General features: G+C 65.2%; 43 protein-coding genes and 1 pseudogene. 17 read left to right on the forward strand and 27 right to left on the reverse strand.

Annotation, left to right across the window (positions count from 1 at the left end; translation table 11 throughout):
* Window positions 1–49 precede the first annotated feature (49 nt).
* On the reverse strand, window positions 50–1,744 hold the full coding sequence (locus tag B2W55_RS00665) for an AMP-binding protein (RefSeq protein WP_035637067.1): 1,695 nt from the start codon (window positions 1,742–1,744) through the stop codon (window positions 50–52).
* A 278-nt stretch (window positions 1,745–2,022) separates the two neighbouring features.
* Window positions 2,023–3,216, reverse strand: a complete 1,194-nt coding sequence (locus tag B2W55_RS00670; RefSeq protein WP_024584579.1) for a serine hydrolase domain-containing protein — start codon at window positions 3,214–3,216, stop codon at window positions 2,023–2,025.
* A gap of 346 nt (window positions 3,217–3,562) precedes the next feature.
* Here B2W55_RS00670 and B2W55_RS00675 point away from each other — a divergent pair, with 346 nt between their 5' ends.
* Window positions 3,563–3,886: a hypothetical protein gene (locus B2W55_RS00675; protein ID WP_024584578.1), complete on the forward strand. Its 324-nt coding sequence runs from the start codon at window positions 3,563–3,565 to the stop codon at window positions 3,884–3,886.
* A 228-nt stretch (window positions 3,887–4,114) separates the two neighbouring features.
* Window positions 4,115–5,611 carry an NAD-dependent succinate-semialdehyde dehydrogenase gene (locus B2W55_RS00680; protein ID WP_024584577.1) on the forward strand — a complete coding sequence of 499 codons (1,497 nt, stop codon included), beginning with the start codon at window positions 4,115–4,117 and terminating at the stop codon, window positions 5,609–5,611.
* A 66-nt stretch (window positions 5,612–5,677) separates the two neighbouring features.
* On the opposite strand, the gene B2W55_RS00685 is transcribed toward B2W55_RS00680, so the two are convergent.
* Window positions 5,678–6,574 (reverse strand): transporter substrate-binding domain-containing protein, encoded by an 897-nt coding sequence (locus tag B2W55_RS00685; protein WP_024584576.1) that lies wholly within the window; start codon window positions 6,572–6,574, stop codon window positions 5,678–5,680.
* 140 nt (window positions 6,575–6,714) lie between these two features.
* Between B2W55_RS00685 and B2W55_RS00690 the strand changes: the two genes are divergently transcribed.
* Window positions 6,715–7,407, forward strand: a complete 693-nt coding sequence (locus B2W55_RS00690) for a GntR family transcriptional regulator (protein ID WP_024584575.1) — start codon at window positions 6,715–6,717, stop codon at window positions 7,405–7,407.
* A gap of 60 nt (window positions 7,408–7,467) precedes the next feature.
* The gene (locus B2W55_RS00695) at window positions 7,468–8,838 is read left to right on the forward strand and encodes an NAD(P)/FAD-dependent oxidoreductase (protein WP_024584574.1); all 1,371 of its coding nucleotides are present in this window, start codon (window positions 7,468–7,470) and stop codon (window positions 8,836–8,838) included.
* Window positions 8,839–8,890: 52 nt separating this feature from the next.
* On the opposite strand, the gene B2W55_RS00700 is transcribed toward B2W55_RS00695, so the two are convergent.
* From B2W55_RS00700 to B2W55_RS00725, 6 genes and pseudogenes are all read right to left on the reverse strand, one after another.
* Complete coding sequence (locus tag B2W55_RS00700) at window positions 8,891–11,044, reverse strand: SulP family inorganic anion transporter (protein ID WP_080890899.1); 2,154 nt, start codon at window positions 11,042–11,044, stop codon at window positions 8,891–8,893.
* Window positions 11,045–11,525: 481 nt separating this feature from the next.
* Complete coding sequence (locus B2W55_RS00705) at window positions 11,526–12,572, reverse strand: homoserine O-acetyltransferase family protein (protein WP_024584572.1); 1,047 nt, start codon at window positions 12,570–12,572, stop codon at window positions 11,526–11,528.
* A 72-nt stretch (window positions 12,573–12,644) separates the two neighbouring features.
* Window positions 12,645–13,447 (reverse strand): annotated as a pseudogene (locus B2W55_RS00710) (crotonase/enoyl-CoA hydratase family protein).
* A gap of 50 nt (window positions 13,448–13,497) precedes the next feature.
* Window positions 13,498–14,538 (reverse strand): zinc-dependent alcohol dehydrogenase, encoded by a 1,041-nt coding sequence (locus B2W55_RS00715; RefSeq protein WP_024584571.1) that lies wholly within the window; start codon window positions 14,536–14,538, stop codon window positions 13,498–13,500.
* A 259-nt stretch (window positions 14,539–14,797) separates the two neighbouring features.
* Complete coding sequence (locus tag B2W55_RS00720) at window positions 14,798–15,712, reverse strand: phosphoribosylaminoimidazolesuccinocarboxamide synthase (RefSeq protein ID WP_024584570.1); 915 nt, start codon at window positions 15,710–15,712, stop codon at window positions 14,798–14,800.
* A gap of 81 nt (window positions 15,713–15,793) precedes the next feature.
* Window positions 15,794–16,711, reverse strand: a complete 918-nt coding sequence (locus B2W55_RS00725) for a pirin family protein (protein WP_024584569.1) — start codon at window positions 16,709–16,711, stop codon at window positions 15,794–15,796.
* Between the two features lie 254 nt (window positions 16,712–16,965).
* Between B2W55_RS00725 and B2W55_RS00730 the strand changes: the two genes are divergently transcribed.
* From B2W55_RS00730 to B2W55_RS00745, 4 genes are all read left to right on the forward strand, one after another.
* Entirely contained in the window at window positions 16,966–17,541 is a 576-nt protein-coding gene (locus B2W55_RS00730) for a GNAT family N-acetyltransferase (protein WP_029880112.1), read from the forward strand.
* 53 nt (window positions 17,542–17,594) lie between these two features.
* Window positions 17,595–18,656, forward strand: a complete 1,062-nt coding sequence (locus tag B2W55_RS00735) for a helix-turn-helix domain-containing protein (protein ID WP_024584567.1) — start codon at window positions 17,595–17,597, stop codon at window positions 18,654–18,656.
* Window positions 18,657–18,978: 322 nt separating this feature from the next.
* On the forward strand, window positions 18,979–20,406 hold the full coding sequence (locus B2W55_RS00740; protein WP_024584566.1) for a serine hydrolase domain-containing protein: 1,428 nt from the start codon (window positions 18,979–18,981) through the stop codon (window positions 20,404–20,406).
* Between the two features lie 125 nt (window positions 20,407–20,531).
* Complete coding sequence (locus B2W55_RS00745) at window positions 20,532–20,822, forward strand: DUF1330 domain-containing protein (protein WP_024584565.1); 291 nt, start codon at window positions 20,532–20,534, stop codon at window positions 20,820–20,822.
* Between the two features lie 168 nt (window positions 20,823–20,990).
* Here B2W55_RS00745 and B2W55_RS00750 read toward each other — a convergent pair whose 3' ends face one another.
* The gene (locus B2W55_RS00750; RefSeq protein WP_024584564.1) at window positions 20,991–22,361 is read right to left on the reverse strand and encodes an MmgE/PrpD family protein; all 1,371 of its coding nucleotides are present in this window, start codon (window positions 22,359–22,361) and stop codon (window positions 20,991–20,993) included.
* Between the two features lie 132 nt (window positions 22,362–22,493).
* On the opposite strand from B2W55_RS00750, the gene B2W55_RS00755 reads away from it, so the two are divergent.
* Window positions 22,494–23,633 (forward strand): FUSC family protein, encoded by a 1,140-nt coding sequence (locus tag B2W55_RS00755; protein ID WP_024584563.1) that lies wholly within the window; start codon window positions 22,494–22,496, stop codon window positions 23,631–23,633.
* 7 nt (window positions 23,634–23,640) lie between these two features.
* Here B2W55_RS00755 and B2W55_RS00760 read toward each other — a convergent pair whose 3' ends face one another.
* The 11 genes from B2W55_RS00760 to rpsT form a co-directional block, all read right to left on the reverse strand.
* A complete protein-coding gene (locus tag B2W55_RS00760; protein WP_024584562.1) occupies window positions 23,641–24,297 on the reverse strand; it encodes a 2-hydroxychromene-2-carboxylate isomerase in 657 nt (218 codons plus the stop codon).
* A gap of 3 nt (window positions 24,298–24,300) precedes the next feature.
* Window positions 24,301–24,774 carry a DUF2867 domain-containing protein gene (locus B2W55_RS00765; RefSeq protein WP_024584561.1) on the reverse strand — a complete coding sequence of 158 codons (474 nt, stop codon included), beginning with the start codon at window positions 24,772–24,774 and terminating at the stop codon, window positions 24,301–24,303.
* Window positions 24,771–26,168 (reverse strand): MATE family efflux transporter, encoded by a 1,398-nt coding sequence (locus B2W55_RS00770; RefSeq protein ID WP_024584560.1) that lies wholly within the window; start codon window positions 26,166–26,168, stop codon window positions 24,771–24,773. Before B2W55_RS00770 ends, B2W55_RS00765 begins: the two co-directional genes overlap by 4 nt.
* A 57-nt stretch (window positions 26,169–26,225) precedes the next feature.
* Window positions 26,226–27,518 carry a UDP-N-acetylglucosamine 1-carboxyvinyltransferase gene (murA, locus tag B2W55_RS00775; protein ID WP_024584559.1) on the reverse strand — a complete coding sequence of 431 codons (1,293 nt, stop codon included), beginning with the start codon at window positions 27,516–27,518 and terminating at the stop codon, window positions 26,226–26,228.
* A gap of 177 nt (window positions 27,519–27,695) precedes the next feature.
* A complete protein-coding gene (locus B2W55_RS00780) occupies window positions 27,696–28,466 on the reverse strand; it encodes an APH(3')-II family aminoglycoside O-phosphotransferase (protein ID WP_024584558.1) in 771 nt (256 codons plus the stop codon).
* 26 nt (window positions 28,467–28,492) lie between these two features.
* Window positions 28,493–30,928, reverse strand: coding sequence for a DNA topoisomerase (ATP-hydrolyzing) subunit B (gene gyrB / locus B2W55_RS00785; RefSeq protein WP_024584557.1), 2,436 nt, complete (start codon window positions 30,926–30,928; stop codon window positions 28,493–28,495).
* Window positions 30,929–31,158: 230 nt separating this feature from the next.
* Window positions 31,159–32,295, reverse strand: coding sequence for a DNA replication/repair protein RecF (recF, locus tag B2W55_RS00790; RefSeq protein WP_024584556.1), 1,137 nt, complete (start codon window positions 32,293–32,295; stop codon window positions 31,159–31,161).
* A 72-nt stretch (window positions 32,296–32,367) separates the two neighbouring features.
* Entirely contained in the window at window positions 32,368–32,733 is a 366-nt protein-coding gene (locus tag B2W55_RS00795; protein WP_024584555.1) for an endonuclease domain-containing protein, read from the reverse strand.
* 75 nt (window positions 32,734–32,808) lie between these two features.
* Window positions 32,809–33,927, reverse strand: coding sequence for a DNA polymerase III subunit beta (dnaN, locus tag B2W55_RS00800; RefSeq protein WP_024584554.1), 1,119 nt, complete (start codon window positions 33,925–33,927; stop codon window positions 32,809–32,811).
* Between the two features lie 262 nt (window positions 33,928–34,189).
* On the reverse strand, window positions 34,190–35,620 hold the full coding sequence (dnaA, locus tag B2W55_RS00805) for a chromosomal replication initiator protein DnaA (protein WP_024584553.1): 1,431 nt from the start codon (window positions 35,618–35,620) through the stop codon (window positions 34,190–34,192).
* Between the two features lie 1,242 nt (window positions 35,621–36,862).
* Window positions 36,863–37,129 (reverse strand): 30S ribosomal protein S20, encoded by a 267-nt coding sequence (rpsT, locus tag B2W55_RS00810; protein WP_024584552.1) that lies wholly within the window; start codon window positions 37,127–37,129, stop codon window positions 36,863–36,865.
* 361 nt (window positions 37,130–37,490) lie between these two features.
* Between rpsT and B2W55_RS00815 the strand changes: the two genes are divergently transcribed.
* From B2W55_RS00815 to B2W55_RS00825, 3 genes are all read left to right on the forward strand, one after another.
* Window positions 37,491–37,808 (forward strand): hypothetical protein, encoded by a 318-nt coding sequence (locus B2W55_RS00815; RefSeq protein ID WP_024584551.1) that lies wholly within the window; start codon window positions 37,491–37,493, stop codon window positions 37,806–37,808.
* Window positions 37,809–37,972: 164 nt separating this feature from the next.
* Window positions 37,973–38,632 (forward strand): peptide-methionine (S)-S-oxide reductase MsrA, encoded by a 660-nt coding sequence (msrA, locus tag B2W55_RS00820; protein WP_024584550.1) that lies wholly within the window; start codon window positions 37,973–37,975, stop codon window positions 38,630–38,632.
* Between the two features lie 127 nt (window positions 38,633–38,759).
* Window positions 38,760–39,509 (forward strand): polysaccharide biosynthesis/export family protein, encoded by a 750-nt coding sequence (locus B2W55_RS00825; RefSeq protein ID WP_024584549.1) that lies wholly within the window; start codon window positions 38,760–38,762, stop codon window positions 39,507–39,509.
* An 83-nt stretch (window positions 39,510–39,592) separates the two neighbouring features.
* Here the strand turns inward: B2W55_RS00825 and B2W55_RS00830 are convergent, their stop codons facing one another.
* The 3 genes from B2W55_RS00830 to B2W55_RS00840 form a co-directional block, all read right to left on the reverse strand.
* Window positions 39,593–40,264 (reverse strand): dienelactone hydrolase family protein, encoded by a 672-nt coding sequence (locus tag B2W55_RS00830; protein ID WP_024584548.1) that lies wholly within the window; start codon window positions 40,262–40,264, stop codon window positions 39,593–39,595.
* 154 nt (window positions 40,265–40,418) lie between these two features.
* Window positions 40,419–40,757, reverse strand: coding sequence for a hypothetical protein (locus tag B2W55_RS00835; RefSeq protein WP_024584547.1), 339 nt, complete (start codon window positions 40,755–40,757; stop codon window positions 40,419–40,421).
* A 23-nt stretch (window positions 40,758–40,780) separates the two neighbouring features.
* Entirely contained in the window at window positions 40,781–41,566 is a 786-nt protein-coding gene (locus tag B2W55_RS00840; RefSeq protein WP_024584546.1) for an alpha/beta fold hydrolase, read from the reverse strand.
* Between the two features lie 293 nt (window positions 41,567–41,859).
* Between B2W55_RS00840 and B2W55_RS00845 the strand changes: the two genes are divergently transcribed.
* Together B2W55_RS00845 and B2W55_RS00850 are read left to right on the forward strand one after the other, a co-directional pair.
* Window positions 41,860–42,351, forward strand: a complete 492-nt coding sequence (locus tag B2W55_RS00845; protein WP_024584545.1) for a (2Fe-2S)-binding protein — start codon at window positions 41,860–41,862, stop codon at window positions 42,349–42,351.
* Entirely contained in the window at window positions 42,348–44,633 is a 2,286-nt protein-coding gene (locus B2W55_RS00850; RefSeq protein ID WP_024584544.1) for a xanthine dehydrogenase family protein molybdopterin-binding subunit, read from the forward strand. Before B2W55_RS00845 ends, B2W55_RS00850 begins: the two co-directional genes overlap by 4 nt.
* A gap of 67 nt (window positions 44,634–44,700) precedes the next feature.
* Here the strand turns inward: B2W55_RS00850 and B2W55_RS00855 are convergent, their stop codons facing one another.
* Window positions 44,701–45,279, reverse strand: coding sequence for a hypothetical protein (locus B2W55_RS00855; RefSeq protein ID WP_024584543.1), 579 nt, complete (start codon window positions 45,277–45,279; stop codon window positions 44,701–44,703).
* A gap of 194 nt (window positions 45,280–45,473) precedes the next feature.
* Between B2W55_RS00855 and B2W55_RS00860 the strand changes: the two genes are divergently transcribed.
* The 3 genes from B2W55_RS00860 to B2W55_RS00870 all read left to right on the forward strand — a co-directional run bounded on the left by B2W55_RS00860 (window position 45,474) and on the right by B2W55_RS00870 (window position 49,143).
* The gene (locus tag B2W55_RS00860) at window positions 45,474–46,397 is read left to right on the forward strand and encodes a LysR family transcriptional regulator (protein ID WP_024584542.1); all 924 of its coding nucleotides are present in this window, start codon (window positions 45,474–45,476) and stop codon (window positions 46,395–46,397) included.
* A gap of 229 nt (window positions 46,398–46,626) precedes the next feature.
* Window positions 46,627–47,724 (forward strand): HD-GYP domain-containing protein, encoded by a 1,098-nt coding sequence (locus B2W55_RS00865; RefSeq protein ID WP_024584541.1) that lies wholly within the window; start codon window positions 46,627–46,629, stop codon window positions 47,722–47,724.
* 129 nt (window positions 47,725–47,853) lie between these two features.
* Window positions 47,854–49,143: a cytochrome P450 gene (locus tag B2W55_RS00870; RefSeq protein ID WP_024584540.1), complete on the forward strand. Its 1,290-nt coding sequence runs from the start codon at window positions 47,854–47,856 to the stop codon at window positions 49,141–49,143.
* A 103-nt stretch (window positions 49,144–49,246) separates the two neighbouring features.
* Here the strand turns inward: B2W55_RS00870 and B2W55_RS00875 are convergent, their stop codons facing one another.
* Window positions 49,247–50,827: an AMP-binding protein gene (locus tag B2W55_RS00875; protein ID WP_024584539.1), complete on the reverse strand. Its 1,581-nt coding sequence runs from the start codon at window positions 50,825–50,827 to the stop codon at window positions 49,247–49,249.
* A 137-nt stretch (window positions 50,828–50,964) separates the two neighbouring features.
* A complete protein-coding gene (locus B2W55_RS00880) occupies window positions 50,965–51,384 on the reverse strand; it encodes a VOC family protein (protein WP_024584538.1) in 420 nt (139 codons plus the stop codon).
* Window positions 51,385–51,394 lie beyond the last annotated feature (10 nt).

Genomic DNA, 51,394 nt, shown 5'->3' on the forward strand with positions numbered 1-51,394 from the left:
GCGAGCCCCGGAATGACGGCCGGCAAGCCGGAGAGGGAGAAGAACGCCCTCACGCCGTCTTCGCGGCCTTCAATCCGAGCCGCTGCTCGACCGCGTCGCGCATCACGAATTTCTGGATCTTGCCGGTCACCGTCATCGGGAATTCCTCGACGAACTCGACATAGCGCGGGATCTTGTTGTGGGCGATCTGGCCCTGGCAGAAGGCGCGCACCTCGTCGGCGGTGAGCGTTTCGCCTGACCGCACGCGAACCCAGGCGCACAGCTCCTCGCCATAGCGCTGGTCGGCGACACCGAAGATCTGCACGTCCTGGATCTTCGGATGGCGGTAGAGGAATTCCTCGATCTCACGCGGATACAGGTTCTCGCCGCCGCGGATCACCAGGTCCTTGATGCGGCCGACGATGTTGCAATAGCCCTCGTCGTCGATCACGGCGAGATCGCCGGTGTGCATCCAGCCATTGGCGTCGAGCACCTCGCCGGTCTTTTCCGTCTCGTCCCAATAGCCGAGCATGACGCTGTAGCCGCGGGTGCAGAGCTCGCCGCGTTCGCCGCGCGGCACCACCTTGCCGTCGAGATCGACCACCTTGACCTCGACATGCGGATGGATGCGGCCGACCGTGGAGACGCGGCGCTCCAGGGGATCGTCGGTCGCGCTCTGGAAGCTCACCGGGCTGGTCTCGGTCATGCCGTAGGCGATCGTGACCTCATCCATGTTCATCTCGGTGTTGACGCGCTTCATCACCTCGATTGGGCAGGGCGCGCCGGCCATGATGCCGGTGCGCAGCGAGGAGAGATCGAAGCGCGAAAACTCCGGATGATCGAGCTCGGCGATGAACATGGTCGGCACGCCGTACAACGTCGTGCATTTCTCCTGCGCGACGGTAGTCAGCGTTGCCAGCGGATCGAAGCCTTCGCCGGGATAGACCATGGTGGTGCCGAGCGTGACCGAGGCGAGGTTGCCCATCACCATGCCGAAGCAGTGATAGAGCGGCACCGGAATGCAGATGCGATCCTGCTCGGTCAGCCGCATGGCGCGGCCGGTGAAGTAGCCGTTGTTGAGGATGTTGTGGTGGGTCAGCGTCACGCCCTTCGGAGAGCCCGTCGTGCCGCTGGTGAACTGGATGTTGACGGGGTCGTCGAATTGCAGGCTCGCGCCGAGCGCCGCGAGTTGCTCGCGATGGCGTTCTCCGCCCATCTGCGCGATCGTGTCGAACGGAATGGTGCCCGGCGCCGCCGGCCCGCCGATCTGGATCACGGCACGCAATTGCGGCAGCCGCGCCGAGCGCAGTTGGCCGGGCTTCGCGCTCGCAAGTTCGGGCAGCAGCGTGTTCAGCATCTCCATATAGGCCGAGGTCTTGAACGCGGTCGCGGTCACGATCGCGGCGCAGCCGACCTTGCCGAGTGCGAATTCGAGCTCGCTCAGGCGATAGGCCGGATTGATGGTGACGAGGATCAGCCCGGCCTTCGCGGCAGCGAATTGCGTCAGCGTCCATTCCGGCCGGTTCAATGACCAGATGCCGATCCGCTCGCCGCGTTGCAGCCCGAGCGCGAGGAAGCCGGCGGCCGTCGCCTCGACGCGCTCGGCGAATTCGTTCCAGGTCCAGCGCACGTTGTGGCTCGGCGAGACCAGCGCCTCGCGGTCGCCCCAGCGCGCCCGCGCGCGGTCGAGGCTACGGCCGATGGTTTCACCGAGCAGCGGCGTATCGGAAATGCCGCAGACATAGCTCTCTGCCTTGGGTACCAGGATCTTGGGTGCCAGAATCTCGGGTGCCAAGCTCGTCCTCCTCGTGATCGTGTTCGTGTCGCCGCGCTTTTTTGCGCGATCTTAGTCGTTTGACGCGGGCAGGACAGGCCCGACCTATGGCGGGTATGAAAAGCGTCGCGCCCCAACACCCGTCATGGCCGGGCTTGTCCCGGCCATCCACGTCTTCCTCGCGGAGAGGCAAAGACGTGGATGCCCGGCACGAGGCCGGGCACGACGAGTTGGTGGAGCGGTCGTTCTGACGTTCGATGTTTCGAACCTCAGGCTGCCCGTTGCCCACTGCCGGCATCGAGCCCGGCATAGATGCCCTTCTCGAAGCCCGCAAAAGCCTCCAGGCTGTGCTTGTCGGCGAACGGCAACAACTGGGTCAGGATCGCGCCGCAGACGTCGCGCGACGGATCGATCCAGTAATAGGTGTTGGCAAGGCCCGCCCAGGCGAGGCTGCCGGGGCTGCGGCCTTCCGGCGTCTTGGCGGTGTTGATCAGGAAGCTCAGCCCCCACTTCTTCACCTGGTCCGGATAGAGATCGACGTCGTTGGTGTACATCGGCGCCGCGGTCGGCATCTTCTCGACGTTGAGCTCGCCGATGTGGTTCTGCCCCATCGTCGCGACGGTCTCGGCCTTCAGCACCTGGTTGCCGTTGCCTTTGCCCTTGTTGAGGATCATCTGGCAGAACTTGAGGTAGTCGGCCGCGGTCGAATAGAGGCCGCCGCCACCCATGTGGAATTCAGGGTTCTGTTCGAGCTCGAACGGGATTGCGGCCAATGCGCCGTCCTCGCCGCGCGCATGCATGCCGACCAGCCGCTTGCGCATGTCGTCCGAGATCTTGAAGCCGGTCTCGTTCATGCCGAGCGGTGCGAACATGTGCTCGCGCAGATAGGCATCGAGCTTCTTGCCGGAAGCGGCTTCCACCGCCTTGCCGACGAAATCGATATTGATGCCGTATTCCCAGCGCGTGCCGGGATCGGTCATGATCGGCGTCTTCAGCGCGGCATTCAGGCAGGTGATGATGCCGGGCGTGCCGGTCTTTTCCATGTATTTGCCGAGGTCGGCGTCCCACATGTCGTAGGCGAAGCCGGCGGTGTGGGTCATGAGCTGGCGCAGCGTGATCGGCTTCTTCGCCGGCCGCAGCTTCGGTTCGCCCTTGGCGTCGAAGCCGTCGAGCACCTGCGCCGCGGCGAGGTCGGGCAACAGCTTGCCGATCGGCTCATCGAGCGAGAGCTTGCCTTGCTCGACGAGCTGCATCGCGCCCGCTGACGTCACCGCCTTGGTCATCGAGGCGATCCAGAACACGCTGTCGGCGGTCATGGGATCGTTCTTGGAGAGGTCGCGCTTGCCGAACGCGCCCTCGTAGATGACGTCCTTGCCGGTGGCCGCAATCGCGACGACCCCGGGAATCTCCTTTGCGTCGCTCTTCTGACGCAATACCTGATCGATCTGAGCCTTGCTCTGCATTGGGGCTTCCTCCGATGGGTTTATTATTTTGAAAGTGCCGGGATCATCCTCCCGCTTTTCGGGTCCCGCAAGGCGGCCATGCGATGCGATGATGTCGCGATGTCGTGAAAGCCGGGCCGGCAGGAGCGGTCTCGCTCAACCGGCATTCACCACGCGCACAGATTTTGTGGTGGATGTGGCGCAAGTCCCGGTGATCCCCGGGCGCGGCCACGGTAACGTGATCGAGGAATTGATTTTCGAGCCTGATTTTTTGCATTAACGCATTCAGATCGCTGCACAAACGGTGCGGCGAATTGGGATGATTTGACGAAAACGATCGTCATTTTTCGGGTTGCGGGACGCAGCGATGATTTCGACATGGAGTGAATGGAAGCGCTATCCGCGGCCCGGCCGCGGCGAGAACATCGAGGCGCCGATCTGCCCGGGCCTCTACGAGGTCCGCTACGCGGGTACCGGCGCGCTGCACTCGTTCGAGGCGGTCGACAATGTCGCACAGGCGCTCGCGCTGTTGCAGACCGGCACCAAATCCTGGTTCGGCCGCCGAGACGCCAGGGCACAGGCCGACCTCGAATACCGGACCTGCGCGACCTCGACCAAGGCGGATGCCAAGGCTGCCGCGGAACGCATGATCGGGCGCCGTGAAACCTACATGTCGGGCGGCGCGATCTGACACGAGGACCGTCTTCCGGGACGATGCGCGGCGCCGAACCCTCAGATACGCCGTTGCACAACTGAGATCTGGCAATTCCGGACCATCCCGGAGCGATCATCTTCCGCAACGGCGTCGCGTTTGTGTCCAAGCAGGGTCGCGCTGGCCGCCAGTGCATCGCAGTGGCTTTCCGCTTATATAGGCGGCCAAGACCCCCCGGGACATTCAAGACCTTCGAGGAGTAACGCCATGACCCCACCCGTCGCCGCACGCGCCACGCAAGCCGCAGCATCCGCCCTCCACGACCGTCTGAAGGATCCGTCGCTGCTGCGCGACCGCTGCTACATCGACGGCGCCTGGGTCGGTACGCCCGAATTCGCGGTCAACAATCCGGCCAATGGCGCCGAGCTGATCAAGATCCCGCAGTTGAGTGGTGACGACGCGACCAAGGCCGTCGAGGCCGCCGAGCGCGCATTTCCGGCCTGGGCCAAGCTGACCGCCAAGCAGCGTTCCAACATCCTGCGCAAATGGTTCGACCTGATCATCGCCAACCGCGAGGATCTCGCGCTGATCCTGACCTCCGAGCAGGGCAAGCCGCTCGCGGAAGCGCTCGGCGAAGTCGATATCGGTGCCGCCTATGTCGAGTTCTTCGCGGAGGAAGCGCGCCGGGTCTATGGCGAAACCATTCCGACCCAGCGCGCCGATGCGCGCCTGCTCGCGATCCGGCAGCCGGTCGGCGTCTGCGGCGCCATCACGCCGTGGAATTTCCCGAACTCGATGATCACCCGCAAGGTGTCGCCGGCCCTGGCAGCCGGCTGCACGGTGGTGCTGAAGCCCGCCAACGAGACGCCGCTGTCGGCGCTCGCGCTGGCCGCGCTGGCCGAGAAGGCTGGCGTGCCGAAGGGCGTGTTCAACATCATCACCGGCGACGCGCCGCCGATCGGCAAGGTGCTGTGCGAGCATCCGGCGGTGCGCTTCGTCGGCTTCACCGGTTCGACCGAGGTCGGCAAGATCCTGTACCGGCAAGCCTCGGTCGGTGTGAAGAAGCTCGGCCTCGAGCTCGGCGGCAACGCGCCGTTCGTGGTGTTCGACGATGCCGATATCGATGCCGCGGTCGAAGGCGCCATCGTCTCGAAGTATCGCAACATGGGCCAGACCTGCGTCTGCGCCAACCGTCTCTATGCCCAGGACAAGATCTACGACCAGTTCGTGCAGAAGCTGTCGAAGAAGGTCGCCGAGATGAAGATCGGCGACGGCACGGAATCCGGCGTGACCCAGGGGCCGCTGATCAACATGGAGGCGATCGAGAAGGTCGAGCGCCACATCGCCGACGCCGTGAAGGGCGGCGCCAAGATCGTGACCGGCGGCAAGCGCTCGGCGCTCGGTCGCAGCTTCTTCGAGCCCACGGTGCTGTCCGACGTTCGCCCCGACGCGCTGGTGGCGCACGAAGAGACCTTCGGTCCGCTCGCGCCGGTGATCCGCTTCAAGGACGAGGCCGACGTGATCGCGATGTGCAACGCCTCGCCGTTCGGTCTCGCCTCCTACTTCTACTCGCGCGACATCGGCCGGGTCTGGCGCGTCGCGGAAGCGCTGGAGTCGGGCATGGTCGGCGTCAATTCCGGCCTGATCACGACCGAGGTCGCGCCGTTCGGCGGCGTCAAGGAAAGTGGCCTCGGCCGCGAAGGCTCGCGCCACGGCATGGATGAATATGTCGAGATCAAATACGTGATGATGGCCGGCGTCTGAGCCGCGGCTCATGTCATCTCCGCTCAAGCCCGGCCCTGATAGAATCAGGGCCGGGCTTTTGCTGTCTCACACGCCCTTGTCGTTCGGATTGGCCACCGCATCCTTCAGCGGCGCGGTCATCGGGAAATTCAGGTTCACGTTCTTCGGCGGGATCGGCCGCGTGAACCATTTGGCGTAGAGCTCCAGGAATTCGCCGCTTGCCATCATGGCGGCGAGCGCGTTGTCGACCAGCGCCTTGAATTCCGGATCGCCCTTGCGGATGATCAGCCCGTAGGGCTCGGTGCGCAGGCTGTCGTCGATGATGCGCCAGTCGGACGGGTTCGGGCTGCCCGCGATCAGGCTCGCCAGCAGGATATCATCCATCACGAAGGCCTCGCTGCGCCCGGTGGTCAGCGCGAGAAACGAGGCGGCATGATCTGGGGTCAGGATATTCCTGGTCTGGAAGTGCTTCTCCTGGGCGCGCGCGCCGAGCAGGCCGATCGAGGTCGAGCCCGAGGTCAGCGCGACCGGCCGGCCGCCGAGATCCTCGAAGCGCCTGATCGGCGCGTCCTTGGCGACCACGGCGCGGATGCTCGACACGAAGATCGTGTTGCTGAAGGCGACCACCTTCTGCCGCTCCAGCGTGTTGGTGGCGGGACCGCAAACGATGTCGATGGTGCCGTTCTCGATCAGCGGAATCTGGGTCGCAAGCTGGATCGGCTGCAGCCTGGTCTGCAACCCGGGCAGCTTGAGTTCGCGCTTCACCGCGTCGACGATCCGCGCACAGAGGTCCATGGCGAAGCCGACCGGCTTCTGGTTGTCGTCGAGATAGGAGAACGGGATCGAGACGTCGCGATGCCCGAGCCGGATCTCGCCGCTGTCGCGGATCTTGGCGAGTGTGCCGCCGGGCGATTGGGCGTGTGCCGTGGCAGACCCCGCCGCAAGAAAGACTAGGAAAATCAATCGCTTGGTGGCTCGATGCATCATGATTCGCGGCTGTCGGCAGGATTGGATACGATACGTCAAGATTTTATACACAGCATTGCATAATCAAGAAAGTAATTTTATACAATCTTGGCCCGGTCGGATATTCCGCTCGTGCGCATCAGCACGAGAGAATCCGGATGGAGCATGCAGCGGCCGCCAGCCACCGAGGGACCGGACCTCACGGTTCCGCGCCGGACGCCGTGCGCGAAGCGCTGCGGGCCGCGATCAGCTCGGGCGAGCTCGCGCCCGGATCGCAGCTGCGCCAGGACGAACTGGCCACGCGATTCGGCACCAGCCGGATCCCGGTGCGCGAGGCATTGCGCCAGCTCGAGGCGGAGGGCTTCGTCACCTTCCTGCCCAACCGCGGCGCGGTCGTCTCCGACCTCTCGATCGACGAGGTGATCGAGCTGCTCGAGATCCGCATCGCGCTCGAATGCCATGCGTTGCGCCTGGCGATACCCGACATGACCGAGATCGATCTCGATGAGGCGACGAAAATCCTCCGGGCCTATGACGCGGAGCCAGATCCGGCGCAATGGGGCGCCTTCAACTGGAAATTCCACGCCGCGCTCTACGCGCCGTGCAATCGCCCGCGGCTGCTCGGCATGATCGAGGCGAATTACGGCCATGTCGGCCGCTTCACGCGGGCGCTGGTGTCGCAGGCCACCGGCAAGGAGCGTCCGCAGCGCGACCACTACCGGCTGCTCGAACTCTGCCGCGACGGCGAGGCCAAGAAAGCCGTCCGCCTGCTGCGCGAGCATATCGAGGAGACGCAGAAGACGTTGCGCTCGGCACAACGCCAGGCGTTGCGGGATGCCGCCTCGGTCTGATCGATATCGAGACATCACGAACCATTGCCGGCTCCGCTGCGGGCCGACCGGAGACTGCATGTGAAGACCAATGACGTCGAAATCCTGGTGATCGGTGCCGGCATCGTCGGCATCGCCACGGCCTATTACCTCGCGGTCGAGCACAAGCGCGCGCGTCTGTTGATCGTCGATGAAGGTCAGCCGATGGCGCTGACCTCGGCGCAATCGGGCGAGAATTATCGCAATTGGTGGCCGCATCCGACGATGGCCGATTTCACCAACCATTCCACCGACCTGATGGAGGAGATCGCGCGCCGCAGCGACAACCGCCTCCACATGACGCGGCGTGGCTATCTTCTGGTCACGCGTGAAGAAACGCCGGACGAGCTGTTGCAGCAACTCCACGCCGGCTACGGCGCGCAGGCCGCGCAGCTGATCCGCCTGCATGAAGGCTCAGGCCGCGGCTACCTGCCGCCGCATTCGGCCGACTGGCAGAGCGCGCCCGACGGCGTCGACGTCCTGCTCGGCCGCGACCTGATCCAGGCGCATTACCCGACCTTCGACCGGGAGGTCGCGACTGCGCTGCATATCCGTCGTGCCGGCGACATCAGCGGCCAGCAGCTCGGCCAGTACATGCTGGAAACCATGCGGCCGCTGGGTGCACGGTTCCAGCAGGGGAGGGTGGTCGGCATCGCGAAGACCGATCGCTTCGCCGTCGATGTGGTGACCGATGGTGCGCGACAGACCATCAAGACCGATATCATCGTCAATGCCGCCGGTCCGTTCGCGGCGCATGTCGCGGCGATGCATGGCGAAACGCTGCCGATCGTCAACGTGCTGCAACAGAAGATCGCGTTCGCCGATCGCAACCGCGCGGTCGACCGCAGGATGCCGTTTGCGATCGATCTCGACGGCCAGACGCTGGCGTGGTCCGATGACGAGCGCGAGGCGCTCGCGGCGGCGCCGGAATTCGCACGCCTGCTGGCGCCGATGCCGGGCAGCATCCATTGCCGGCCGGATGGCGGCGATCACGGCGAGTGGATCAAGCTCGGCTGGGCCTTCAATGAAGAGACGACGACCGAGCCGATCCGCGAGCCGGAGCTGAACCCATACTTTCCCGAGGTGGTGCTGCGCGCGGCGAGCCGGCTGCAACCGCGGCTCAAGCATTATCTCGGCGCGCTGCCGCGCGACCGCGTGCACTATGGCGGCTACTATCCGATGACGAAGGAAAACTGGCCGCTGATCGGGGCTGCCAAGACGCCGGGCGTGTTCCTCGCCGCTGCCTTGTCGGGTTACGGCACGATGGGCGCCTGCGCCACCGGCGATCTCTGCGCCCGTGCCGTCGTCGGTGCGCCGGCGCCGGCATTCGCCCGCAGCCTGTCGCTCGCGCGCTATGAGGACAAGGCGCTGATGGACGAACTCGCGGCGAGCGCAAGCCGGGGGCTGCTGTAGCTCAACGGCATCTTCGCAGCTTGGAGACGTAACGCGAAATCCGGCTTGCGTACTAGCGCCGCAGCACCGCGATGGTGCGGTTGGCGAAGCTCAGCCGCTCCGCGATCACGGATACGAAATAGGTCAGGAGCTTGTGGCTGAGCTCGGGGTCCTCGTCGCGGATCGCGGCGAACTGGTGCGTGTTGAGCACGTAGAGCACGCTCGCCATCTCGGCCTGGATGGTCGCGCTGCGCGGGACCTGCGAGACCAGGCCCATCTCGCCGATCGTGGTATAGCGGCCGAGGCTGCGCACCCGCGTGGTGCGGCCGTCCTCGGCCGGCACCATGATGCCGACGCGACCGTCGAGGATGAAGTGCATGGAATCGGCGGCGTCGCCGGCGTGCACGATGATCTCGCCGGTGTCGACCTCGATGCGCTGACAACGCCGGATCAACGTATCGGCGTCGTCCTCGCTGCCCAGCATCCCGGTGAACCAGCCGCGCAGATCGGCCTCCTCCTGTGCGAGCTCCTGGTGCTGGGCGATGATCTGGTTCTCGCACCATTCCAGCGCGCGATCGAGCTCGTCGATCACGGTCACGCCCTCGGTGATGAAGTCGCCGGAGCGCAACACCTGCTCGGCCTTCGCCGCCAGATGCACCAGCACCAGCTCGACGCCGACGTCATGCGCGCTGCGCTTGATCTGCGCGAAACTGTAGGCAGCCGAGGAATCGATGCCGGTGACGAGCTTGAATTCGAACAGCAGATAGCGGCACTCCGGCCGCGCGGCCAGCAGGGTCTTGACGTGCTGATAGAGCCGGTTGGCGGAGCCGAAGAACAGATAGCTCTGCAAGGTCAGCCCCTGGATCTTGCCGCCATGCGCCAGCAGCACGTCCTGATCGTCGCGCGATCGATCGAGCGAGCTGCGGTATTCGGCGCCGTCGAAGCCGAACTTGATCGCCTCGACCCGCGCCGCGCTGAGCGCAAAGGTCGCGCAGCCGATGATGATTCCGATCAGGATGCCGGGCACGAAGCCCCAGGTCACGATGATGGCGACGATCGCCAGCAGCGAAAGATACTCGGTCTGCGACAGCCGCTTGCGCGATTCGATCATCCATTTGTGCAACTGGTCGGCGCCGAGATAGATCAGGAGCCCGCCGAGCACGAATTTCGGCATGTAGCCGAGCAGCTGCGGCGCCAGGGCCAGCATCAGCAGCGAGATCGCGGCAACCGTCAGCCCGGACAGCGGGCCCCGCCCGCCGCTGGAGAAATTCAGGATCGAACGGCTGACCGAGATGCAGCCGGCATAGCCGGCCAGCGCGCCGGTCACGATATTGGCGAAGCCGGTGATGTTGAGCTCGCGTTCGAGATTGGCCTCGCGATGCACCGCGACCTCGATGCCGGTGGTGTTGAACAGCGTGCTCGCCGCTGTGACGAACACCACGGCGATCAGATTGCCGAGCAGGTCCGGCACCGCCGACCACGGATAATGCGCAAGCTCGGCGGTGTGCCACGGCAGCATGAAAGTCGATGCCGGCGGCGGCTCGAGGGTCCAGCCGGTCAGGTGAGCTTCCTCGGGCGTAATGCCAATGATCCAGAAGGTGAGATGCGCCACGATCACGCCGCCGACCAGGATGATCGGCAGGCCGAACGGGGTGCGCGAGCGATGCCAGGTCAGATACAGCACCAGCGCCATCGCGCAGGCGGCGCTCAGTTCGGAGATCGTGATCATGTTCGTGAAGCGGTGCAGGGTGCTGAGCTGCACCGGGTAACCGGTGATCACCCTGATCGCGCCCAGCACGATCAGCAGGCCGGTCGCCCCGAGGAATCCGCCGACCACGGGGTAGGGCACGTAGCGAATGGCGCGGCCCAGCCGCGTCAGCCCGAGACAGCACAGCACGATGCCCGTGACGATGGTCGAGAGCCCCAGCGTGATCAGCACCGGCGACAGCAGCGGCGCGGTCGGGTCGGCGGTGCCGATGCGTTCGACCAGCGTGGCCATCAGGATTCCCGTCACCGCAGACGTTGATGTGTCCGGGCCGGCGACCGCGAAGGGCAGTGAGCTGCCGAAGGCAATGAAGGTCGCGAGCACCGCCGAGGAGACGAACGTCGCCGCAACGCCATATGACAGATAGGGCGCCAATGGCCCGGCGAAGATCAGCAGCGCATAGGACAGGCCGAAGGTGATGCCGAGCACGCTGGCGGCGCTGCCGCCGAGAATGTCATGCATGGCCCGCCGCGCGCGCGAGCCGAAATGGAGCGACCGACCGATCACGTTGAAAAATATCCTAAACTATCGCCGCTAGAGCGTTTTCGAGCGAAGTGGATACCGGTTCGCGTGAAGAAAACGCGTCAAGACAAGAAACCTGGAGCCCCGTCCCGATTCCATCAGGATGGGAAAGGCTCTAGTCGTAGACGAGCCCGGCGCAGGACGACAACAGGATTTTTGTGACAACGCTTCTCAGCCCGCGCATTTTGGCCTCTCCCGCGTACGGGCAGGGCTATCGCATATGCGCTCGATTTCCCCACAAAGTCCGTCATGCCCGGCCTTGTGCCGGGCATCGACGTCTTAGTTTCCGCGTGAGAAAGACGTGGATGGCCGGGACAAGCCCGACCATGACGAATGTGGAGACAGCAAAGCCGCTCGTTGCCCTATGCGATTGCCCTACCCGCACGGAGGTCAGCGTGCCGGTTCCGTCTGGCCCAATTGTCTAGCCGAGGCTGTCCATGAACGTGCGCAACCGCGGTGCCCATTTGTGGGCGTCGCGGCCTGATGCCGAGTGGCCGTAGTCGCTGTCGAGCAGGAAATAATCGGCATCGACGCCGGCTCCCTTGAGCGCCGGCATCATCTGCTGCGCGAGCTCCGGCGGGAATAGTCTGTCGGTCCGCGACAACACATAGAGCAGCTTGGCCTTGATCCGCCCGAACTGCGCCGTCACGTCGAAGCCGCGCAGTGCCTTGGCAAGGGTCAGCAGCGAATTGGCGTCGAACCCCTTGGCCCACTCCGTCGCCTCGGCGCGGATCGCGGCCTCGATTTCGGCGGGATCGCTCAGCGTGTCGCGCAACCGCGTTTCGATGCCGTAGGTCTTCAGTGTCGCGGAGCGGATCTGGATCATGCTTTCGAGCACGCCACCGTGATCGTAATAGTCGCCGCCGTTCCAGTTCGGATCCTGCGACAACGTCGCCATCAAGCGTGCGACATTGCCTTCGGAACGCTCGCGCGGCACCAGCGGCGCGGTGACCACGGCGGCGATGCCGCGCATGGCGTCGGGATAGTCCACCGCCCATTGCAGCGCCTGGAAGCCGCCATAGGACGGGCCGACGATCGCAACCAGCTTTTCGATGCCGAGATCATCGAGCAACGCACGCTGGGTGGCGACGATGTCGCCGACGGTGATATCGGGAAAGCGCGGCCCGTAGTGCCGGCCCGTCCGCGGGTCGATGCTCGCCGCGCTGGTCGAGCCGTAGGACGAGCCCAGCATGTTCGGGCAGATCGCGAAGTAGCGGTTGGTGTCGACGGCCTTGCCGGGGCCGACGATCTCGCACCAGCTGCCTTCGCCGGTCGATCCGCCGGGGTCGATCATCTGCGGGCCGCTGGTGTTGCCATGGGTGATCAGCACGGCGTTGTCACGGTTGGCCGACAGCGTGCCGACGGTGCGGTACGCGATCGTGACCTCCGGAAGCACGCCGCCGTTCTGTAAGCGGAAATTTGACGTGGTGAAGGTCTTCAGCTCGGTTGCGATCGCTTGTGCGGGCATCTTCTTGCTTCCGGAATGGGTACGACAGGTCAGCACGTCCGCGGCGCGAACGCAAAGGCTGAGGTTGCGGGACTAGCCGCCGCCCTGGTTGCCGAAGGCGCCGTGACGCCCGATGCCGGAGGCGAATCGCGTCGCGCCGGACAGCGTCTCGCCTGACGCGATCACGTCGAGCCCGCCGCGCATCTCGTTCCTGATCGCTTCTTCTTCCTCGAGGTCCCACTGCCGCAGCGCCGACAGGCGGTCGGCGCGCAAGCAGGTCTGCGGGAACTGGGCGATCTCCCTGGCGAGCGCGATGGCGTGCGCGCGCGTTCGCCCTTCGGCACCAGGCGGTTGGCAAGCCCGATGCGGTGGGCTTCAGCGCCGCTCACCGGGCGTCCGGTGAGGATCAGATCGATCGCCTGCGAATGGCCGATCAGTCGCGGCAGACGGATGGTGCCGAGATCGATCAGTGGCACGCCGAAGCGGCGGCAGAACACGCCGAAGGTCGCGTCCTCGGCGACGACGCGCATATCGGCCCACAGCGCGAGCTCCATGCCGCCGGCGACGGCGAAGCCTTCGATCGCGGCGATCACCGGCTTCGACAGCCGCATCCGGCTCGGTCCCATCGGCGCGATGGTGTCATGGCCGCCGATCTCGCGCTTCCTCTCGGGATCACCCGCCGCCACCGCCTTGAGATCGGCGCCGGCGCAGAACGTGCCGCCGGTGCCGGTGAACACCGCGACCGATGCGTTGGCGTCGGCATCGAAGGCCGTGAACGCGTCATACAATTTGCGCGCGGTCGCGCCATCGACCGCGTTGCGGTTGTGCGGACGGTTGATCGAGATGATGGTGATCGGACCATCGCGCTCGACGAGCACGCTGTCGGGTTCGGTCATTGGCTGGCTCCCTTTGCTTTTCTGGTTGGAGAGCAGCCTAGCGCCGTTGGTCAGGCGATGCCATCGTGAACGAAGGCGACGCGGATGGTCGGATCGCCGATCGCCTCATGCGCATCCTCGAACCGGACGCGGCGGGTGATCACATGCTCCGGGTGGTAGTGTCCCGCCGTAACATGCGCAACGCAGTCGGGCAGTTCGGCGCGCACATTGACGCGGCTGACCCTCAGCGTGATCCCGACGCCGTACATGTGCCGCAGTGGCACCGGTGTGGTCGCGGCGAAGTCGCCATACATGCGCTGGCAGAGGCCGTTCGGTTCGGTTGCACGGAAGGACAGGAGGATGCTGGCGTCGGTTGCCGCGGCGTCGATCACGATCGGGAACAGGCCGGGTGGCTCCATCACCAGACCCGCCGGCGCCTCGACGATATCGGCGCCCAGTGCCTTTGCCTTGGCCAGCCGCGGCGAATGGTCGTCGAGATAGACGACGCGGCCCGCACCGCACGCCAATGCAGCCTGCACCGCGAACATCGCAAGCGATTGCGCGAACCCGCCGATCACCAGGACATCCGCGCCGGGCCATTGCCGCAGCAAGCGCGCCACCGCGGAAAAGCCGTCGGTCGCGCCGTCGGCCAGCCCCGCGGTCTGCGACAGCGCATGGCCCTCCGGCTGTCGCACCAGCATGTGATCGGCGAACGGCACACGGATCAGGTCGGACAGTCCGCCGCCATATTCGACGCCGCAAACCGGCTTCAGCCCGTAGGACGAGCGAAACGGTACCGCCGTGCAGGCATTGGTGTGGCCGCGCCGGCACCGGTCGCAGGTGCCGCAGCTGATCTGGAATGGCACGATCACGAGATCGCCGGGCGCGAAATTCTTCACCCGATCGCCGACGGCGGTGATGCGGCCGGCCGTCTCGTGCCCGAGCGCGAATGGCCCTTGCAGGCCCGATCGGCCGTGCACGATGGCAAGGTCGAGATCGCAACGCGTCACCGCAAGCGGCTGCACCAGCGCATCGCCATCGTCCTGCAAGGTCGGTGCGGGAACGTCCCACCATTCGACCTTGTTGCCGCCGACATAAGTCAATTGCCGCATCGTGCAGTCTCCGTTACGGGCGGAGAGTGCAGGGTGGTGGGTGCGGCGACAAAAGGTTTGTCTTCAACAGGGGTGAATGGAATTCACCTCCGTGGCTGGTTGATGCAGGCGCACAGCGCGCCCTCTCCCCGTCATCCCGAGGAGCCGCGAAGCGGCGTCTTGAAGGATGCACGGCCACGAGCGGGGGCCGTCGACCCTTCGAGACGCGCTACGCGCGCCTCAGGGTGACGGGGATAGAGCGTGCGCAATAACGGTGCCGCTAGATCTTCAGCTCGCTTCCGGTCACGCGGCGATACGCTTCGAGATACCGCTTGCTGGTGGCGTCCACCACACTCGCCGGCAGCGGCGGCGCCGGGGCGTCGCCGTTCCAGCGGCCGGCGCGGCGCTCGATGTCGAGATAGTCGCGCAGCGGCTGCTTGTCGAAGCTCGGCTGCGGCTGGCCCGGCTTGTAGGCATCGACCGCCCAGAACCGCGAGGAGTCCGGCGTCATCACCTCGTCGATCAGGATGATGCGACCGTCCTTGTCGCGCCCGAACTCGAACTTGGTATCGGCGATGATGATGCCGCGCGCGCGGCTGGTCTGTTCGCCGTAAGCGTAGACATCGCGCGCCATCTTCTCCAGCGTCGCGGCGACATCGGTACCGACGATCTCGCGCACCCGCGCAACCGTGATGTTCTCGTCATGGCCGGCCTCGGCCTTGGTCGCCGGGCTGAAGATCGCGGGTTCGAGCTTTTGGCTCTCGACCAGCCCCGCCGGCAGCTTCTCGCTGGCGAGCGTGCCCTCGGCGGCGTACTCCTTCCATGCCGAGCCGGAGATGTAGCCTCGGATCACGCATTCGATCGGGAACACGGTGGTGCGCTGGCACAGCATCGCGCGGCCGAGGATGTCGTCACGATGGTTCTTCAGTTCTGGTACCGCGCGGATGATCTCGTCGGCATCGGCGCTGATCATGTGATGCGGCACGGTGCTTTCGAGTTGCCGGAACCACCAGGCGCTGATCTGGGTCAGCACCGCGCCCTTCATCGGAATGGTTTCCGCCATCACCACGTCGAATGCCGAGATGCGGTCGGTGGTGAGCAGCAGCACGCGATCATCGCCGACGGCGTAGATATCGCGCACCTTGCCGCGGCCGATCCGGGGCAGGGGCAAATCGCTTGTCAGCATCGCGGTCATGGGCGTGATCTTTCGAAAGCAAGGCGCCCGCACGCGGCGTGTGGGCTGCCAAGGATATCAAGGGATATCACAGCAAATAGCTCACTCCGGCAGTGGAATGAACTCGTGTTCCTGCGGAACCTGGGCGAAACGGCCGGTTTTCCAGTCCTGTTTGGCCTGCTCGATCCGCTCCTTCGACGAGGAGACGAAATTCCACCAGATGTGGCGCGGCCCTTCCAGCGCGTCGCCGCCGAGGAACATCATGCGGGTCGGCCGCAGCGTCTTCACGGTGATGCGGTCGCCGGGCCGGAAGATCAGGAGCCGCGGTCCCTCATGGCGATCGCCCGCGATCTCGACCTCGCCGTCGACGATGTAGATCGCGCGCTCCTCATGATCGGGGTCGAGCGGCACGCTGGTGCCGGCCTGCGCGGTGACTTCGGTGTAGAACCAGGGCGAGACCATGCTGACCGGTGAGGTGATGCCGAACGCCGAGCCCGCGATCACCCGCGCGGTGAAGTCGCGCTCGGAAATCATCGGCAGGTCGCCCGCGCCATAATGCTGGAACGACGGCGCGATCTCTTCCTTGCCGGCCGGCAGCGCGATCCAGCTTTGCAGGCCCAGCATCTTCTGGCCGTCGCGGCGCTGCACGTCGGGGGTGCGCTCGGAATGCGCGATGCCGCGGCCCGCGGTCATCAAATTCATCGCGCCGGGCTGGATCTCCTGGATGTTGCCCTCGCTGTCGCGGTGCATGATGCTGCCGTCGAACAGATAGGTGACGGTGGCGAGCCCGATATGCGGATGCGGCCGCACGTCCATGCCCTTGCCGGCGAGATATTGCACCGGGCCGAAATGGTCGAAGAAGATGAACGGCCCGACCATCTGCCGCTTGCCATGCGGCAGCGCGCGTCGCACCGCAAAGCCGTCGCCGAGATCGCGGGTGCGCGGCACGATGATCAGGTCCAGCGCGTCGCAGGTTTGGGGATCACCGAGTTCGGGATCGGTCGAGGGCTGCCAGCTCATGTGGGACTCCTTACATCTTGCCGGATCATACTCTTTTGCCGCGATCATACCCCATCCGCCGTCCCGGCCAAGCGAAGCGCGAGCCGGGACCCGTAACCACAGGGTACGGTAATGGAGCAGGCTGTGGCCACGGCTTCGTCTGACAACAAAGCCCTGTGGTTATGGGTCCCTGTTTTCGCAGGGACGACAGTGGAGTGTTCGGCTCTGGCGCGCGTTTGATGACAACGGCATAATTCCGGAAACCGGAGATGGTGATGGTTTCTCTGATCAAGCCCGATGCAAACCTGCTGCGTGTCGATGGTCCCGTGATCGAGACCGCGCGGCTCATCCTGCGGCCATGGCGCGCATCCGATATCGCTGACAACACGCGGATGCTGTCCGATCCCGAGACGGCGCGCTTCATCACGCCGGATCATCAGCCCATCACGTCGGAGCTGAAGGGCTGGCGCAACGCTGCCGTGATCTCGGGCCATTGGGCGCTGCATGGCTTCGGCATGTTCGCGGTCGAGGAGAAATCGTCCGCCCGTTACATCGGCCGCGTCGGGCCGTATTATCCGCCGGGCTGGCCGGGCTTCGAGGTCGGCTGGGGTATCGCCCGGGAGCACCGCGGCCAGGGCTATGCGGTCGAGGCGGCGCGCGCCGCGATCGACTTTGTGTTCGACAATTTCACGCTCGACCGCATCATCCATTGCATCGATCCGGCCAATGTCGCGTCCCAGGCGGTGGCGCGGCGGCTCGGCGCCGACAATGAGGGGCCGGGTCGGCTCGAGGGCGATGTCGTCGATATCTGGGTCACGACACGCCAGCGCTGGCGCCGCGATCCGGCTTGAAAAATGCAGCCTGAGCGCCGATTGTTCGGCTGATCCGGAGATCCTTTCGACCGATGACATTGGCCGCAACCGAACTCTGCCTGCGCGCCGCCGCGGTGACGCTGCTGCTGGTGCTTGCAGCCTCGATGTTCGCGGATTTCCGCAACGTGCTGGCGGGGCGGCTCGTGATCGCCTTCGCGCTCGGCGCGGCCGCGCATGCGGTGACCGCGTCGATCGGCGCCGGGGAGCCGATCTCGGTCTGGCACGCGCCGCTGATCGCGCTTGCGACCGGCGACATGGTGGTGTTCTGGCTGTTCACCCGCGCGCTGTTCGATGATGGCTTCGTGCTGCGTTGGTGGCACGGTCTGATCTGGGCCGCGGTGGTCGTGTTCAGCTTCGTCAATTGCATGTGGATCGCGCCCCGCGGCCACGCGCAGGCAGCGATCACCACGGTCAATCTGCTGGGGCTCGTCTTCATCGCGCTTGCCGTGGCGCAGACCGTCGGATCATGGTCGGCGGATCTGGTCGAGCGCCGCCGCCGCGTTCGTGTCTTTATCGTGGTGGCGTCGGCGCTGTATGGCGGAATGAACGCGCTGCTACAGATCGCCTATGCCGGCAGCCGCGTCACCGTGGAGTGGGCCAACCTGCTCAACGCGGGCGTGCTCGCCGCCATCGTCGCAGGTATCACCTGGGCCATGATGCGCGTCGATGGCGCCGAGCTGTTCGCCACGCCGGTCGAGCCCGTCATTGCCAACGCGCCGCCGGCCGCGATGGAGGAGATAGCCGACCAGAAGCTGGTCAATGCCCTGATGCGGCTGATGGCGGACGAGCGGATCTACCGCCAGGACAACGTCACCATCGGCACGCTGGCGACCCGGCTCAAGATTCCCGAATACCGGTTGCGGCGGCTGATCAACCAGCGGCTCGGCTATCGCAATTTCAACGTCTTCCTCAACAACCACCGCATCGAGGAAGCCAAGGCCGCGCTCGCCGATCCCACCCAGGCCGAAGTCCCGGTCATCACCATCGCGATGGACGCCGGCTTCCAGTCGCTCGGCCCGTTCAATCGCGCCTTCAAGGCCACGACCGGCGTGACCCCAACCGAGTACCGCAAGCTGAAGGCGAGCGCGGCGTGATTGCTCCATTTCGTCGTGAGGGGCGCACCGACGGCAGGGTTCCCTCCCTCAGCCTCGCCGAACGCTGCCGCCGTCGGCCCCCTTTGCATGGGGTTGTTTTCGATATTCTGGCAAGGGGCCTGCCGTGAGAGCGTCCCGCAACGGGAAGCCCGACCGGCGCGTCGACTTCGTCGTTCCAGGCTGTCATTGAAATCACGACACAATTTCAGAATCGGCGAGCCGCCTCCAGTCCCCGGCTAGTCCGATTTCCAAATCCGGCGAGCCCTTCCGGGTCGGTTGCTGCTTCCTCCCGCCACGCACTTTCACATGCCGGAGGACCCACGTGACTCGTCGAAAGCTCATTCTCATCCTCGCTGCCAGCACTGCCCTCGGCGCGCTGGGCTGGTCCGCCGCCCGCGCCCGCGACGTGCCCAGGGTGGCAACCGGATTTGTCGCCAACATCCTCTGCTCCGAAACCTTCGTCAGCGGCCTCGATCCAAGGCGCGACTTCACCGAGACCACCGAGGCGATGCCGGGGGTGGGCCTGATCACCTGGGCGATGGATTACCAGGTCGACCGCCAGCGCAAGGACGTCTCGGTCACCCTGTTCGGCCTCGGCCGCAGCCATGCGGTGTATCGCGAGGGGCTCGGCTGCACGCTCGAGCATGGTGCGGCGCTGGCCGACGTCGCGCTGCCGCAGGTGCAGCCGCAGGCCGCGCTGCTGCCCGAAATCGCCGGTCCCGGCATCGTCGCGCCGCAGAGCCCGCAACTCGCCGCCGCGCTCGATCGCGCCTTCGCCGAACCGACGCAACCGCCGTTCCGTCACACCCGCGCGGTCGTGGTCATGAAGGACGGCCGCATCATCGCCGAGCGTTACGCCGACGGCATCGGCGTCGACACCCCGCTGCTCGGCTTCTCCGCGACCAAATCGGTGATCTCCGCTCTGATCGGAATCCTGGTGCGCGACGGCAAGTTGACGGTCGATCAGCCGGTTCCGATCGCGGCCTGGCAGGACCCGCATGATCCGAGACACGCCATCACGGTCGATCAGCTGTTGCGTCACACCGCGGGCCTTGCGCTCGGCAGCTCGCTGCAAGCCTCGCTGATGTCCGCGCTCGAGCCCGTCAACCGGATGAAGTACGTCGAGTCGGACATGGCCAGCTATGCCGAGAGCATTCCGCTCGAAACGGCACCGGGCCAGGCCTGGAATTATCACGATGGCAATTACGTCATCCTCTCGCATCTGATCCGCGACGCGGCGGGCGGCCATGCCGCCGACGTGATGCGGTTCGCGCATCGCGAATTGTTCGATCCGCTCGGCATGCGCAACGTGGTGCTGGAGTTCGATGCGGCGGGCACGCCGAAAGGATCGGGCGAGATGCTGGCGAGCGCGCGCGACTGGGCGAGGTTCGGCCAGCTCTATCTCGATGACGGCGTGGTTGGCGGCAGGCGCATCCTGCCTGAAGGCTGGGTGAAATATGCGGCATCGCCGACGCCGCACGCCTGGGTCGGCTATGGCGCCGGCTTCTGGACCAATCTCGGCAACAGCTACGGCGCCCGCTTTCGCGTCGACCACGGCTGGCCGCGCGATGCATTCCTCGCCAAGGGCACGATCGGGCAATACGTCATCGTCGTGCCGTCGCAGCGGCTCGTCATCGTGCGGCTCGGCCGCTCGCCGAACATGCCGCCCGAGGCGGATGGGGTGTCCGACCTGGTCCGTGACGTCGTCACAGTGAGCTCCGGCAAGGCGACCCTTGCCGGACGCGACTGATGCACACGCGATACAATCCGGCAATCTCTTGAATTGAGTCCTCGTTTGCGGAATTTTCTGTAGCCGTGGCGCATCCTGTAGCAGGCGCGCCACGATCCGTCGGGTCGCCGCAAACGGGGGAGCACATGCCGAAAGCCTACTGGATCGTGCACGTCACGGTTCACGACGAAGTGCGCTATCGCGACTATCTCGCCGCGGCGATGCCGGTGTTCGAGAAATACGGCGCCTATTTCGTCGTGCGCAATGGCTTGTATGAGGTGATGGAGGGCGCGACCCGCCAACGCAACTTCGTCATCGAGTTCAAGAACCGCGCCGTCGCGATGGAATGCTACACCTCCCCCGAATACCAGGCCGCCAAGGCGATCCGGCAGAAATATTCGGAAGGCGATTTCGTGATCATCGATGGCGCGGAGTAGGTGAACGCCATTTTCGAGGCACGCAGTTCTCTCGTCATTCAACGAGAGGCTGCCTCCTCATTCTGAGCTGCTTGATATCTTCAATCGAGAACCACCCTCATCGTCGTCCTGGCTTTTCGCCAGGACGACCGCGGTCGATGTGGTGATCGCCTTCGCCAACGGCTCGGCTTACTGCCGCCCCAGCTGCGTCGCTTTCTCCACGCGGTCGAACCGCTCCAGCGTCAGGATCGCATCCGCAAGCTGGTCGGCGCGCTTGTCGAGCACCGGGCGGGCCAGCGTCAGGAACTTCTGCTGCATCGCCTGCGCGTCGGGGAACGAGGTCGGTTCGCCCGAGGGATCGGCGTAGAGGCGCTCATGCACGCCGTCATCGGTCGTGATCGAGACGCGGGCGCCGAACGGATGGGTGCGGCCGATCTCAAGCCGGTCGTCCTGCACCACGTCGAACTTGTCGGCGAGCGCGTCGATCGCCTTGTCGCCGAGCCGCTCGTAATCGTCCCAGCCGAAATGGCCCTGGTCGAGCGCGATCGCGCCGGTGAAGAACATCGAGAACTGGCCGCCGACCACCGAGGTCGGGTGGCGCTTGGTGGCGGCGTCGCCGGTCAGCGTGATGCCGTTGCGGTGCAGCCCGATCTCGACCTTCCTGATCTGGTCCGGGGTCAGATTGTGCTCGCGCCGCATCGCGATCAGCGCGTCGATTGCGGCGTGGGTGTAGCGGCAGCTCGGATAGGGCTTCACGCCGATCTTCAGCGTCTCATAGGTGTGGCCCAAGCCAGCCACCGCCTTGTCCGGATGCGGGTCATCGGTATAGCCGACCAAAAGGCCATGCTTGCCCTCGACCGAGTCGCTCGAACCGACGAAGTCGTTGCGCGCCAGCGTCGCCGCGATCACGCCGTTCATCGCGGCGGCGCCGACCTGGTAGCGCTTGTTCCAGGCGCCGTTGACCAGGAATTGCAGTGAGCCCGCAGCCTGGCTGCCGGAGACGCCGAAGGCCGAGACGATCTGCTCCTTGGACAGCCCGAACAGCTTGGCCGCCGCCGCGGCGGCACCATAGGTGCCGGCCGTCGCGGTCGGGTGGAAACCCCGGGCGTAATGCGAGGTCGGGTCGAGCGCATTGCCGAGCCGGCAGCACACTTCATAACCGGCGACGATCGCGGTCAGCACGTCGCGGCCGGAGGCACCGACCATTTCGCCGACCGCGAAGGCGGCGGGCACCACCGGTGCGCTCGGATGCAGCGAGGAATCGGCGTGGGTGTCGTCGAAATCGAGCGAATGACCGAGCGCACCGTTGAGCAGCGCCGCAACCGCCGGCGTCCAGGTCTTGCTGTCGCCGAACACGGTGGCCTCGCCCTTACCGTCCAGCGCCAGCGCCTCCAGCATCTTCATCAGCGAGGGGGTCGATTCCGCATCGCGGCGGGCGCGGATGGTGCTGCCCAGGAAATCCAGCGTCAGGACCTTGGCGCGCTCCAGCACCTCCGGCGGAATGTCCTCGAATTTCAGGTCGGCGACGTAGGCGGCGAGCGTTGCGGTTTCGTGGGCCATCGTGTTTCCTCAATTTTGCGGCGCAGGGTAGGCGGGCCGGTTTGGCCTTTCAAGCCACCTTGCCGCCGCGGGCAGCAGCCATGCTCGGCGTCCTTTAACATAGGCCTTTCGATCGAATCCGGATCACGGTGCATGAGGACCTTCGCAAAACGCATGTTCGAGAAGCTCTGGAGCCGCAAGACGCAGCTGGCGCTGGCGGTCCGCATCGCGTCCGCCGGCGTGGCGGCCTATGCCATCGCGCTGGCGCTGCATCTCCTGTTGCCGCTCTGGGCGGTGCTGACCTCGCTGATCGTCACGCAGATGAGCGTTGGCCGCTCCTTGAAGGCGACCCGCGACTACATGCTCGGCACCATCGGCGGCGCCATCTATGGCGGCGCGATCGCAGTGCTGATCCCGCATTCCGGCGAGGGCAGCCTGCTGGCGCTCCTGGTGCTGGCGATCGTTCCGCTCGCCTTCATCGCCGCGCTCAATCCAAGCCTCAACTCGGCGACGGTGACGGCGGTGATCGTGCTGCTGCTGCCGACGATGCATCACTCCAACCCGCTGGATTCCGCGATCGACCGCGTGCTCGAGGTGACGGTCGGCGCGCTCACCGGCCTCGTGATCTCGTTCCTGGTGCTGCCGTCGCGGGCGGTCAGCCAGATCAGGGTCAATGCATCGAAGCTGCTGGAACTGCTCTCGGCAGCGTTCGCCGAATTGCTCGCTGGCCTGACCCGCGGCCTCGACAACGATGCGCTGCACCGGATCCAGGATGGCATCGGCACCGCCGTGACCAATCTGCATGCCACCGGCATGGAAGCCGAGCGCGAGCGCTCGATGCACCTGTCGTCGGGGCCGGATACCGGCCCCCTGCTGCGGACCATCCAGCGGCTGCGGCATGACGTCGTGATGATCGGGCGGGCCTCGGTGGTGCCGTTGCCGGCGGAAATCCAGACCAGGCTGGCGCGGCCGCTCGCCGACGTCAGTACGGCGATCGTCACCTACATGATGTCAGTCGCGACCGCGCTGCGTGCCGGCAGCGGCCCGGCCGACATGGCGCCGGTCGATGCGGCGTTGCAAGCCTACAGCGCCGAGGTGGCCGCGGTGCGCAGCGAGGGCTTGACCCGCGGCCTTCCGGTCGATGTCATGGAGCGGTTCTTCGCGCTGGGCTTCTCGCTCGACCAGATGCGGCAGAATCTGAACGACCTCAAGCGCTGCCACGGCAATTGGTGCACGAACGAGGAGGCTTCCGAGAAGATCGTGGGCGAAACGTCCGAGAAGAGCGTGGCATGACGTTTGACTAGGCCGTGCGGCGCGTCAGCCCCTTGCTTTCCATGCGCCAGATCAGGAGGTCGATGCGGTCCTGACCGAAGAACGGTTCGTTCTCGAAGACGAAGGTCGGCACGCCCCAATGGCCGGACGCGGCATGAGCGTCCTCGTTGCCCTTGATGACCTGCTCGTAGCGGTCGGGATCCGCGGTGACGGCCGCGTCCATCGCGGCGAGATCGAAGCCGGCGGCGGTTGCTGCCTGCTCCAGATGGTCGCCCTCGTTCCAGCCCTTCACCGAGCCGTCCCATAGCACGCGGCTGATGGCGGAGGTGAAGGCAAGCGAGCGGCCCTCGAGCTGGGCGGCAGCGCCGAGCCGGGTCAGACGGTGGATGTAGGGCTGGTGTTCGGCGACGTCGAGCGTCGTCATGTCCTGCACGATCGGATCCGGACGCGGAAAGCGGAACGGGATGTTCTCATGCTTGGCGACGCGGCTGGAGTCGAGCACGACATAGCGGGCGAATTGCGGGTTGGTCTTCTTGAAGAAACCGGGCACCCGCACCGCGAGCGGATAGACCGGCCGCAGGTTCACCGCGACATCGTAGTCGGCGACCATCTTCAGCGTCTTCGGCAGCGCCAGATAGCTGTAGGGGCTGCGGAACGAGAAGAACAGGTCGACCGACAAGGCCATGGACTAGCCTCCGGCCTTGCGCAGCATCGCGGGCACGATCAGGCGGTGGAACGGCAGGATGACAGCAAGATAGGCGCGCCCGAGCCAGTTGTGGGTCAGCACCAGCGTGGTCGCGGTGATGCTGCGCGCGGGCCCGTCCGGCGCGACGTCGACGACCAGCCGGAAGTCGAGATGCTTGTCGTTGAAGCCGGCGACCAGCCGCTGCGGCGTTTCGCTGACCACCGGGAATATCCCGATCATGTCGCGCGCCACGCCTTCCGTTGCGCCGGAGGTTTTCAGGCCGAGCGGCGCGACCAGGAGATTGCGCAAGGCGAGTAGCCATTCGATCCAGCGCGGCTGCCGCGTCACCATCGCCTCAGCGGCGTGCCGCGCGTCGAGGCCGGCGTCCGTGGTCGCGATCCGGAACGCATCGACGAACTGCGCGCCGACGAGCAGCGCGGCGGAATCCACGTTCGGTGTGACCTCGTCGACCTTCATCCCAGCAGTTTGCGTGCGAGCAGGCGGAAACGCAAGATCAGCAGGGTGGCATAAACCGCGGTCCCGAGCGACAGCCCAATCCAGACGCCGGGGGCGTCGAGCCCGGCCCAGAAGGCCAGCGCGGCGGCGGAGGCGAATCCCACCAGCCAGTAGCTGATGACGGCAAACAGCAGCGGCACCTTCGTGTCGTTCATGCCGCGCAGCGCGCCGGCGGTGGTCGTCTGCACGCCATCGGCGATGAAGAAGGTGGCGCCGATCAAGAGCAGCATCGCGGTGAGCTGTGCCGTCGCGTCGGAGGCCTCGCCGAGGAACAGCGCCGCGATCTCGAAGCGGGCCAGGATCACCGCCAGCGTCATCACACTCATGAAGACGCCGGAGAGTGCGACCGCGACAAAGCCGGCGCGCTGCACCGCCTCGGCGTCGCGGCGGCCGACCGCCTGGCCAACCCGCACGGTGGCCGCCATGCTGATGCCGAACGGCACCATGAACAGGATCGCCGCGATCTGCAGCGCGATCTGGTGCGCGGCCAGTGCGGTGGTGCTGATCAACCCCATCAACAGGCCGGCGGCGCCGAACAGGCCATATTCCAGCAGGAAGGCGATCGAGATCGGCGCGCCGACCGCGACCAGCTTGCCCATCAGCGGCCAGTCGATGCGCCAGACGCGGCTGAACACATGGTACTTGCGGAACGGGCGGCGGCGCGCTGCGAACCACGCGCCGGCAAGGAAGGTGCCGAGATTGACGATCGTGGTGGCAAGCCCGGCGCCGAACATGCCGAGCTCGGGCATGCCCCATTTGCCGTAGAGCAGCAGATAGACCATCAGCGCGTTGGCCGGGATCGCCGCGAGCGTGATCCACAGCACCGGCTCCGGCCGGTTCACTGCGCTCATGAAGCCGCGGATGGCGATGAACCACAGCGCCGGCAGGATGCCCCAGGCGAGCCCGAACAGATATTGCTGTGCCAGATGCGCGGTGGCCTCGGTCTGGCCAAGCGCGAGCAGGATGCGCTCGCCGTGAAACGGCAGCGCCATCAGCGGCAGCACCATGAAGAAGGCGGCCCACAGCCCGACCCGCAGTGCGCGCCGCATCACCCGCGGGTTGCGCGCACCGAACGCCTGCGCCGCCAGCGGCGAGACCGCGGACATCATGCCCATGCCGATGGTGAAGCTGACGAAATACACGGTATGCGCCAGCGCGGCCGCGGCCACGTTTTCGCTGCCGAGCCGGCCGATGAAGGCGAGATCGGTGGTCATCATCGCGATCTGCCCGAGCTGCGTCAGCGCGAGCGGCACCGCGAGCTTCAGCGTTTCGGCGAGCTCGGCCGTAAGCAGCTTGCGAGAGGGGACGACGGCCGCGCGCGACGCGGCCGGGTCGATCTTGTCGATGCAGGTCATGACGGCAGGCTTAGCACGATAAAGCCGCCGGAAGGATGGCCGAACTGCCGCAGGAGACTACGATCGCGCGGGAATCCGCTTGATCTTGGCGCCGAGTGCGTTGAGGCGTTCGTCGATCCGTTCATAGCCGCGCTCGATCTGGTCGGCGTTGTTGATGGTGGAGGTGCCGTTGGCGCACACCGCGGCCAGCAGCATCGCCATACCGGCGCGGATGTCGGGCGAATTCATCGGTGCGCCGCGCAGCCGGCTCGGGCCGGCCACGATCGCGCGGTGCGGGTCGCACAGCACGATGCGGCCACCCATCGCGATCAGATTGTCGACGAAGAACATCCGCGACTCGAACATCTTCTCGTGCATCAGGATGACGCCGTCGCACTGCGTCGCGGTGACGATCGCGATCGACATCAGGTCGGCGGGAAAGGCCGGCCAGGGCTGGTCCTCGAGCTTCGGCACGTGGCCGCCGAAATCGTCGTGGATCTTCATGGTCTGGTTCGACGGCACGACGAGATCGTCGCCCTCGACGCCGCAGACGATGCCGAGCCGCTCAAAGCCCATCCGGATCGAGCGCAGATGCTCGACGCCGGCCCGCGCGATGCGCAGCGGCGATCGGGTCACCGCGGCAAGCCCGATCAGCGATCCGACCTCGATATGGTCGGGCTGGATCGCGAATGTGGTGCCGCCGAGCGGGGCCTGTCCGTGGATGATGATGGTGTTGGTGCCGATGCCTTCGATCTTGGCGCCGAGAGCGACCAGGAAATTCGCGAGATCCTGCACGTGCGGCTCGGAGGCTGCGTTGCGCAGATAGGTGGTGCCGCGCGCGGCGACGGCGGCGACCAGCGCGTTCTCCGTCGCGGTGACGCTGGGCTCGTCGAGGAACACGTCGGCGCCCTTCAGCCGCGCGGCGCGGAATTCGAGCCGGTGCGTCGCGGTCACCGTGGCGCCAAGCTGTTCGAAGGCCAGGAAATGCGTGTCGAGCCGGCGGCGGCCGATCACGTCGCCGCCGGGCGGCGGCAGCGCGACCTCGCCGCAACGGGCGAGCAGCGGGCCTGCGAGCAGGATCGAGGCGCGGATCCGGGCGCACAGCGCCGGATCGAGATCGGCGGCACGAATTTCCTTGGCATGGATCTGTAGCGTGTTGCGCTCGGTCCATTCGGCAGCAGCGCCGACTGAGCGGCACAGCTCGACCAGCGTCTCGGTGTCGCGGATGCGCGGCACGTTGGTCAACGTGACCGGGTGCTCGGTCAGCAGCGCCGCGGCGATGATCGGCAGCGCGGAGTTCTTGTTGCCGGCCGGCTCGATGGTGCCCGAAAGGCGGCGGCCGCCTTCGACGATGTATTGGATCGGCGCCACGCGGAATGTCCCCTCACGCATCATTCAGACTGGGTAACCCGAAATTCCGTAACGGAATCAATGGTTGTCAGGCACCGTAACACAATTCCCGGCAGAGCTTCCACACCAAAGGAAGCGGCGCGGCGGCGCCGTTTGCGCCGTCACGGATACGTCATCTCGCGGCCCAAATTGCCCGTCTCAGAAGAACTCATCGAGCAAGCGATAGAAGGCGAGGCGCCGCTCGTCGGGCGCGATGCCGTACTGCCGGAAGAACGGCTCGGTCCATTCCACTCCGAGATTGCTTGCGATGCTGCGTGCGGCAAGCGCCAGGTCCTGATGGCGATCGGCGATGCCGAGCCGGCCGCAATCGATGAATCCGGTGAAGCGGCCGCCGTCTGCGAGCAGGTTCGGCAAGCAGGCGTCACCATGGGTGACCACGAGATCTTCGGATACGGGACGCGTAGCCAGCAACTCCGCAAGCAAATCCGTGGTGGTCCGACCGAGGCGCTCCTCGTCGAAATCCGCCTCGTCGATGCGCCCGGCGGCCACGCGCCTGCCCACCGCTTCAAGGCGCTGGTCGAGCCGCTGATCGAATGGGCAAGCCGCGATTGGCGTCTGGTGCAGGGTGCGCAGCGCAGCCGCTGCAAGCATGACGGTTTCCGCCGCCGGCAGATCGCTGGCAGTGGCAAGGTCATGGCCCGCAATTTCGCTCATCAGCAGCCAATGACGTTGGTGTTCGACGACAACGTCCAGCACCGCGGGCGCCGGGAGGTCGCGGCTCGCCAGCCAGCGCAGCCGATCGATCTCGCCGGGCAGCTCGGCGAATTCGTCGACAGGCTCGGATTTGATGAACAGGTCTCCGCCGTAAGCGCGCCTGATCCGGAACACGGCTGCGCCGGATTCGCCGATGGTCAGCCGCTCGATGTGCCCATCGGCGATCTCGCCGAGCCATTGCATCGGAAAGCGCATGTCTGCCTGACGGAGAAAGTCGGTCGTTAGATGTCGATCGTGGCGCTGAGCGAATTTTCCTGGATGAAGTCGCGGCGAGGTTCGACCACGTCGCCCATCAGCTTGGTGAAGATGTCGTCGGCCTCGTCGACCTCCTTGACCTTCACCTGAAGCAGCGAGCGCGCATCCTTGTCCAGCGTGGTCTCCCAGAGCTGCTCCGGATTCATCTCGCCGAGACCTTTATAGCGTTGCAGCGAGATGCCCTTGCGGGCGGCGTCGGTCACCGCCTCGAACAGGTCGATCGGACCATGGATGATCTGCTCGGCATCCTTGCGCCGAAGCTTGCCGGCCCGCACGTAGATCGCTTGCAGCTCGGTCGCGTATCCATCGAGCTTGCGGGCGTCGGCCGAGCCAAGGAAGGCGTCGTCGATCACGGCCACTTCCTTGACGCCACGCACGGTACGCTCGAACTGGAAGCCCTGACCTTCGGTGAAGGTGCCAACCCAGCCGCGCTCGACCTCGTCGGCGACGGCGTCCAGCCGTTTGGCGATATAGTCGGCCGCCGCGTTCGCGGTTTCGATCTCGCTTGTGATCCTGGGGCTCAGCACGCCCGCGATGGCGGCCTGCTCGATGACAGCGCGATTGTAGCGGCTGTGCAGGTTGCGAAGCACCGAGCGGATGATGCGGGCGTCTTCGACCAGCGACAGCAAATCGCGGCCCGAGCGGTCGTCGCCGGAGGCCGGCTTGAACACGCATTCGTCGAGCCCGGTCGAGATCAGATAGTCCTCGAGCGCGCGCTCGTCCTTCAGATATTGCTCGGACTTGCCGCGCGAAACCTTATACAGCGGCGGCTGGGCGATATAGAGATAGCCGCCATCGATGATCGAGCGCATCTGACGATAGAAGAAGGTCAGCAGCAGGGTGCGGATATGGGCGCCGTCGACGTCGGCGTCGGTCATCACGATGATCTTGTGATAGCGCAGCTTGTCGACCGAGAAATCGTCGCTGATGCCGGTGCCGAGCGCGGTGATCAGGGTGCCGATCTGCTCGGACGACAGCATCTTGTCGGGACGCACGCGCTCGACATTGAGGATCTTGCCGCGTAGCGGCAGCACCGCCTGGAATTCGCGGTTGCGGCCCTGCTTGGCGCTGCCGCCTGCCGAGTCGCCCTCGACGATGAACAGTTCGGATTTCGCCGGATCCTTCTCCTGGCAGTCGGCAAGCTTGCCGGGCAGCGAGGAGACGCTGAGCGGGCTCTTGCGCGTCAGCTCGCGTGCCTTGCGCGCCGCCTCACGGGCAGCCGCAGCCTGGATCACCTTGCCGACGATCTCCTTCGCCTGGGTCGGGTGTTCCTCGAACCAGGTGGCGAGCGCCTCGTTGAGCACGTTCTCGACCACAGGGCGGACTTCCGAGGACACCAGCTTGTCCTTGGTCTGCGACGAGAATTTCGGATCGGGCACCTTCACCGAGAGAACGGCGGTGAGGCCTTCGCGGCAATCGTCGCCGGTCAGCGCGATCTTTTCCTTCTTCGCATTGGCCTCGGCATAGCCGTTGACCTGGCGCGTCAGCGCACCGCGGAAGCCGGCCAGATGGGTGCCGCCGTCACGCTGCGGGATGTTGTTGGTGAAGCACAGCACGTTCTCGTGGTAGCTGTCGTTCCACCACAGCGCGGCTTCGACGCCGATGCCGTTGGCTTCCGCGCGTACCATGATCGGTGCCGGCACGATCGCCTTCTTGTTGCGGTCGAGATATTTGACGAATTCCTCGACGCCGCCGGAATAGTGCATCTCCTCGCGCTTCTCGACCGCGTGGCGCATGTCGGAGAGCACGATGTGGACGCCCGAATTGAGGAAGGCGAGCTCGCGCAGCCGGTGCTCCAGCGTCGCGAAATCATATTCGACGTTCTTGAAGGTCTCGGTCGAGGCGAGGAAGGTGACCTCGGTGCCACGCTTGCCTGGGGCATCGCCGACCACCTTGAGCGGCGCGACGGCATCGCCGTGCGCGAATTCGATGTAGTGCTCCTTGTCGTCGCGCCAGATCCGCAAGCCGAGCTTGCTGGACAGCGCGTTGACCACGGAGACGCCGACGCCGTGCAGGCCGCCGGAGACCTTGTAGGAGTTCTGGTCGAACTTTCCGCCGGCGTGCAGCTGGGTCATGATGACCTCGGCCGCCGAGACGCCTTCGCCCTTGTGGATGTCGACCGGAATGCCGCGGCCGTCGTCGTACACGGTGACGGAATTGTCGGCATTGAGCGTGACCAGCACGCGGCTGGCATGGCCCGCCAGCGCCTCGTCGATCGCGTTGTCGACGACTTCATAGACCATGTGATGCAGGCCGGAACCGTCATCGGTGTCGCCGATATACATGCCGGGCCGCTTGCGGACGGCGTCGAGGCCCTTCAGCACCCGGATCGATTCCGCACCATATTCGGTCGGAATGGGATGCTCAGATTCGGCAGGGGTCTGCCGGGCAGGTTCTGTCATGTGAGGCCTTCGAGGATGTCCCGAATCAGCTGCGCAATATGAGGCGCTGATTGCGCTATTTGTGCCATGAAAGTGGAGTTGCGCCTAGCGCAAAGTCTCTGTCCACAAAGTACTGAATAAATAGGATTTTTTAGGCCTTTTTCAAGGTCTCCAAAGGCCGATTCGGAAGGCTCTGAAAAGCCCGATTCGGCGGCAGATTCGAAGCGCTGATTGAGGCCGATTCCGTGCCGTCAGCCGCGCCGTGTCGCACGGCCGGATTCGACGTCGAAAATCTCTCCGCGCGGGCCGATGTCGACGAACGCGGCCGGATCCGCGCCGGTCATCCAGACTTGCGCGCCGAGCTTGGCGAGCTCGTCGAACAGCGCCTTGCGCCTGTTCGGATCGAGATGGGCGACGACCTCGTCGAGCAGTAGCAGCGGCACGATGCCGGTCATCTCCGCGACCATCGTGGCATGCGCCAGCACCAGTCCGATCAGGAGCGCCTTCTGCTCGCCGGTCGACGCGTCACGCGCGGGCATGTTCTTCGGTGCGTACACCACCTGCAGATCGGTCAGGTGCGGGCCGTCGAGCGTGCGTCCCGCGGCGGCATCGCGCGGCCGGCTGGCGCGCAAAATCTCGCGGTAGCGGTCCTCTACCGCCGTTGCGGGCTCCTGTAGCAGCGCATTCTCCATCCAGCCGTCGAGCATGATCTCGGCGGAGGGGAAGGCCGAGGCCGCGCCGCGCTCGCGCAGCATCGCCGTGAGCTTGGCTGCGGTCTGGCCGCGCGATGCGGCGACCGCGACCGCGAGCTCGGCGGTCTCGCGCTCGATCGCGTCACACCAATGGTCGTCGTAATTGCGTACCTCGAGCAGCCGGTTGCGCGAGCGCAGCGAACGCTCCAGCGCGGAGACCCGGCTGGAATGCTCGGAATCGATCGCCAGCACCAAGCGGTCGAAGAAGCGCCTCCGCTCCGACGCCGCGCCCATGAACAGGCCGTCCATCGCAGGGGTCAGCCAGACGATGCGCAAATGATCGCCGAACGCGGTGGCGGACCCGACCGGCTCGCGATCGATGCGGCAGCGTCGTGTGCTGCCGGTCTCGCCGGTCGGTGCGTCGATGCCCGTGCCCAGCGTCGCAAGCCCGAGCGCGCCCTCGACCTCGGCCGAGACCGCCCAGGAGCCGTTGCCTTGATTGTCAGCGATGTCTTCCAGCGTCGCACGGCGCAGGCCGCGGCCCGGTGACAGGAACGAGACCGCCTCCATGCAATTGGTCTTGCCGGCGCCGTTTGGCCCGACCAGCACCACCATGTCGCCCGCAACCTGGAGCGTCGCCGTCCGGTAATTGCGGAAATGCGTCAGCGACAGGCGATGAATGCGGGACGGGGTCATCTCTCTCCTTCCCCTCTCCCCCTGTGGGAGAGGGTGGCGCCTCACGAAGTGAGGCGACGGGTGAGGGGTATCTCACAGCTCGGCAAGCTTGGCGACAATGTCTTCGAGCACCGCCCCGGGGGTCTGCAATACGTCATTGTTCCAGTAGCGCCACACCGGGAAGCCTTCTGCGGCAAGCGCATCAGTCCTGGATGCGTCTTGTTGCGACGAAGCGTGCTGGCCGCCGTCGATCTCGATAACGAGGCGCTTCTCGAAACATGCGAAGTCGAGAATGTAATTTCGAAATGGAACCTGTCTTCGGAATTTCAAGTGCGACAGGCGCCGATCGCGCAGCAGGCGCCACATCTTCGCCTCCGCGTCGGTCGGCTCGCGGCGCATCTTCTTCGCGAAGCTGCGGAGGCGTTCGTCGGTTGGTCGATGGTTTGGCGTTCGCGGCACCAACCCCTCACCCGGCGCCTTTGGCGCCACCCTCTCCCACAAGGGGAGAGGGTGCAGTTGCGCGTGCGGAAGAAATCACACCCGCATCGGCATCAGCACGTAGAGCGCGCCCTTGCTGTCCTTGTCCTGCACCAGCGTCGGCGAGCCAGGGTCTGCCAGCTTCAGCACCGCGACCTCGCCTTCGATCTGGGCGGCGATGTCGAGCAGATAGCGCGAATTGAAGCCGATATCGAGCGCATCGGAGGCGTATTCGACCTCGAGTTCTTCGGTGGCGCTGCCGGAATCCGGGTTGGTCACCGAGAGCACGAGCTTGCCGGCGGACAAAGCCAGCTTCACCGCGCGGCCGCGTTCGCTGGAGATGGTCGAGACGCGGTCGACGGCGGCCTCGAAGTCCTTCTTGTCGACCACCAGTTCCTTGTCGTTGTTCTGCGGAATGACGCGGCCGTAATCCGGGAAGGTGCCGTCGATCAGCTTCGAGGTCAGCACCACATTGCCGAGCGTGAAGCGGATCTTGCCATCCGACAGCTCGATCGCGATCTCGGCGTCGTCGCCCTCGATCAGCCGCTGCACTTCGCCGACGGTCTTGCGCGGCACGATCACGCCGGGCATGCCGGTCGCGCCCTTCGGCAGAGTGAGGTCGATCTGGGCCAGCCGGTGGCCGTCGGTCGCAACCCCGCGCAGGGTCGCCGCCTTGGCGCTGCCGGCGGCGTGCAGATAGATGCCGTTGAGATAATAGCGGGTCTCTTCGGTCGAGATCGCGAACTGGGTGCGGTCGATCAGGCGCTTGATGTCGGACGCCGGCAGCGAGAACGAATGCGTCATGTCGCCGGCGGCAAGGCCCGGGAAATCGCTCTCGGGCAGCGTTTGCAGCGTGAAGCGCGAGCGCCCCGCACGCACGGCGAGCACCGAGCGGTCGCCGTCGGCTTCGAGCACGATCTGCGAGCCGTCGGGCAGCTTGCGGACGATGTCGTAGAACATGTGTGCCGGCACCGTCGTCGACCCGGCGGTTCCGGTTTCGGCGGCCAGGGTCTCCGTCACCTCGAGATCGAGGTCGGTCGCCTTCAGCGACAATTTGGCGCCCTCGGCGCGGATCAACACGTTGCCGAGGATCGGGATGGTGTTGCGGCGCTCGACCACGCGGTGGACGTGACCCAGCGATTTCAGCAGTTGCGCGCGCTCGACGGTGACCTTCATTGCAATACCCGCCAGATCCCTCAGATGGAAAAGCCGGGCGGCCGTTCAGGGCAGCGCCGCGGCGTTGGAAACCCGAATAGTCGGATCAATACCGGATTTGATCAAACCCACGGGGGGACCGCAAGGTGGCGCGGATGGGCGGCCGGTGCAAGGGAGGCGGGCGGGAAACGGAGCCCGTTCCCCACGTTTTGGGTCGGAAAAAAGTCTGGCCCTCCCCTGGTCGAGGGAGGGCCATGGAACGAACCGGCCAGGTGCGGTGGTCTTACTCCTGCAACTGACGCTTCAGCGACTCGACTTCTTCCGACAGCGTCGTGTCCTTGGCGACCAGTGCCTCAATCTTGCGCACGGCGTGCAGCACCGTGGTGTGGTCGCGGCCGCCGAAGCGCCGGCCGATCTCCGGCAGCGAGCGCAGGGTCAGCGTCTTCGCCAGATACATCGCAACCTGGCGCGGGCGCACCACGTTGGCGGTACGGCGGGACGACAGCAGGTCGGAGCGGCTGACATTGTACTGCCGGGCGACCACGCGCTGGATGTCCTCGATCTTGATCCGCTTCGGTTCCTGCGGGCGGATCAGGTCGCGCACCTCGCGCTCCGCCATCTCCAGCGTCACCGGCTGGTTGTTGAGCTTGGAGTGTGCCAGCAGGCGATTGATGGCGCCTTCGAGGTCGCGGCCATTATGGGTGATGGTGCGCGCCAGATAGTCGAGCACCTCTTCCGGCACGTCGAAGCTCGCATGGTGCACGCGGGCCGCGGCGACGCGCGACTTCAGGATGCCGAGGCGGAGTTCCTCGCCGAGCGAGCCCATCTCCACGACGAGTCCGCCGGCGAGCCGCGAGCGCACGCGGTCGTCGAGGCTCTCCAGGTCCGACGGCGGACGGTCGGCCGCGATCACCACCTGGCGGCCGGCATCGATCAGCGCGTTCAGCGTGTGGCAGAACTCGGCCTGCGTCGACTTGCCCTGAAGGAACTGGAGGTCGTCGATGACCAGCACGTCGATACCGCGCAGCGCCTCCTTGAACGCCAGCGCCGTCTGCGTCTTCAGCGCGGCGACGAAGCCATACATGAATTTCTCGGCGGTGAGATACAGCACCTTGCGCTCGCCGCCGGAATTGCCGGCCCAGGTCACCGCTTGCAGCAGATGCGTCTTGCCGAGGCCGACGCCGGCATGGATGTAGAGCGGGTTGAACATCACGGGATCGCCGCGGCGGCCTTCCGCGACCTGGCGCGCGGCCGCGTGGGCCAACGTGTTGGAACGGCCGACGACGAAGCTTGCAAAGGTCAGGCGCGGATCGAGCGGCGAGCCGCCGAGCGCGTCGTGACTCGCCGACACCGGCGCGGTGGCAACCGAGCGCAGTTCCGGCGTGGGACGTCCATCGGTACGCTCGATGCGGCGCACTTCGACCGGCGCAACCGGTTCCTTCACCGGAGCCGTCGCACGGATCGCGGAGCGCACGGTGAGGTCGATGCGATGCACTTCGGGCATTTCGGCCTGCCAGCAGGTCAGCACGCGGTCGGCATAATGCGCCTGGATCCAGCTCTTGAGGAACCGGGTCGGAACCGACAGGTGCACGCTCTCATCGTGCACGCTCTCCAGATCCATCCGTGCGAACCAGCTCGTGTAGACGTCCTCGCCAACGCTCGTCCGCAAACGTCCCTTCACCCGCGACCAGCGATCCTGTTCCGTATTCGTCATTGCCTTCGTACTTTTCCAAATTTGAGAGATGATGTTGCGAAAGCGCCGTGCATGTTTCCTGCCACGGCGCGACCTCCAGCGGGCGCGGTTCTGCTCCGGACAAAGTTCTCCCGTGTGGCGGCCGTGCGCCACGCGACAGATCAGCTGTTTGGAGAAGAGGCGTCCCGCGAGGTCAGCGCGTACTCGACGGTCTCTGGGGGTAAGAGCCAACGTCCGAGGGGTTGATTACGGCACCACAGGAGATCTGCACTTCGGTTGTCGTTGGTTCGACTGCAGTGATGATACCGTAAGGCATAAGTCCTCCCCCTCCCGCCGCGACGTATCGCGGCAAGTTGTCAGCTTGCTCGTGTCTTCAAATTCGAACTGCCGCTACCGAACACCGAAATGCCCGGCGCTTCGCCGCCGCGTGTCGTCGTCAACCCGTTCACTTGCTCCGCGTTCCCGCTGCCAGATTCCGACTGACGCCCTGGTCTCTCTTGTTCGATCCCCCGAATAGCCGGGGATATCGCCGGAGAAATTTTGACACAGGCCGACCGTCCTCATATCGCTATGAGCCGTCAATCTAGCTTCGCTTGGAAAGCGTCGCTAACGCGCACACCGCCGCCGATTTGCACGTCCGCCCTTGGGTCTCAAACCGCGCTGATCTGGAGAGCCGTGGGCGTCGCGAACAAGAAATAAATACACCAAGCGGATTTCCTGACAATCCGTGGATTCGACGGGGGACGCGAGTCTTCGCAACTGTTGCGACGCTGCAAGCGACGAGACGCGAAAGCAAGTTTTTGAATCAGCGTACAGATTCGCGCGTGTCACAAACCACGGTGCAATACCAAAAAATTTTCATAGAAAATTTACATTTGGTCGCGCGCCGGTCGCTTTTCCAATCGCTGTCTGGCACTATGTGCATAAGTAATTCGCGAAGCGTCATTTTTCTCGATTACTTTTGCAGGGTAACCCCGCTCGCAATTTTCGTCGCTGGTCACTGCGCGCTATTCCATCTATCGCGCTTAGCGCAGAACAATCTACGCGCGAGTGCGTCGCGTTAAGCATACTTGGCAAGTAGAACTACGGACGCGACGAAACATTGCACGCAGTTCGTTGCGCGGCAACGCCAACTGCTCTCGCGCGATGAAACTTCCACGACAAACGAAGCGACAAAAACAAAAAGCCCGGCGCGAGCCGGGCTTCGTGACAAATGTGCTTTTCAGTCAGCTCACTTCGCCAACGTCTTAGTTGGCGGGCTCGTTACTTGGCGAGCTTGGCGATCCGCTGCGAGAGACGCGACACCTTACGGCTCGCGTTGTTCTTGTGAATGATGTTGCGCTGCGCCGCCTTCATCAGCTCGGGCTCGGCGTGGCTCATCGCCTTGAGCGCCGCCTCGCGATCGCCGCTCTTGATCGCTTCCTCGACGGTGCGCACCGCGCCACGCATCTGCGTGCGGCGCGACTTGTTGACGATGGTGCGGCGGGCAATCTTGCGGGTCGCTTTCTTGGCGGAAGTGGTGTTGGCCATGGTTTCTCTAACTGTCCTTCGGCGGTGTCGCTCGGTGGTCGGGCTTCGCGCGCACCGGCCGGTTCAAATCTCGACTCTGATGTATTGGTCCAAGGTGTTCTTGAGGCGGCCATGCGAGGGGGGCAAAATGCTGCCTCCGCATGCGGCGCTGTCCAAAGAACAGCGGCGGCAGGATTGCGCCCGCCGCCATCGGCCGGTCTTATAGATGGCGCAGGCAGCACCGTCAACGCTTTCGGGACCGAAAAAGGGCCTGAAATCCGGCCTGCGGGGGCCGGATAAGCCGCTGAAGAGGTTGAATTTCCGGGGGGCGCCCGGTAAGGCCTGACGACGCACGGGGCGCGACAGGGAGTTTGGGTGACGCATGATCCGCGGCTTTTTCCGTCTGATCGGCCTTTTGCTGCTGGCTGGCAGCTTCATCTTCATGGTCTATGACGGGGCCCGCTACGTCGCCGATCAGAGCCTGCGCTTCACCCAATTCGGGCAGTTCTGGAACGATATCCACCAGTCGAGCCAGCAAGCCTTCTATGCCTGGGTGGACCGCGTCGCGCCCTGGCTCTGGACCAGCGTGATCCGCGTGCTGCTGGAACAACCGGTGTTCGCGGTACTCGGCATCGCCGGCATCCTGCTGATGATCCTGTTCCGGCCGCGCAAGCCGCTGATCGGCTACGCGCGCGACTGACGTGGTTGCAGTCCTCCTTGGCTACAGCCGTCCCTGGCGGCAGCGTCCTTGGCCGCGGCCCGTCAGGTAACAGGGCTGCCATCATTTGCGTAACGACCTATATAAGTGACAGCCGGCCCGCAGGCCGCAGCCCGCGTCGGCCGATGTCCCGCCTGGAGGTATCCATGTTGTTCATGCGCAAGACCACCGCGTTGCCAAGCGCCGCCGAGGCGTTGCCGGGCCGCGCGACGCCGATCCCGACCGCGACCACGCATTTCGTCAACGGCAGCAGGCTGACGCCGCCCTATCCGCAGGGCCTCGAGCAGGCGGTGTTCGGGCTCGGCTGCTTCTGGGGCGCCGAGCGCAAGTTCTGGGAACTCGGCGACGGGATCTACACCACCGCGGTCGGCTATGCCGGCGGCCACACGCCGAACCCGACCTATGAGGAGGTGTGCTCGGGGCGCACTGGCCACACCGAGGTGGTGCTGGTCGTGTTCGACCCGAAAAAGATCTCCTACGAGAAGCTGCTGAAGACGTTCTGGGAGAACCACAACCCGACGCAGGGCATGCGCCAGGGCAACGACATCGGCACGCAGTATCGTTCCGCGATCTACACCTTCGGCGATGCGCAGCGCAAAGCCGCCGATGCATCGCAGGCCATGTATCAGAAGGCACTTGCCGCCAAGGGGCTCGGCGCGATCACCACCGAGATCGCACCGTCGGGCGAATTCTATTTCGCCGAGGACTATCATCAGCAGTACCTCGCGAAGAACCCGGCGGGCTATTGCGGGCTCGGCGGCACCGGCGTGTCGTGCCCGATCGGCGTCGGCGTCACCGCCGCCTGATCGCATCGTGGTGCGCCAAATCAAGGGGGAGCCGGGCTGTCCGGCTCCCCGCTTGCCCTCGGCGAACCCTTTATTAACCATAAGTGGTGCAAGACTAGGCTTGTCTCGCCGTTGAGGGATAAGTCCGGTGCCAGTTGCACGCGCGTTACGATTGCCGATCACTGCCGTTGTGGCTGCGCTCGCGCTGTCTGGCTGCATGAGCACGTCCGGCCCGGTTGCCATGGGCCCACAAGGCGTTGATGCCGTCACCTATGGTCCAGCCTACGCACCCGCTCCGGTGGCCGATGCCGGCGGCGGCGGTGCGATCAGCGCATTGCGTTCCGCCTTCGCTAACGTTTCCCCTGGTTATGACTATGCCGCGCCGGTTCCCGCCCCGGTCGTCTATGCCGCCGCGCCGGGTGGGCCCGCGGGATATAACAATGCCTATCATCTCGGCCCCGGCGACAAGCTCCGTGTCGTGGTCTACGGCCAGGAAGGCCTGACCAATTCCTACGCGATCGACGCCGCGGGTACGATCACCATGCCGCTGATCGGCTCGGTGCCGGCGCGCGGCCGCACGCCAGCCAGTCTCGCCGCCGAAATCTCGGCAAAGCTGCGCAACGGCTTTATTCGCGAACCGTCAGTGGCGGTCGAGATCGAGTCCTACCGTCCGTTCTTCATCCTTGGTGAAGTGCAGGCGCCGGGCCAGTATCCTTATGTGCCGAACATGACCGTCGAGAGCGCGGTTGCGATCGCCGGCGGCTTCTCGCCGCGCGCCCGGCGCGACAGCGTGACGTTGACCCATACCGATGCATCCGGCTCCGGCCGCTTCGTGGTGCCGATGGGCACGCCGATGAGCCCGGGCGATACGGTGTTCGTCGGCGAGCGCTGGTTCTAGGCCAGGCAATCACTCTCGTTCCGTTATTCCGGGGCGCGCGACGCGCGAGCCCGGAATGACGAGGTAAAAAGAGCTGCGCTTCATCAGCGCAGGTGTTTTCCAAAGAATTCCATGCTGCGCGGCCAGGCTATGTCGGCGCTGGCCTTGTCGTAGCTGGCGCGCTCGTCGCAATGGAAGCCGTGCTGCGCGCCCGGATAGATGAAGACCTCGACCTCGGGCCGCTTCGACTTGATGGTCTCGACATCGCTCAAGGGAATGCCGGTGTCCTTCTCGCCGAAATGCAGTTGCGTCGGCACGGCCGGCTTGTCGTCGGCGAAGCGAACCACGGCGCCGCCGTAATAGCCGATTGCGGCAGAAAGGCCGGACAGCTTGGTGGCGGCCGCATAGGCGATGCTGCCGCCGAGGCAGAAGCCGATGATGCCGACCGGTCCGACCGGTTTCACCGCGTCGATCGCGGCCTGGGTGTCGCGCAGCATCGCAGCCCAATCCGGATTGGCCACGAACTTGCGCGCCTCGGCGATCTCATCGGGTGAGTAGCCGCTCTGGAAGTTCGGCGTGATGCGGTCGAAGATCGAGGGCGCCACCGCGACATAGCCTTCCTTCGCCAGCCGGTCGCAGACCGAGCGGATGTGGTGGTTGACGCCGAAGATCTCCTGGATCACGACGACAGCGCCTTTCGGCGCGCCGGCCGGATCGGCGCGATAGCCGCCGAGCTCGAATCCATCCGAAGCCTTGAGCTTGATGTCTTGTCCCATGGTCCATCCTTGTCACGTTGGGGGTTGCATGAAGATGTCGGTGGTGGGTCGGGAGGCTGGAGCCCCGTCCCGATGGAATCAGAACGGGGCTCCGGGTTTTTGTCTTGACGCGTTTTCTTCACGCGAACCGGTATCCACTTCGCTCGAAAACGCTCTAGCGCCACATCCAGTTCTCGCCCCAGTCGCCCTTCCAGCCGGCGAGGCGGCCCTTGCGGAATTGCAGGAAGAGGCGGTCATGGTGCGGCAATAGCCCGCTCCGCCCGAGGTCGCGGAAGGTCAGGAAGATCTCGTTGCCGGGCCGACCGCCGACATGGGTGAAGGGCGTGCCGAGTGCGCGTTGCGCGTCCGCGACGCCCATGCCGAACACCAGCGGCGTGTTGTTCGACAACGTCGCGGGGAAGGCGGAGGCCGGACCGCCGAACGGCGGCAGCTTTTCAGCGCTCGCCGCCGTCGCGGCCACAGTCAGCAACACGGCGGCGGCAATCGTCTTCATGGCTCGATCCCTCACGTGATGTATCACCCGGTCTTTCCCGGCGCGTCCGCTTCAAGACCATCCAGGAACGGTAGCACGGCATCGATGAAGGGCTGCGGCTGATCGATGTTGACGGCGTGGCCGGCGTTCGGGATCACCGCCTTCTGCGCGCCGGGGATTTTCACCGCCATGTAGTCGGACGCTGCGAGGAACGGGGTGTCATCGGCGCCGACCACCACCAGCGACGGGACCTTGATGTCAGGCAGCGACTCGATCACCCGCGCGTCGCGTTGCGCCAGCATGCCGCGCGCGGCGAGCGCGAGGCCCCGGGCATTGCGATGCGTGACCGACGCGCGCTCGGGGCTCAGCGACTTCAGCATGTCGAGCCCTTCGTGATCGAACCGGTCGCCGGTGTCGCGAGCGCGCTTGTTCCAGACCTCGCGGGCGTCGTCCTTCTTGAAGCCCGGGCCGGTGTCGATGATCAGCAGCGCGCGGACCCGCTCGGGATGGGCGCGATGAAAGGCCAGCGACATGTAGCCGCCGAGCGACAGCCCGCCGACAACAGCCTTGTCGGCGCCGGCAGCGTCGAGCAGGGCGGCGATGTCGCCGACCGTGTGTGCCTCGCTGTAGGCATCGGGATTGTCGGGATAGTCGGACTGGCCATGCCCGCGCATGTCCCACAGGATCAGCCTGTGCCGCTTCGACAGCGCCTCGATCTGGCCCTGCCACATCGCCGATGTCGAAGAGTAGCCGTGGGTGAGGATCAGAGGCGGGCCGTTGCCGTGAATCTCATAATAGATCTCGACGCCGTCGCGGTTGAGCTTGGCCATTCACGGGCTCCTCGTTGTTTCCCGCCGGCGTCCGGTCCGGCGGCACTACCGACCTTGGTAGGACCTACCGATAAGGCATCAATACTGGCATTTCAAAAGCTTCATGCAATTGCCGCAACGCACAACCGGCGCCTTCGGAAAACTTATTCCTTTCGAACGGTTCCAAATTGGATTGCCTCCAAGCGGTAACCGGATCATTGTCTTGGCAACTGTCGCTTACCCGGTGGGCGCCAGCCATGACCCAACAGTGAGTTGCCGCCGTAAGCGGCTTCCTACACCGGAAGGGGAGAGAGATGCCAAATCTCAATATCAACGGACGGAACATGTCCGTCGAGGCGGCCAATGATACGCCGCTGCTTTGGGTCATCCGCGAGCAATTGCAGATGACGGGCACCAAATTCGGGTGCGGCGCGGGTCTCTGTGGCGCTTGCACGGTCCACCTCAACGGCGAAGCCGTGCGGTCCTGCCAGACCTCGCTCGCGGACGCCGTCGGCAAGAAGATCACCACCATCGAAGGCCTCTCCGCCAAGGGCGATCATCCATTGCAGAAGGCCTGGGTCGCCGAGCAGGTGCCGCAATGCGGCTATTGCCAGTCCGGTCAGATCATGCAGGCCGCCGCGCTGCTGTCGAAGAACACCAATCCGACCAAGGAAGAAGTGGTCGCGCATATGGACGGCAATCTGTGCCGTTGCATGACCTATTCCCGAATCCAGAAGGCGATCATGCGCGCTGCGTCCGACATGCGCACCGCATCGGCCACCGGATCCGAGCGGAGGGCCACATGAACAAACACGTGAAGAACCTCGCCCCCGAGGCGACCGATCTCAGCCGCCGTTCCTTCCTGGTCGGCACCGCTGCCACCGGTCTCGTGCTCGGCTACGCCGCGTCCGGCATCGATCAGGCGCTCGCGGCGCCCGCGCCGGCCAATTTCGAGCCGAGCGTCTGGTATGCGATCGCGCCCGACGGGCTCGTCACCGTGACCTGCGGCAAGGCCGATATGGGCCAGCACGTCGCCTCGACCATGGCGCAGATCGTGGCCGAAGAGCTCGGCGCGAGCTGGAAGGACATGCGGGTTCAGCTCGCTTCCAACGATCCCAAGTACAACGATCCCGTGCTTGGCGCGCAGATCACCGGCGGCAGCTGGTCGACGATGATGAACTTCGACGCCATGAGCCGCGCCGGCGCAGCCGGCCGCATCGCATTGACCGAGGCGGCGGCGGCCTCCATGGGCGTGCCGGCCGGCGAGCTGGTGGTACGCGACTCCAGGATCAGTCACGCGAAGTCGAAGAAGTCGATGTCGTTCGCCGAGGTGGTGAAGAGCGGCAAGGCGACCAAGACGTTCACGGCGGACGATCTGAAGGCGATCAAGCTGAAGACCGCCGACCAATACACCATGATCGGCGTCTCGGTGCCGCAGCTCGACATTCCGCTGAAGGTCAACGGCACGGCCAAGTATGGCATCGACACGATGCTGCCGGGCATGGTCTACGGCGCGCTGGTCACCCCGCCGGTGCGCTACGGCGCCACCGTGAAGTCGGTCGACGACAGCGCGGCCAAGAAGCTGCCCGGCTTCATCAAGGCCGTCACTCTGGACGACAAGACCACCACCACGACCGGCTGGGTCGTCGCCGTCGCCAACACCTACGCGCAGGCGAAGAAGGCGGCCGAGGCGCTGAAGATCAGCTATGACGGCGGCCCGAACGCGAAGCTGTCGAGCGAATCGCTGCTCACCGAAGCCAAGCGGCTGCAGGGGCTGAGCGATTCCGGGCAGTTCTTCGTCAAGGACGGCGATCCGGATGCGGCCTTTGGCTCGGCAGCCAAGGTGCTGGAGGCGGAATACACCACCAACATCAACATCCATGCGCCGATGGAGCCGATGAACGCCACCGCGGAGTTCAAGGGCGACATCCTGCACATCTATTCCGGCAACCAGTTCGCGACGCGCTCCGGCGCGATCGCGGCCGGCGCCGCCGGGATCGATCCGAAGTTCGTGGTGATGCACCAGACGTGGCTGGGCGGCGGCTTCGGCCGGCGTCTCGACGCCGACATGATGGTGCCCGCGGTGCAGGCGGCGAAGGCCACGGGCAAGCCGGTCAAGGTCATCTACACGCGCGAGAACGACATGACGATGGATTTCTCGCGTCCGCTGACCTACCAGAAGGTGAAAGCCGGCATGGACGGCGACGGCAAGGTCGTCGCTCTCAGCCATGACGTGGTGTCGGCCTGGCCGACCGCGCGCTGGGGTATCCCTGATTTCCTGTCGCCCTCGGTCGACAAGAAGGGGCCGCTCGACGCGTTCACGGTCAACGGTGCGGACTTCTTCTACACCGTGCCGAACCACTATGTGCGGGCGATCAAGAACGAGATGGCGCACAACGCCACCCCGTCAGGTCAGCTCCGTTCGGTGGCGCCGGGCTGGACGTTCTGGGCGATCGAAAGCATGGTCGACGAGATCGCGCATGCGACCGGCAAGGACCCGGCCCTGCTGCGGGTTGAACTGCTCGACGGCAAGGGCAAGAACGACGGCGGCGCACAGCGTCTCCGCAATACCTTGCTCGCGGCGATGGGTCTCGCCGGCTACGGCACCAAGAAGCTGCCCAAGGGTGAAGGCATGGGCGTTGCCTGCGTGTCGTCGCAGGAGCGCGCCACTGCGAGCTGGACGGCTTGCGTCGCGCATGTCGCGGTCGCCCCGTCGGGCGAGGTGACGGTGAAGAAGCTGACGGTTGCGACCGACGTTGGTACGCAAGTGAACCCCGATGGCATCCGGGCCCAGGTCGAGGGCGCGGCGCTGTGGGGCATGTCACTGGCACTGTTCGAGAAGGCGACGTTGAAGGACGGCGGCATCGAGCAGACCAATTTCGACAGCTACACGCCGCTGCGGATGAGCCAGTTGCCGGAAGTCGCGGTCAACGTCATCGCCAATGGCGAGAAGGCGACCGGCGTCGGCGAGCCCGCGGTGACGGTGGTGGCGCCGGCGATCGGCAACGCCGTGTTCAACGCGGTCGGTGCCCGTGTGCGCGGCCTGCCGATCACCGCGGAGGCCGTCAAGGCCGCGATGAAGGCGTGACGGCCTGAACGACCGAACCAATGAAGACGCCGGAGAGCACCGCTCTCCGGCGTTTTCTCGTTCGCGATCACCGGGGCGAATTGTCGGCGAACTTGGCGAAGAACGAATTATAGACCTGCGGATCGGTCACCACGCGCGTCTTCGAATCGCCCTTGCTGTCCCAGATCGTCGTGATGAATTCGGCGTGCACCGCCGTGACGCCCGACAGCGCGTGCACCGTCACCAGCGCGCGCGTCGTCTCGTGGTCGGGCTTGGCCCTCAGCATCGGTAATTTGGCGTTGATCACCGCCTGTAGCACCTGATGACCACGGTCGGCGATCTTGTGATTCTTCTCGCCCTGCACCAGTGCGCCGGTGCTGTCGATCGACACCTGCTCGAACTCGTTTGCCTTCAGCGAGGCTTCCGCGGCCTTCAACGCATCGTTGATGGTGATGCCGACCTTGCGGTTCTGCAACGACACCAGCGCCGCCTTGTCGCTCGCCGACAGGTCGCTGGTGACCTGCTTGGACGAGCACTTGCCGACCAGCGCCACCGAACACTCCCCGGTGACGCGATCGGATGAGTCGTGCGCACAGGAGGACACGCAGATTCCGGTCAGGAGGGTCGCAAGGTTGCGTGCCAGGCCGGCGCGCTTGGGGGCATGCATCACAAGGGTCCATGAAGGCGCGCGCCTGCGATGGCGCGGCCCATCCGCAGCGCCGCATCCACATCGTGGCCGGTGTTCGGATCGATCGCGCCCCCGGCAAAGGTCGGCGGTGAGGGGCAAGTGAGTTGCGAAACTCCTAGCGCAGTGCAATGCATCGATCTAATGGATACTTTGTATATCCGGGTATTGATCAGATGAATTTGCGTTCGATCGACCTCAATCTGCTGGTGGTGTTGCAGGCGTTGCTCGCGGAGCGCCACGTCAGCAAGGCGGCCAAACGTGTCGGCCTCTCGCAGCCGGCGCTCAGCAACGCGCTGGAGCGATTGCGCGTGTTGTTCGACGATCCGATCCTGATCCGGCACGGCAATCGCTTCATGCTGTCGCCCAAGGCCGAGCGGTTGGCCGGTCCGCTGAACGACGTGCTGGCCGGGGTCGAAGCCGTGGTCGGGCTGACCCCGCAGCCGCTGTCCGAGGTTCGCCAGACCGTCACGCTGACGTCGGGCGATTATGCGCTGGCGGGACTGCTGCCGGATCTGTGGCGCTGGGTTCAGGCGAGGGCGCCGTATCTGTCGGTCCACGCCAAGCCGTGGCCGGGCCCGGACGTTGCGGTACGCATGGTGGTCGACGGCACTTGCGATCTCATGGTGGCGCCGCTCGAGCCGCTGCCCGCGAAGTTGCACGCGCTCAAACTCTGCCGCTCGGACTTCGTTGGCATCGCCAGACCCGGTCATCCGATCCTGAAGCGGCCGTCACGCGAACGCTTCATGGCGCAACGCCACGTCGTGGTATCCTCCGACGGGCTGTTTCCGAACCGGATCGATCTCGCCTTGCGCCGTCAGGGGATCACGCGCGACATCGGCCTTTTGGTGCCGAGCCATATGCTGGTGGCCGGCCTCGTCGCCAACAGCGATCTGCTCGGGATCGTTCCCGATGGGCTGGTCGAGCGCCGCACGGACGTTGCAAGGTTCAAGCTTCCGTTCGATCTGCCTGGCTTCGACGCGGGCGTCGTCTGGCACGAGCGGAGCGAGCGCGACGTCGGCATCAGCGGTCTCCGCGACGGCATCAAGGAGCTTGTGGAGATGGCGATCGCCGCAGGCTATCTGAGACCCTGCGACTGAGCGGGCCGGCACAGGTATCAACGCTATCTTGGGCGACCCAAAAATTGATGATTGGCTGCGGGAGTCGCCTCGACGCGTCGGTCCGGGCCGGCCTGATATTGCTAGCGGATTTTCCGGTCCATCAAATTGTATCGACCGCGCTTAACCGCCGTTCAGCATCCCCATTAAGCGGGAGGGAACGCATCGTCAGGTAGCGTCCGCCGTCGGTCGTTACCGCGACGGGGATTCCATGACTGCCTTGGCCAATAATCAGACTTCGAAGCGCCGCTTGCTGCTGGCGTCGGATCGAAGCGATCAAAGCACCGAACTCGCCAGCATCCTGCGCTCCGTTGGCGAGGTCGATACCGTTCCGACGTCGGATATTCCCGAGCGGCCCGACCGCGACCTTTCCGGCATCGTGGTCGACATCAATTTGCGCTCGCCCGAGGCGGTGCAACTGGTCCGCGCCAAGTTGCAGGCCGATGCCTATCGCGAGATGCCGCGGCTGTTCGTGCTGGCGGATGCGCTGCATCACGCCTCGATGCAGGCCTGGGCGCTCGGCGCCACCGACACCATCTCGCGGCCGTTCGATGCGCGCGGCATCCTCCAGCGCATCCGCGCCGCGTTCCCCGACAACAGCGGTTACGATGAGACCGATCGCGGCAAGGCGCTCAACCGTGGCGTCGAAGCCGCGCATGGCGTGATGGTCAAGATGTTCGAGCGGATGCGCGCCGGCGAACCGCTCAAGTTCGACGACATCGTCGCCGCAGAAAACAAGATCCTCAAGGCGATCAAGCACAACTCGCTGCGTGAGTGGCTGACCACCGTCGGCTGCCATCACCAGGAGACCTATCGCCATTGCCTGTTCGTGACCGGCTTCGCGGTGGCGTTCTCGCAGCACCTCGGCATGCGCGACGACGATCAGCGCCGGCTTGCCCGCGCCGCGCTGCTGCACGATGTCGGCAAGGCGTTCGTTCCGGTCGCGCTGCTCGACAAGCCCGGCACGCTGACGGTCGAGGAAATGGCCGAGCTCCGCGAGCATCCGCGCCGCGGCTACGAGGCGCTGTCCGCCCAGGGCGGCTTCCCGCCGGAAATGCTCGACGTGATCCTGCACCACCACGAATTCCTCGACGGCACCGGCTATCCGAACGGTCTCAGCGGCAAGGAGATCAGCGACATCGTCCGCGTCACCACGATCGTCGACGTCTATGCCGCCCTGGTCGAGAAGCGCGCCTACCGGCTGCAATTCACCCACGCCAAGGCATTCTCCATGATGGAGGAGATGGGCGGCAAGCTCGACCAGCAACTGTTGCAGGCGTTCCGCCCGGTGGCATTCGGGCATTATTGAGCCCTCGTGGCCTCTGCCGTCTGCCTGGGGCGAGGCTTTTAGCCAATCAACGCAAGTCGTCCTCCTCAACCCCGCCTAGATTCCGGTGATCATCGGCACGACCGATGGCTTCCGCGGGCGAGGACGATCATGGACACGGCAACGACCGGGGATCTCGATATCCCCGCCAATATCGCGGCTACCCTCGTCGACCCCGTCGCCTATGCCGACGACAGTATCCACGACAGCTATCGCTGGCTGCGCGCCAACAACCCGCTCGGCATCGCGCGGCCCGACAAGTTCGATCCGTTCTGGGTGGTGACCAAGCACGCCCATATACAGGCGATCAGCCGGCAGAACGAGCTGTTCCACAATGCCGACCGCCCGACCACGCTGACCAACCAGGCGCTCGAGGAACGCGTTCGCAAGATCACCGGCGGTCCCAATCTGGTGCGCTCGCTGGTGCAGATGGACGCGCCGGACCATCCGAAGTATCGCGCGCTGACACAGGGCTGGTTCATGCCGGCCAATCTCGGCAAGTTCGAGGGCCGGGTCCGCGAGATCGCGCGCGCCACCGTGCAGCGCATGCTCGACCGCGGCGGCGCCTGCGATTTCGTCGACGACGTCGCGCTCGGCTATCCCCTGCATGTCATCATGGAGATCCTAGGCGTGCCCGAGGCCGACGAGCCGCGCATGCTCAAGCTGACGCAGGAGCTGTTCGGCCCGCAGGATCCCGACACGGCGCGCGTCCGCGACGCGCTGAGCGCGGAGCAGGTCTCGGTGATGTTGCAGGCGATCATCGCCGACTTCTCCGCCTATTTCCGCAAGATCACCGAGGATCGCCGGCAGAATCCGCGCGACGATCTCGCCACCGTCATCGCCAATGCGAAGATCGGCGGCGACTACATGCCGGAGCACGATCAGACCAGCTATTACATGATCGTCGCGACCGCCGGCCACGACACCACCTCGTCCTCGACCGCGGGCGCGATCTGGGCGCTGGCGAGGGACCCCGCGGAGTTCGCCAAGGTGAAGGCCAATCCGGAACTGATCCCGGGCCTGGTCGACGAATCGATCCGCTGGATGACGCCGGTCAAGCATTTCATGCGCTCGGCCACCGCCGACACCGAGCTCGGCGGCCGCAAGATCGCCAAGGGCGACTGGCTGATGCTGTGCTACGCCTCGGGCAATCGCGATGAGGAGGTGTTCGAGGAGCCCGACCGCTTCCGCAGCGACCGCAAGCCCAACCGCCACGTCGCGTTTGGTTATGGCGCGCATCTCTGCCTCGGCCAGTATCTCGCCAAGCTCGAGATGCGCATCCTGTTCGAGGAGCTGCTGCCGCACCTGAAATCGCTGTCGCTCGACGGCGAGGTGAAGATGACGCAGGCCTATTTTGTGAGTGGCCCGAAGAAGCTGCCGATCCGGTTCGAGGTGAATTAAGGTCTCACCGTCATTGCGAGGAGCGCAGCGACGAAGCAATCCATTATCTCAGCATGCGCTGAACCATGGATTGCTTCGCTTCGCTCGCAATGACGAGCAGGTCCTATTCCAGCATCTTGCGCAACTCCGCCTTCGCGACCTTCTCCAGCGTCGAGCGCGGCATCTCGTCGACGAAGCGGATCTCCCGCGGCACCTTGAAGTCGGCGAGCGCCGAGCGGCAGGCGGTCATGACCTTGTCGTGCAGGTCGGCCGGCAACGCCGTGACGCCGGCCTGCGGGATGATGAAGACGACCGGCACCTCGTCGAGCATCGGGTGCTTCTTCGCGACCACCGCGGCCTCGCGCACGCCCGGGACCACGGCGATCACCTGCTCGATCTCGGAGGCCGCGACGTTCTCGCCGCCGACCTTCAGCATGTCCTTGGAGCGGTCGCCGAACTTGATACAGCCGCGCTCCAGCATCGTGACGCGGTCGCCGGTGATGAAATAACCGTGCTCGTCGAAGCTCTCGCGCGTCGCCTTGTCGTTGTGCAGATATTCGGCGAACAACGACAGGCCGGGAATGCCCTTGATCAGGAGATTGCCGGTCTCGCCGACTCCGGTCGCGGTGCCGTCATCATTGGTGATGCGGATTTCGTATTCCGGCGCGGCGCGGCCGATCGACATCGGCGTGTTCGGCTGGTCGACCTCGCCGATGATGCCGTGGGTGATGGTCTCGGTCATACCCCACCAGCCGATGATCTTGATGCCGAACACGGCGAATGGCGGCGGCTCGTTCACGGCGGTGCCCCAAAGCCGGAACTTGTGATCCTTCGGGACCTCGTGCTCCAGCAGCGCCTTCATGCAGAACGGAATCGTCGAGGTCCAGGTCGAGCCGTGTTCGAGCGCCACCGGCCAGAACCGGCTCGCCGAGAAGCGCGGCTGGATCACGCAGGTCGCCCCGACCCACAGGCTCGCCAGCATCGAATAGGCCAGCGCGTTGGTGTGGAACAGCGGCAGATAGGTCTGGTGCACGTCCGTCGCATGCAGGTCCTGGTGTGCGGCGTTGATCTTGGCGCCCCACAGCGCGTTGGCATGGGTCCACAGCACCGCCTTCGGCCGTGACGTGGTGCCGGAGGTGTATTGCACGCTGCACGGTGCGAGCGGATCGATCGGGCGCTTCGGCCGGTCGGCGCTGTCGGCGAACAGCGAATCGAAGCTATCGCCGCGCGCGGTCGGCTGTGCCGGGGCCTGCCCGGCATCGTGCGAGGTCACCGCGATCCAGCGCAGCCCCTTGCAGTTGGCTGCGATCAGTTCGGCATAGGCCGGCTGGGTGATCGCGGCGACCGCGCCGCAATGGCCGGCAAAATATTCGATCTCGGCCGCGGCCGAGCGGGTGTTGGTGGTGACGGCGATCGCGCCGAGCTCGACACAGGCAAACCACGACATGATCGCCTCGATGCAATTGTCGAGATGGATCAGGACATAGTCGCCTTGCCGGATGCCGCGCTTGGCAAACCCTGCGGCCAGCGCGCCGACCCGCTCATGAAATTCGCCATAGCTCCAGCGCCGCGCCGGCGCATCGAACGGGGCCCAGATCAGGAATGGATGATCGCGGCGCACCTCGGCGCGCATCCGCAGCAACCATGGCACGTCGAGCCCCGCGAACGGTCCGACGATGCCGGGCACTGCTTTTGAACTGGTCATGTGTCCTCCCGCGCGGCTTTGCCGGCCGCGATTGGTCTTGGTTGGGAGCAGTTCTGCCATCGGTGTGCGCCGAGAGCAAATCGGAAGCGTAGCGATGGAGCAATCCGTTCCGTCGCGCGGAAGACGTGGCGCGGAAGCTACTTCGCGCCATCCTCGTACGACGAAATCTCGATCAGGCTGCCGTCGGGATCGCGGCAGTAGACCGATCGCAGCGTGCCGCGCGCGCCCTGCTTGGCGACCGGGCCTTCCTCGATCTTGACGCCATTGGCTTTCAGATGCGCAACCACCTGCTCCGGCGTGCTCGAGGTGAGGAAGCAGAGGTCGTCGCTGCCGGCCGTCTCGTGATCGGCGGTGAACCACTCCACCTTGTCGGCATCGCGCGGCCGCACATTGATCTTCTGGTTGCCGAACACAAGCGAGGTGCGCGGTGTCTTGCCCTTGCCGGGATCGAACACCTTCACTTCCATGCCGAGGATCCTGCTGTACCAGGCAACCGAGCGCACGACATCGGTGACGTTGATCACGAGATGGTCGAGCCCATTCACCTTGACGGACATGATCGATCCT

The sequence above is a fragment of the Bradyrhizobium sp. UBA2491 genome, from assembly GCF_002341725.1.
Taxonomy (GTDB): Bacteria; Pseudomonadota; Alphaproteobacteria; order Rhizobiales; family Xanthobacteraceae; genus Bradyrhizobium.

Coding starts and splice junctions, on each gene's coding strand:
- B2W55_RS00670 (WP_024584579.1), bottom strand. CDS start 3,216: ATGCAGAGCAAGGCTCAGATCGATCAGGTATTGCGTCAGAAGAGCGAC.
- B2W55_RS00675 (WP_024584578.1), top strand. CDS start 3,563: ATGATTTCGACATGGAGTGAATGGAAGCGCTATCCGCGGCCCGGCCGC.
- B2W55_RS00680 (WP_024584577.1), top strand. CDS start 4,115: ATGACCCCACCCGTCGCCGCACGCGCCACGCAAGCCGCAGCATCCGCC.
- B2W55_RS00685 (WP_024584576.1), bottom strand. CDS start 6,574: ATGCATCGAGCCACCAAGCGATTGATTTTCCTAGTCTTTCTTGCGGCG.
- B2W55_RS00690 (WP_024584575.1), top strand. CDS start 6,715: ATGGAGCATGCAGCGGCCGCCAGCCACCGAGGGACCGGACCTCACGGT.
- B2W55_RS00700 (WP_080890899.1), bottom strand. CDS start 11,044: ATGCATGACATTCTCGGCGGCAGCGCCGCCAGCGTGCTCGGCATCACC.
- B2W55_RS00705 (WP_024584572.1), bottom strand. CDS start 12,572: ATGCCCGCACAAGCGATCGCAACCGAGCTGAAGACCTTCACCACGTCA.
- B2W55_RS00715 (WP_024584571.1), bottom strand. CDS start 14,538: ATGCGGCAATTGACTTATGTCGGCGGCAACAAGGTCGAATGGTGGGAC.
- B2W55_RS00720 (WP_024584570.1), bottom strand. CDS start 15,712: ATGACCGCGATGCTGACAAGCGATTTGCCCCTGCCCCGGATCGGCCGC.
- B2W55_RS00725 (WP_024584569.1), bottom strand. CDS start 16,711: ATGAGCTGGCAGCCCTCGACCGATCCCGAACTCGGTGATCCCCAAACC.
- B2W55_RS00730 (WP_029880112.1), top strand. CDS start 16,966: ATGGTTTCTCTGATCAAGCCCGATGCAAACCTGCTGCGTGTCGATGGT.
- B2W55_RS00735 (WP_024584567.1), top strand. CDS start 17,595: ATGACATTGGCCGCAACCGAACTCTGCCTGCGCGCCGCCGCGGTGACG.
- B2W55_RS00745 (WP_024584565.1), top strand. CDS start 20,532: ATGCCGAAAGCCTACTGGATCGTGCACGTCACGGTTCACGACGAAGTG.
- B2W55_RS00750 (WP_024584564.1), bottom strand. CDS start 22,361: ATGGCCCACGAAACCGCAACGCTCGCCGCCTACGTCGCCGACCTGAAA.
- B2W55_RS00755 (WP_024584563.1), top strand. CDS start 22,494: ATGAGGACCTTCGCAAAACGCATGTTCGAGAAGCTCTGGAGCCGCAAG.
- B2W55_RS00760 (WP_024584562.1), bottom strand. CDS start 24,297: ATGGCCTTGTCGGTCGACCTGTTCTTCTCGTTCCGCAGCCCCTACAGC.
- B2W55_RS00765 (WP_024584561.1), bottom strand. CDS start 24,774: ATGAAGGTCGACGAGGTCACACCGAACGTGGATTCCGCCGCGCTGCTC.
- B2W55_RS00770 (WP_024584560.1), bottom strand. CDS start 26,168: ATGACCTGCATCGACAAGATCGACCCGGCCGCGTCGCGCGCGGCCGTC.
- B2W55_RS00780 (WP_024584558.1), bottom strand. CDS start 28,466: ATGCGCTTTCCGATGCAATGGCTCGGCGAGATCGCCGATGGGCACATC.
- gyrB (WP_024584557.1), bottom strand. CDS start 30,928: ATGACAGAACCTGCCCGGCAGACCCCTGCCGAATCTGAGCATCCCATT.
- recF (WP_024584556.1), bottom strand. CDS start 32,295: ATGACCCCGTCCCGCATTCATCGCCTGTCGCTGACGCATTTCCGCAAT.
- dnaN (WP_024584554.1), bottom strand. CDS start 33,927: ATGAAGGTCACCGTCGAGCGCGCGCAACTGCTGAAATCGCTGGGTCAC.
- dnaA (WP_024584553.1), bottom strand. CDS start 35,620: ATGACGAATACGGAACAGGATCGCTGGTCGCGGGTGAAGGGACGTTTG.
- rpsT (WP_024584552.1), bottom strand. CDS start 37,129: ATGGCCAACACCACTTCCGCCAAGAAAGCGACCCGCAAGATTGCCCGC.
- B2W55_RS00815 (WP_024584551.1), top strand. CDS start 37,491: ATGATCCGCGGCTTTTTCCGTCTGATCGGCCTTTTGCTGCTGGCTGGC.
- msrA (WP_024584550.1), top strand. CDS start 37,973: ATGTTGTTCATGCGCAAGACCACCGCGTTGCCAAGCGCCGCCGAGGCG.
- B2W55_RS00830 (WP_024584548.1), bottom strand. CDS start 40,264: ATGGGACAAGACATCAAGCTCAAGGCTTCGGATGGATTCGAGCTCGGC.
- B2W55_RS00835 (WP_024584547.1), bottom strand. CDS start 40,757: ATGAAGACGATTGCCGCCGCCGTGTTGCTGACTGTGGCCGCGACGGCG.
- B2W55_RS00840 (WP_024584546.1), bottom strand. CDS start 41,566: ATGGCCAAGCTCAACCGCGACGGCGTCGAGATCTATTATGAGATTCAC.
- B2W55_RS00845 (WP_024584545.1), top strand. CDS start 41,860: ATGCCAAATCTCAATATCAACGGACGGAACATGTCCGTCGAGGCGGCC.
- B2W55_RS00850 (WP_024584544.1), top strand. CDS start 42,348: ATGAACAAACACGTGAAGAACCTCGCCCCCGAGGCGACCGATCTCAGC.
- B2W55_RS00855 (WP_024584543.1), bottom strand. CDS start 45,279: ATGCATGCCCCCAAGCGCGCCGGCCTGGCACGCAACCTTGCGACCCTC.
- B2W55_RS00860 (WP_024584542.1), top strand. CDS start 45,474: ATGAATTTGCGTTCGATCGACCTCAATCTGCTGGTGGTGTTGCAGGCG.
- B2W55_RS00865 (WP_024584541.1), top strand. CDS start 46,627: ATGACTGCCTTGGCCAATAATCAGACTTCGAAGCGCCGCTTGCTGCTG.
- B2W55_RS00870 (WP_024584540.1), top strand. CDS start 47,854: ATGGACACGGCAACGACCGGGGATCTCGATATCCCCGCCAATATCGCG.
- B2W55_RS00875 (WP_024584539.1), bottom strand. CDS start 50,827: ATGACCAGTTCAAAAGCAGTGCCCGGCATCGTCGGACCGTTCGCGGGG.
- B2W55_RS00880 (WP_024584538.1), bottom strand. CDS start 51,384: ATGTCCGTCAAGGTGAATGGGCTCGACCATCTCGTGATCAACGTCACC.